Annotated in this window: 47 protein-coding genes and 1 pseudogene; 19 read left to right on the forward strand and 29 right to left on the reverse strand. The window is 46.2% G+C overall.

Annotated features, from left to right (window positions below; genetic code table 11):
* Positions 1-194 precede the first annotated feature (194 nt).
* The 5 genes from L4D06_RS15595 to L4D06_RS15615 all read right to left on the reverse strand — a co-directional run bounded on the left by L4D06_RS15595 (position 195) and on the right by L4D06_RS15615 (position 8,486).
* On the reverse strand, positions 195-1,400 hold the full coding sequence (locus tag L4D06_RS15595) for a hypothetical protein (RefSeq protein WP_429740345.1): 1,206 nt from the start codon (positions 1,398-1,400) through the stop codon (positions 195-197).
* Positions 1,385-5,149 carry a LysM peptidoglycan-binding domain-containing protein gene (locus tag L4D06_RS15600; protein WP_429740346.1) on the reverse strand — a complete coding sequence of 1,255 codons (3,765 nt, stop codon included), beginning with the start codon at positions 5,147-5,149 and terminating at the stop codon, positions 1,385-1,387. Before L4D06_RS15600 ends, L4D06_RS15595 begins: the two co-directional genes overlap by 16 nt.
* Before the next feature lie 4 nt (positions 5,150-5,153).
* A complete protein-coding gene (locus L4D06_RS15605; RefSeq protein WP_429740347.1) occupies positions 5,154-5,717 on the reverse strand; it encodes a DUF4123 domain-containing protein in 564 nt (187 codons plus the stop codon).
* Positions 5,718-7,829 (reverse strand): type VI secretion system Vgr family protein, encoded by a 2,112-nt coding sequence (locus tag L4D06_RS15610; protein ID WP_429740348.1) that lies wholly within the window; start codon positions 7,827-7,829, stop codon positions 5,718-5,720.
* Between the two features lie 138 nt (positions 7,830-7,967).
* The gene (locus L4D06_RS15615) at positions 7,968-8,486 is read right to left on the reverse strand and encodes an Hcp family type VI secretion system effector (RefSeq protein ID WP_017007402.1); all 519 of its coding nucleotides are present in this window, start codon (positions 8,484-8,486) and stop codon (positions 7,968-7,970) included.
* Between the two features lie 330 nt (positions 8,487-8,816).
* Here L4D06_RS15615 and L4D06_RS15620 point away from each other — a divergent pair, with 330 nt between their 5' ends.
* The 3 genes from L4D06_RS15620 (at position 8,817) to galM (ending at position 10,929) form a co-directional block, all read left to right on the forward strand.
* The gene (locus tag L4D06_RS15620) at positions 8,817-9,344 is read left to right on the forward strand and encodes a DUF4395 domain-containing protein (RefSeq protein WP_274165347.1); all 528 of its coding nucleotides are present in this window, start codon (positions 8,817-8,819) and stop codon (positions 9,342-9,344) included.
* 153 nt (positions 9,345-9,497) lie between these two features.
* Positions 9,498-9,713 carry a DUF3820 family protein gene (locus L4D06_RS15625; RefSeq protein WP_274165346.1) on the forward strand — a complete coding sequence of 72 codons (216 nt, stop codon included), beginning with the start codon at positions 9,498-9,500 and terminating at the stop codon, positions 9,711-9,713.
* A gap of 151 nt (positions 9,714-9,864) precedes the next feature.
* Entirely contained in the window at positions 9,865-10,929 is a 1,065-nt protein-coding gene (gene galM / locus L4D06_RS15630) for a galactose-1-epimerase (protein ID WP_420791229.1), read from the forward strand.
* A gap of 126 nt (positions 10,930-11,055) precedes the next feature.
* Here the strand turns inward: galM and L4D06_RS15635 are convergent, their stop codons facing one another.
* Together L4D06_RS15635 and L4D06_RS15640 are read right to left on the reverse strand one after the other, a co-directional pair.
* On the reverse strand, positions 11,056-12,027 hold the full coding sequence (locus L4D06_RS15635) for a nucleoside hydrolase (RefSeq protein ID WP_274165345.1): 972 nt from the start codon (positions 12,025-12,027) through the stop codon (positions 11,056-11,058).
* Positions 12,028-12,243: 216 nt separating this feature from the next.
* A complete protein-coding gene (locus L4D06_RS15640) occupies positions 12,244-12,810 on the reverse strand; it encodes a pyridoxamine 5'-phosphate oxidase family protein (RefSeq protein ID WP_274165344.1) in 567 nt (188 codons plus the stop codon).
* 161 nt (positions 12,811-12,971) lie between these two features.
* Between L4D06_RS15640 and L4D06_RS15645 the strand changes: the two genes are divergently transcribed.
* From L4D06_RS15645 to L4D06_RS15655, 3 genes are all read left to right on the forward strand, one after another.
* Positions 12,972-14,177, forward strand: coding sequence for an iron-containing alcohol dehydrogenase (locus L4D06_RS15645; protein ID WP_429740349.1), 1,206 nt, complete (start codon positions 12,972-12,974; stop codon positions 14,175-14,177).
* 150 nt (positions 14,178-14,327) lie between these two features.
* Positions 14,328-15,713: a DEAD/DEAH box helicase gene (locus L4D06_RS15650; RefSeq protein ID WP_429740350.1), complete on the forward strand. Its 1,386-nt coding sequence runs from the start codon at positions 14,328-14,330 to the stop codon at positions 15,711-15,713.
* 426 nt (positions 15,714-16,139) lie between these two features.
* Positions 16,140-16,715 (forward strand): hypothetical protein, encoded by a 576-nt coding sequence (locus L4D06_RS15655; protein ID WP_274165341.1) that lies wholly within the window; start codon positions 16,140-16,142, stop codon positions 16,713-16,715.
* 339 nt (positions 16,716-17,054) lie between these two features.
* On the opposite strand, the gene yegD is transcribed toward L4D06_RS15655, so the two are convergent.
* Complete coding sequence (gene yegD, locus L4D06_RS15660; protein ID WP_429740351.1) at positions 17,055-18,407, reverse strand: molecular chaperone; 1,353 nt, start codon at positions 18,405-18,407, stop codon at positions 17,055-17,057.
* A 568-nt stretch (positions 18,408-18,975) separates the two neighbouring features.
* On the opposite strand from yegD, the gene L4D06_RS15665 reads away from it, so the two are divergent.
* Positions 18,976-19,728 carry an HAD-IA family hydrolase gene (locus L4D06_RS15665; protein WP_274165339.1) on the forward strand — a complete coding sequence of 251 codons (753 nt, stop codon included), beginning with the start codon at positions 18,976-18,978 and terminating at the stop codon, positions 19,726-19,728.
* Positions 19,729-19,834: 106 nt separating this feature from the next.
* Here L4D06_RS15665 and opgC read toward each other — a convergent pair whose 3' ends face one another.
* From opgC to L4D06_RS15680, 3 genes are all read right to left on the reverse strand, one after another.
* The gene (gene opgC / locus L4D06_RS15670) at positions 19,835-21,409 is read right to left on the reverse strand and encodes an OpgC domain-containing protein (RefSeq protein WP_429740352.1); all 1,575 of its coding nucleotides are present in this window, start codon (positions 21,407-21,409) and stop codon (positions 19,835-19,837) included.
* 230 nt (positions 21,410-21,639) lie between these two features.
* Positions 21,640-23,754 (reverse strand): methyl-accepting chemotaxis protein, encoded by a 2,115-nt coding sequence (locus L4D06_RS15675; protein WP_429740353.1) that lies wholly within the window; start codon positions 23,752-23,754, stop codon positions 21,640-21,642.
* A 367-nt stretch (positions 23,755-24,121) separates the two neighbouring features.
* Entirely contained in the window at positions 24,122-25,645 is a 1,524-nt protein-coding gene (locus tag L4D06_RS15680) for an FMN-binding glutamate synthase family protein (RefSeq protein WP_274165336.1), read from the reverse strand.
* Between the two features lie 361 nt (positions 25,646-26,006).
* Between L4D06_RS15680 and L4D06_RS15685 the strand changes: the two genes are divergently transcribed.
* The gene (locus L4D06_RS15685; RefSeq protein WP_429740354.1) at positions 26,007-26,543 is read left to right on the forward strand and encodes a DUF924 family protein; all 537 of its coding nucleotides are present in this window, start codon (positions 26,007-26,009) and stop codon (positions 26,541-26,543) included.
* A 52-nt stretch (positions 26,544-26,595) separates the two neighbouring features.
* Here L4D06_RS15685 and L4D06_RS15690 read toward each other — a convergent pair whose 3' ends face one another.
* The 4 genes from L4D06_RS15690 to L4D06_RS15705 all read right to left on the reverse strand — a co-directional run bounded on the left by L4D06_RS15690 (position 26,596) and on the right by L4D06_RS15705 (position 30,628).
* A complete protein-coding gene (locus tag L4D06_RS15690; RefSeq protein WP_274165334.1) occupies positions 26,596-27,459 on the reverse strand; it encodes an ABC transporter permease in 864 nt (287 codons plus the stop codon).
* A 4-nt stretch (positions 27,460-27,463) separates the two neighbouring features.
* The gene (locus tag L4D06_RS15695; RefSeq protein WP_274165333.1) at positions 27,464-28,324 is read right to left on the reverse strand and encodes an ABC transporter permease; all 861 of its coding nucleotides are present in this window, start codon (positions 28,322-28,324) and stop codon (positions 27,464-27,466) included.
* Between the two features lie 9 nt (positions 28,325-28,333).
* Complete coding sequence (locus L4D06_RS15700; protein ID WP_429740355.1) at positions 28,334-29,440, reverse strand: ABC transporter ATP-binding protein; 1,107 nt, start codon at positions 29,438-29,440, stop codon at positions 28,334-28,336.
* Between the two features lie 123 nt (positions 29,441-29,563).
* Positions 29,564-30,628: an extracellular solute-binding protein gene (locus L4D06_RS15705; RefSeq protein WP_274165331.1), complete on the reverse strand. Its 1,065-nt coding sequence runs from the start codon at positions 30,626-30,628 to the stop codon at positions 29,564-29,566.
* A 443-nt stretch (positions 30,629-31,071) separates the two neighbouring features.
* Here L4D06_RS15705 and L4D06_RS15710 point away from each other — a divergent pair, with 443 nt between their 5' ends.
* On the forward strand, positions 31,072-31,326 hold the full coding sequence (locus L4D06_RS15710; RefSeq protein WP_429740356.1) for a DUF3081 family protein: 255 nt from the start codon (positions 31,072-31,074) through the stop codon (positions 31,324-31,326).
* Positions 31,327-31,481: 155 nt separating this feature from the next.
* Here L4D06_RS15710 and L4D06_RS15715 read toward each other — a convergent pair whose 3' ends face one another.
* The gene (locus tag L4D06_RS15715; RefSeq protein ID WP_429740357.1) at positions 31,482-32,549 is read right to left on the reverse strand and encodes an acyltransferase; all 1,068 of its coding nucleotides are present in this window, start codon (positions 32,547-32,549) and stop codon (positions 31,482-31,484) included.
* Between the two features lie 381 nt (positions 32,550-32,930).
* On the opposite strand from L4D06_RS15715, the gene fusA reads away from it, so the two are divergent.
* Positions 32,931-35,015 (forward strand): elongation factor G, encoded by a 2,085-nt coding sequence (fusA, locus tag L4D06_RS15720; protein ID WP_274165328.1) that lies wholly within the window; start codon positions 32,931-32,933, stop codon positions 35,013-35,015.
* A gap of 98 nt (positions 35,016-35,113) precedes the next feature.
* Here fusA and L4D06_RS15725 read toward each other — a convergent pair whose 3' ends face one another.
* The 8 genes and pseudogenes from L4D06_RS15725 to L4D06_RS15760 form a co-directional block, all read right to left on the reverse strand.
* The gene (locus tag L4D06_RS15725; protein WP_429740358.1) at positions 35,114-35,575 is read right to left on the reverse strand and encodes a DUF302 domain-containing protein; all 462 of its coding nucleotides are present in this window, start codon (positions 35,573-35,575) and stop codon (positions 35,114-35,116) included.
* Between the two features lie 794 nt (positions 35,576-36,369).
* Complete coding sequence (locus L4D06_RS15730; RefSeq protein ID WP_274165326.1) at positions 36,370-36,549, reverse strand: hypothetical protein; 180 nt, start codon at positions 36,547-36,549, stop codon at positions 36,370-36,372.
* A gap of 156 nt (positions 36,550-36,705) precedes the next feature.
* The gene (locus L4D06_RS15735; RefSeq protein ID WP_429740430.1) at positions 36,706-39,441 is read right to left on the reverse strand and encodes an alkaline phosphatase family protein; all 2,736 of its coding nucleotides are present in this window, start codon (positions 39,439-39,441) and stop codon (positions 36,706-36,708) included.
* A 362-nt stretch (positions 39,442-39,803) separates the two neighbouring features.
* Complete coding sequence (locus tag L4D06_RS15740) at positions 39,804-40,460, reverse strand: c-type cytochrome (protein WP_274165325.1); 657 nt, start codon at positions 40,458-40,460, stop codon at positions 39,804-39,806.
* A 14-nt stretch (positions 40,461-40,474) separates the two neighbouring features.
* Complete coding sequence (locus tag L4D06_RS15745; protein ID WP_429740359.1) at positions 40,475-41,809, reverse strand: molybdopterin-dependent oxidoreductase; 1,335 nt, start codon at positions 41,807-41,809, stop codon at positions 40,475-40,477.
* A gap of 241 nt (positions 41,810-42,050) precedes the next feature.
* A complete protein-coding gene (locus L4D06_RS15750; protein ID WP_274165323.1) occupies positions 42,051-42,935 on the reverse strand; it encodes a sterol desaturase family protein in 885 nt (294 codons plus the stop codon).
* A gap of 151 nt (positions 42,936-43,086) precedes the next feature.
* A pseudogene (locus tag L4D06_RS15755) lies at positions 43,087-43,296 on the reverse strand (VF530 family protein); the annotation flags it as partial.
* 121 nt (positions 43,297-43,417) lie between these two features.
* Positions 43,418-43,744 carry a hypothetical protein gene (locus L4D06_RS15760; RefSeq protein WP_274165322.1) on the reverse strand — a complete coding sequence of 109 codons (327 nt, stop codon included), beginning with the start codon at positions 43,742-43,744 and terminating at the stop codon, positions 43,418-43,420.
* Between the two features lie 794 nt (positions 43,745-44,538).
* On the opposite strand from L4D06_RS15760, the gene L4D06_RS15765 reads away from it, so the two are divergent.
* The 8 genes from L4D06_RS15765 to L4D06_RS15800 all read left to right on the forward strand — a co-directional run bounded on the left by L4D06_RS15765 (position 44,539) and on the right by L4D06_RS15800 (position 50,881).
* Complete coding sequence (locus L4D06_RS15765) at positions 44,539-45,309, forward strand: DUF3450 domain-containing protein (RefSeq protein WP_429740360.1); 771 nt, start codon at positions 44,539-44,541, stop codon at positions 45,307-45,309.
* On the forward strand, positions 45,306-46,652 hold the full coding sequence (locus tag L4D06_RS15770; RefSeq protein ID WP_429740361.1) for a MotA/TolQ/ExbB proton channel family protein: 1,347 nt from the start codon (positions 45,306-45,308) through the stop codon (positions 46,650-46,652). Before L4D06_RS15765 ends, L4D06_RS15770 begins: the two co-directional genes overlap by 4 nt.
* Positions 46,649-47,197, forward strand: a complete 549-nt coding sequence (locus L4D06_RS15775; RefSeq protein WP_274165319.1) for a MotA/TolQ/ExbB proton channel family protein — start codon at positions 46,649-46,651, stop codon at positions 47,195-47,197. The genes L4D06_RS15770 and L4D06_RS15775 overlap by 4 nt, the downstream gene beginning before the upstream one ends.
* Entirely contained in the window at positions 47,197-47,601 is a 405-nt protein-coding gene (locus L4D06_RS15780) for an ExbD/TolR family protein (protein WP_429740362.1), read from the forward strand. Before L4D06_RS15775 ends, L4D06_RS15780 begins: the two co-directional genes overlap by 1 nt.
* On the forward strand, positions 47,601-48,269 hold the full coding sequence (locus tag L4D06_RS15785) for an energy transducer TonB (RefSeq protein WP_429740363.1): 669 nt from the start codon (positions 47,601-47,603) through the stop codon (positions 48,267-48,269). The genes L4D06_RS15780 and L4D06_RS15785 overlap by 1 nt, the downstream gene beginning before the upstream one ends.
* Positions 48,270-48,331: 62 nt before the next feature.
* Entirely contained in the window at positions 48,332-49,501 is a 1,170-nt protein-coding gene (locus L4D06_RS15790) for a tetratricopeptide repeat protein (RefSeq protein ID WP_429740364.1), read from the forward strand.
* A 228-nt stretch (positions 49,502-49,729) separates the two neighbouring features.
* A complete protein-coding gene (locus L4D06_RS15795) occupies positions 49,730-50,284 on the forward strand; it encodes a hypothetical protein (RefSeq protein WP_429740365.1) in 555 nt (184 codons plus the stop codon).
* A gap of 198 nt (positions 50,285-50,482) precedes the next feature.
* The gene (locus tag L4D06_RS15800; protein ID WP_274165314.1) at positions 50,483-50,881 is read left to right on the forward strand and encodes a GFA family protein; all 399 of its coding nucleotides are present in this window, start codon (positions 50,483-50,485) and stop codon (positions 50,879-50,881) included.
* Between the two features lie 84 nt (positions 50,882-50,965).
* Here the strand turns inward: L4D06_RS15800 and L4D06_RS15805 are convergent, their stop codons facing one another.
* The 5 genes from L4D06_RS15805 to L4D06_RS15825 form a co-directional block, all read right to left on the reverse strand.
* Positions 50,966-51,208 carry a hypothetical protein gene (locus tag L4D06_RS15805; protein WP_429740366.1) on the reverse strand — a complete coding sequence of 81 codons (243 nt, stop codon included), beginning with the start codon at positions 51,206-51,208 and terminating at the stop codon, positions 50,966-50,968.
* A 178-nt stretch (positions 51,209-51,386) separates the two neighbouring features.
* Positions 51,387-52,220: an AAC(3) family N-acetyltransferase gene (locus tag L4D06_RS15810; protein WP_429740367.1), complete on the reverse strand. Its 834-nt coding sequence runs from the start codon at positions 52,218-52,220 to the stop codon at positions 51,387-51,389.
* The gene (locus tag L4D06_RS15815; protein WP_429740368.1) at positions 52,220-54,016 is read right to left on the reverse strand and encodes a family 20 glycosylhydrolase; all 1,797 of its coding nucleotides are present in this window, start codon (positions 54,014-54,016) and stop codon (positions 52,220-52,222) included. Before L4D06_RS15815 ends, L4D06_RS15810 begins: the two co-directional genes overlap by 1 nt.
* Positions 54,017-54,038: 22 nt before the next feature.
* Positions 54,039-55,154: an ROK family transcriptional regulator gene (locus L4D06_RS15820; protein ID WP_429740369.1), complete on the reverse strand. Its 1,116-nt coding sequence runs from the start codon at positions 55,152-55,154 to the stop codon at positions 54,039-54,041.
* 285 nt (positions 55,155-55,439) lie between these two features.
* The gene (locus tag L4D06_RS15825) at positions 55,440-56,189 is read right to left on the reverse strand and encodes a calcium-binding protein (RefSeq protein WP_274165309.1); all 750 of its coding nucleotides are present in this window, start codon (positions 56,187-56,189) and stop codon (positions 55,440-55,442) included.
* Between the two features lie 275 nt (positions 56,190-56,464).
* On the opposite strand from L4D06_RS15825, the gene L4D06_RS15830 reads away from it, so the two are divergent.
* Positions 56,465-57,634 carry an MFS transporter gene (locus L4D06_RS15830; RefSeq protein ID WP_429740370.1) on the forward strand — a complete coding sequence of 390 codons (1,170 nt, stop codon included), beginning with the start codon at positions 56,465-56,467 and terminating at the stop codon, positions 57,632-57,634.
* Positions 57,635-57,671: the final 37 nt, after the last annotated feature.

Genomic DNA, 57,671 nt, shown 5'->3' on the forward strand with positions numbered 1-57,671 from the left:
CCATTTCGAAGGATTTGAATGTTAAATTACCTAAAGATTATGACGAAAGCGCCTTAGCCTGTTTGTCGTTTATCGCCGACCACAAGCCAGCCCATGATAGGGTGCTGGCGGTGTTCAATGGGATTAAGGGGAAGTTGTTGGGGTGAGCTGAATTCGTCGTCTGTACTCAAGGATTTAAGTCAAGACGACGATGATTAGAGAATATCAGTTTGGTTTTCATCGAGGTAGATGACTGGCGTTAATGTTTTCTGCAGCTCTTTGGAAACTTCACGTGCTTTTTCAAGCTCCGAGTCATCTAAGAATTTCAGATTGAACTCGTTTGTTATGACATATTCATATCTCTGAAATTGTCTACCATAATCAAAGCTACTGTCACTACGGTTAAAATCATCAACCATTGCCCATGCTGCTCCTTGCACCAGCGCTGATCTATTTAATTCAGCTTTTCTAGCAAATGCAGGTCCATATTTATATACTTTACTGAACAGGGTTAATGTCCGTAGGATTTGGCCATCAGTATAGTCTTCGTCAATAACTGCATTTTCACCATTGCTTGCAAAATATAAATTTAGATTAATAGCATATGCATCATTATTTTTTGCTGCTAGCTTATACAGGTTTTTTAAAATTTTTCTGTTCTTTTCAGACAAGACTTGAGTATTGTCATCTGTATCACTGCTGCTTACCCAAATGGGGTAGCTGTAGCTTTGACGATATAGACTTGCTAGCTCCATGAGCGGATAATAATAATGATCCTTTACACCATCAACAGCCGCTTTTGCCAGAACGTTAAAACTTTCTTCGCTTACAGCCGTTCTGTTACCACCTTTTAACATCACATCATGGTGAAAAAGAGCATATCCAGCTCTGGCATCACCAGTCTCAGCCAATTTTTTCAGTATGACTCTACCCTTTTCTCCCCATTCTTCACTGCAGTGATATCCTATGTATTGAGTACATTCAATGTCTCTACTGTCTAATCTAATTGCCGCGTATGGGTTGCCGAGTTTGGCTGATTTTGTAAACAATTCGCCTGCAGTACCCCCTGAATATATACTTTGTCCGTAGGTGATTTCTGCTAACCAAAACATGGCTTCTGAATCGCCTTTTTCTACTAGAGGTGCTAGTAGAGCTTCCGCTTTCTCTTTTTTGCCATATTGAATGGCTAGAAGAGGAACATACAGTGGATCTTCTGGGCGATATCGGCTTGCGGAATAGGGATCACTATTCACCTTGTTGTCGTCTAAATATGAAGATAGTTGCTCTTGTAGAAAACTTGGACCTTCGGCAATTTTTCGCTGAAAGCCACTGGGGTAGCTTTCAATTGCAATGTATGTGGCAATAAGAATAAATACGCCCATAAAAATATGCTTTCTTTTAATAGTCATAAAATTTCCCATTTTTTCTCTTTCCAGCTAGGAGCGTTTTTTATTTTTTCTGATAACTCACTGTAGTCCTCCCGGGAAAACTCTCTATATAGAACGACATCTTTCACAATTGCCATATGGCTTTTTTCATTCACATACAGGTTCATTCTCGAGCACAATTTAGGAGCTAATGAATTGAAGTTTCTCTTTACATCTTCTGCACTTTCTTTTGATTCTACATTTAGCCCCACTGTATCAAGGTTGGAAATGAAATCAGCTAATGTACTCCAGCCTTCTGCAAATCGTCGGCATCTCTCAAGACGACTTTGCGCGCTTTCCAAATTGCCCTCCATTAGTATCAAAGATTTTTCAAACTGAGAGCACCTTGTATCTTTGTCCTTGTCATCTTTAGGGTAGATCCACTCCATAATTTTCACGATAGCCTGAGCTTTTAACACCTCATTTTTAAGCACTTTGACATCTTTCTCTAAGAACTCTGGTACATAGCTGGTATTGGGAGCTGCTCGCCAGGTGTCATACTTTTTATTACTCAAGCTGAGAAACAATCTGGACAGTGTTTCAGGTGGCAAATTCTTCACCCATGTTTCCACTTTTGAGCTTGGTCTTTCGACGATGTGCTTCGCTATCATGGGGGCATAATCTTCTTCAAGTATACTCTGAAGATAATCATTGTAAGTTTTGGTTGGCAGTAGCAAGACTTCAGCGAAAGTTAAACCGAGTGCCATGGCAACGGTAAGAACTTGATTGAGTTCTTCAAAATCTTTGTTGTTGCCAGCTACATCGATATCACCTAGCACTTCGACATATTTAAATCCGCTCTCTTTTAATATGCCGAGTAGACAATCAACAACCCTATCAGCATTAACAGGGTTCACTTTGATTGCGACTTTTCCGCTTACGCCAGGGCCACAAACGAGCCTTGCTGCGGTGATCAGGAAAAATTGCCCATTGTGAAAACCAATTCGTAATTCGCCCGAAAAACCAATACCGTAGTTCACGGCAATTTGTCCTGAAATACTGCCGAGTTCAATGAATTCAGAATTATGTTTTTTACCGTTAACTTGTACGACAGGAGGAAGCCACGACACTTCGGTTGAGCCGATGCCGCCTGCTTCCACTCCCGCAAACACGTCTACGCTGGCTCCTGCTTGCGCTGATACACCTTGAGGTATTGTTGAAGTGTTCATGTCCCGAGTACGTATTGTGTGTCCCCCTTCTACGTGTGCATTGTAATCAGGGGCTTTGAAGGCTTTACCTTTGACGCCAATGTGACCTGGCTGCGTTTCCGAAGGGCCGAAAGCGAGGTTGCCGGAGAGCATACAGCTGGCCCCAGCAACGCCATAAATTTTTGTGGAAAGCTTGAGTCTGAAATGCCCCGCATCGTACATTTTGCTTTCTGGTTTTTTACTCTTATCAGGTTGAGCTACGTAGGAGATTTTTAAATGATATCCCTCTTGTTTAGGAAGATACGTAGCAAATGATATTTCGCCACTGAGAAGTGTTAGCTTAACTTTGGCTGATGTTTCTCCCGTGAGAGACATATTAGTGTTTAGACCGTTAATCTCGCTACCCGGTAAGTTTAAATCTCCACTGCGGCTGACCGTTAACCTTAAAAACTGTGCTTGCGCGTTGGCTATATATGCTGACGATTTACCCTTTGGTCCAATACCATCTTGCCAATGGTAACTGTCTTCCCAAAAAGCCCTATCAAAATCCTTCACTTGTGCACTTAAGTTTAAAGGTTTCGTCACGAAATCATTTTTTGCATCTGGTGCTGTAATTAAGCCTTTACCTATGTCTTTTAGTGCGTCTTTCAACGTGGTTCCAGGCGAGTCCTTACTCACCGTTGGATCTGCTAGTGTGATACTTTCAGTGATGTCCTTGACATGCCCTAAATGTGATTTGTTAGCGGATGATTTAGGGATTAGCCAACTTGGACCGCGTATCCATTTGACTTCACCATCAGACAGTAAGCTGCACTCGACGGCTTGAAGGTCAGCAGCACCAGCGTCATTTTTAAATATGCCTCTTTTCATTTCTGTTGGAGCGTATTGTTTTTCATCCCAGATGAGATGAAGACTCTTCGGCATATTATCGAGTAACAGTATGTTTTTAATATCACCTGAAATAGCTCTTTTCTCGGCGACTTTCTTGAGCTTATTAATTCTGTTGATGGCAATTTTTTTAATTGTTATTAGTTCATTGAAAATGCCAGGCACAGTTTGGTTGCCATTCAGAATCGAACCCAACGCAGACATGTGTTTTTCTAAGGTAACATCAATCACTCGCAAAAGAGCTATTGTAGGATAATAGGCCCACGCTATATCGTCAGAAGCCCGCTGGATACTGTCTTGGGCGATTTCTCCATTTGTCGTATACATACTAAGCTCAAGAAGTATTGCCTTTCTCAATTCGGCTTCTTCTTTAAGTCCTTTTTCATCAAGTGCCGCTGCTTTGACACCAAACATTAGGTTGTCATTTTCGCGCCATTTCCCGAAAGCACTGTCTGAGCCAGATAGTGCCTTAGGGCCTTGATGGATGAGCAATGAACCTTCTAGTTCATCAAAGGTCAGACATTGCTCCTTAATGACATAGCCGTGTCTGTTTAACTCTCTTAGTGCGTTAGTAAAAGTGATAGCATAAGTAGCTTCTGGTGGTATTGGTTCAGCGTTTCCTTTTGCTAGTTGTTTCAGTGCTGCATTGGAGTCATGTACATTCTCGTGCCAGAACTTATTTAGTTTAGCGAGTGCCTCTTCATGAGGTGTCAAAGCAAGCTCTACGTCAGTCTTGGGACGGTGCTTGACGATCAATTTAATTCGGTCAGTTACCGTTTTCTGCTTTTCACTCGTAAAATATCGACGCTCTTTATCCCAAATGAATTTGGTGCCGTCTTTAGAAGTTACAGTCTTTGCGTTTTTAATTGCTTTTTCTTTTAACTCTTCAATGTTTTCACTGAGGTGATCTACGACACCGTGAAATACTGATAATCTCGCTCTTTCCATTAGCTGAGCTTGTTTCTCTTTTTCACTGATTTCTTCGATTAAATCCGTAGACTCAAGAAAGTATTGTACAGCGATAGCACCTAAGTGATAATCCAAAATAAATTGTTTAAATTGCCCCCAAAATACGTGTCTACCGAGCAGTTTGCCATAATCTAGATTTTCTTGCTCAGCAACCCTAATAATGAAACCGTCTTGGCCTCCATGTTCATAGAGTTTTGCAGCACCTGAATTTATTGTGCTTATCAGCCACTCCAGATGACGAAGTCTTATTCCTTCATCATCAGTAAGAAATGCTTCATGTGGTTTAGCTTCAAATTTCGACAGAATTCCTAGATTGTTTAAATTTTGGAGTGATGTATCGCGATTGTCTGCAACCATGGCTTCTGCAAGTAACGACATTTCTTTTTTGATCGCCTCTTTAGCCACATCGGTAACGGCATACCACCTTTTTTCGCCATCTTTCGTTTCTGGGTGAGACGGAACATACAGAATGTCCACGAACTCTGGGGTGCTAGAGCCACAAAGGTCATCACCACAAGCATTGGTTTTTGGAGGATCTGGAAGAGGTATTCTTTCTCCTGTTTTAAGCGGAATAGGAGCGGCTTCGTTACCAGGCAGCTTGATGGTGTCGCCTGCAAAAATAAGATCGACATTTTCAATCTGGTCGCTATTGAGGTTTGCGATATCTTTTACTTTTACACCAAATTTTTGAGCAATAAGAATTAGGCAGTCACCTTCCTTGATTTTATAGTCTGACATATCGTTAAACTAACTCCGTAAAAACTTGCGAATGAAGGCGAAGAGGAGAAAGTGCTGCTTTAGCATTTTCTGTGTTATCACGCTTTGTTGATGTAATTGAGAGTAAAGATGACGTTGTATCGAACCAAGCTATGGAAGAGAAAGGACCTAAAATAGTATCAAGATCTCTCTTACTGATATCGCTTGAATGCATGTGCCAAAAAGTTGATGAGTAGTATCTAAAGTAGGTCGGATATTCTTCAACGACGACCGTAAGCAACGCGCGCAAGTGCTCGGTAAGTTGATCGTTTTCGATTTGTGTTTTTGCTTTTAGAAAGATACAACTCGAAGAAAATACTTCGTCTTCTATTAAACGAGCTTTGAGTGCTACCGTAGCTTCAACCGGAGAGGCTATCGGAGATACTTCATTTAAGTGTCCAAAAGCAGGGCTATTCAATAAGGTAATGACATCCGCTTTTGGTTCATGTTGGTACAAAAACATTTTGATGTCAGGTACTCGAATGGGATCCGCCACTATCCAATAGCTATGACCACCATTTTGGAAGAAATTTTCTTGTGAAACCTCCATTTAGCTTCTCCCTAAACAAGGACAGTCTGAACGAGGGCAACTACCGTCAGGTCTTTTCTGGCACATTTTTGCCATAGGGCGATCGGATATGGATAGATACGTAAAAGCATCTGGAGAGATAAGTTTTGGATCAGTTGCGTATTGAGTCGCGCTAAAAAGTATTTTCTCTGCTTCATCCGGCGCTTTCGGCGCAGTTACCCCTCCCGGCAACATCGGCATTGCCCCACCAAACCCAGAACCAGAACCTGCGCTTCCGCCTGAGTTGATATTAATAACGGAGCCGACGATGTGAACGCCTGCGGGGTCGATCTTCACGAAGTTGCCGCCGACTTTAAGGGTGACTTCGGTGTAGGCTTCTAGCACCGATTTGTGACCACTCTTTAAATGGATTTCTGAGCCTGCTTCGTTAAGGAAACTGTCGCCGGCTTTGATGTGCAGGGAGCTGTCGGTGACGATGGTTTTGTCACCTTTGATGTGCTCTTTGCTTTGCCCGTCTACCGTCAGGTGGTCATCCACTTTGATGTGCGAAAACCGCTCGTTCTCCACATCCAAATGCAAGTCATGTTTGATGTTGTCTTTGCGGTCATTTTCGACCAGCAAGTTCATGTCCTTTTGGGCATGCACGTAGATTTCTTCTTGTCCTGCTTGGTCCTCGAAACGCAACTCGTTAAAGCCTTCCCCCTGATGGGTTTCGGTGCGAAGGACGGTACGGGTTTTGTTGGCCGGCAGCGGGTAGGGCGGTACATTGGTCGCGTGATAGGTGCGGCCAGTAATAATCGGTTGGTCAGGGTCACCTTCAAGGAAGGACACAATCACTTCATGGCCGATGCGGGGTATTGCCATCATCCCGTATTGGCCGCCCGCCCAGCCTTGGGAGACACGGACCCAACAACTTGATGCATCATCACTGTTGCCGTAGCGGTCCCACGGGAACTGCACTTTCACTCGCCCGTGCTCATCACAGAAAATTTCTTCGCCCGCAGGGCCAGTGACTATCGCTATTTGTGGACCATGCACACAGGGTTTGGCTTCTGGACAGGGGCGCCAAGGGCGATGGCCCGGAATGACCGAAAACGTATTGTGGAACGAGGTCATGCCTTCGCCGCCATGCTCTTCTAGTGCTTGAGGCTGGGTGCCTTCACAATGCAGGGTGACCACAATCCAATCACGGTTGGTGGTGTCGTCAGGGTGATCCTCAAGGTTAAATACCATGCCCACATCCACCTGCATGATGTTGCTGGAGGCTGTCGCGGTTAACGCATCACTGCGAAGGTGTTCTAAGCGGTATTGGGTAAATGGCTTGCCCGCTGCATCGCTTTTGAAGCGACCCGGGTAGTCATAGTGTTCATAGGTGCCGCGCTGGAAACTCATTTCTGTGCCAGCTCTGTCGTGCAAAAAACCGTAAGCCGGTTTCTTAAAACTGTAATCTTTCAGCTGAGCTGAAGAAGGGCGCGTTTGTGCTGAAAACTGCCAACCTTTTACAAAGGCTTCATCACTCTTACCGCCGACATTGGCGTTGTAAGGGAATGCTTGCCCTGAGGCGGTTAAGGTCTGGGTATCATCAGAAAATAAGACCGTGTGCTTGTCTTTGTCATGCAAGAAGCAATAGAAAATGCCTTCTTCTGCCGCTAAACGCTGAAGGAAATCCAAATCCGTCTCTCGGTACTGGACGCAATACTCACGGACTTGGGGTTGCCCTGAAATGGAAAAGGCATAGTCATCAATACCCATCTCTTGTAATAGGATACTCATGATTTCAGGGGCAGATTGCTGCTGGAAAATGCGGCTGTTATGACGAAGTGATAAGCGAGACAGCGCTGGTACCATCTCAAGGGCATATCGGGTGTGGCTGAAACCCGTGTCACCGCGAGTAAAGCGGCGCACAATGCCGTGAAAGCGTTGTTCAAGCTCGCCATTGTTCCACAGCATGAGGGTGACATTGCGGTCAACAATCTCGTCTTGAGAGACAGAATCATTGCGACTGGCCAGTTTGACCTGATACAAAAAAGGCGTAGAGAGTGCAGACTCTCCCGAGAATTCGATCACCGCAAAGGTGTCGTCAGGTAAGCCTTCAACAGCAAGAGTAAATTGGAGACCGCTTTCCGTAGCCATAAACCATCCCAGCAAGACCCTGTGTGGTCAGAGTCGATATATCAATAAGATCAGGTCGTCAAGCGTCATGGCTTGACGACAAAACCCGCCCAGAAGGCGGGTTGGTCACAAAGGGCTTACGCCCCTTGCGAAGAAGCCTTAGGCTTCAATTGGCGCACGCCAGTCATCAGCACCCGAAGTACCAGCGACAGTGTGTTCCCAGTCAATCTTGCGGTATGCCACAGACACGGTCACCAGTTGGGTGAACTCTTTTTTGTTTGCGTCCTGACAATGAGGCATTTGGCAATCGATATCGATGATGGTGCTGTCAGTGAGGATGGTTGAGAAGAAGTGCTCTTGTTTACCTTCCACAGACGTGCGGTACCACTTCAGTTCAATTTTTGGCAGCATTTCGCCWGAYGCKAGGGAGTTGTACATCAGCGGTACGGCTTTGTTCAGTGCSACAGTGAACTTGAACGGCTTATGCACGCGTTGGCCTGAAGGCTGGCCGCTTTGCGGGTCAGTCGGTACGGTTACAATGTGGTCAAAGGCTTGAACCAGCATTTGGTCTTCGTGGCCTTCGACGTAGATGTTACCGACAGAGTCAGCAGTGAACGCACCAGCAGTGATGTTGCCCTGAGTTTTGCCTTCGATGGCGATATAACATGGAGTTGGCATTGCGATGTCCTTATGCATTAGATACCGACCAAAAAGGCAGGTATAGACGTTAGTTTTGATTACAACGAAAGAGATAACGCAAGGGGTGTGCCAACTATATGTCTTAATTAAAACAATGACTTATGAATCCTCGTGGAGGTGGAGAGCAAGAAGTTGCTTAAATGCTGGGCGAAAAATTGCTCGCTGAGCAAGAATTGGCCGAGTTTTGAACATAAAGGGTTATACCTAAATAACCTGAAATTCCGGATCTTCAGGTTGTTTGGGTATATCAATTCAAAATTACATTCAGGGTATAGACTAATAGAAAGGTTCAGGGATGAGGATCAATCTGTGCGCACAGAAGAGCAAAAACAATACCATACCTTTCTTACAACACCTTTGCTGGCGATGGGGCAGGACATTTCAGGTGAAGGCGACCTAAGAATTGATGAAACGGCGACTCGTGCCAGAGCGGGTTTACTCAATATCCTTTCTGCCGTCACTATGTTCATTTTAGTCGTTCGCCCTGAGTGGGACCCTGTTCTCTATGTTGGCCCGTATGTAATTTTTGATATGACGATGGCCGCCTTGTTTGGGCTTACACCACTCAGTCCTAGCGGTGTGTTGGGCACGGCGATCACCATGAAAATTAAGCCAGTTTGGAAGCCTATAAAACCAAAACGATTTGCTTGGATTTTGGGCGCAACGATGGGGTTCACCTGTTTGGCATTCCGATTGCTCGATTTCTCTAGTGTATGGCTGTTTTCGGTTTTAGGTATGTGTTTCATGCTGACATGGCTTGAGGCGGTTCTGGGTTTTTGTGTGGGGTGTTGGATGCATAGCAAACTCTTTGGCTGTGAGGTGTGCAAGACAGAATGAATCACCCAGTGATTCGGTAAATGTCATGACAGCGGGTAAAACAATAAGAGCGCCAGCAAGACGAGTTTATGTCGTTCTGCTGGTTTTTTCGGATCTGAACTCCGTAAACCTATACACTGCCCTCTTGTTTCCCCGTTTCAAAGCGTAGAACCCATGCTAGAAAAAGAAAATATGCTCAAACTTGCTCGAATGAAAATGCCGTTTGGTAAATACGCAGGAAGGGTGCTTATCGATTTGCCAGAAGAATACCTACTATGGTTCGAAAGACAGGGATTTCCGAGTGGAGAGCTTGGCAAGCTGATGGCGCTTTGTCTTACTTTGAAAATTGAAGGGTTAGATGAGATTGTGAAACCGTTGAAGAACATGTAACGCCATATAAGTTCTCATTATCAGTCGCTCCAGCTGAGGTGAAATCGTTTACATTTGTGGGTGATGATCACGAAATTGGGACTTAACTGCTTGATAAAATGTATCGCTATTGCCATTAATCATTGAGTTCTTGATGCAAATGAGAGAAGAAATGTTACCCCATCTTTCCCACATTCATGCTGCAATGACGTCGCATCCTGCTGCGGACAATCGCCTTGCGACGGTTGTGCACCTTCAAAATGCGGGAGGGATGACAGCATCATTCATGGATATGGGGGCGACGTGGCTTAGTGCAAATTTGCCAGTGGGTAGCGAGCGCCGTGAGGTGCTGCTTCGCTCTCTTGATATGCAAGCGCATTTGGAGCAAAGCGCTTACTTTGGTTCGATTGTTGGTCGGTATGCGAATCGTATTAAAGGCAGTCGTTTTTCGTTGAATGGTATCGAGTATATTTTGGCCTCGAATGAAGGCAAGAATACCTTGCATGGAGGGCCAAAGGGATTTGACACTTTGCGTTGGGAAATTGTTTTCAAGGCGCAGCAACAGGTGACCTTTCAATTGAACTCCCGTGATGGTGATCAAGGCTTCCCCGGTAACTTTAACGTGACAGTGACTTACACCCTGACGGATGACAATGCTGTAGAAATTCGATATGAAGGGCTGTGTGATGCCGATTGTCCGATCAGTTTGACCAACCACGCCTACTTCAACCTTGATGGGGAGAGCAGCGGTGCTAAGTGTCTTGACCATTCGCTGCAACTGCGCGCAAGCCATTACTTGCCAACACGCGATGATATGACGCCAAAGAGTGAATGGCTGAGCGTGATGGGTACAACGTTTGATTTCAACACCTCAAAAAATGTTGGTCGTGACTTCTTGCAAGGTGATGATCAAGTGACGGCAGGCGGGTATGACCATGCTTTCATCCTGGAGAGTGCGTGTTGCGATGGAAAAGCAGTCGTGGCCTTGGTTAGAGCGCAAGACGAAGTTGTCTCTATGGCAGTGAGCACCACCAAACCATCAATTCAATTTTACTCTGGAAATTTCCTTGATGGCTCTTCGGGTGCAAGCCATGCGTATGACAAATATGAAGGTTTGGCACTGGAGACGCAATATCTTCCCGATGGCCCTAATCAACCGCAATGGGGCACCTTATGCGGCATCCAAAAAGCGAATGTGCCATATCAACACCTGACGCGTTATCAGTTCATTTTTTGATGTGCTTGCACACCCATGATTCTCTATTTTTCGTGAAGAGAAAAAGCAAACCCCAAGACGAAAGCTATCCGTTTTGGGGTTTGGAGAGGTGATAGATCGATTGCCTTGTTCAGCCCTGTCGACGAATCAAGATTCACGATTACCGTATTGGGTCATCGAATCCAAGTACACATCGAGTACTGCCTGATCGTTAACCGCAATGGCAACTTGTTGTGGTCTCTTCTCGGCCCATTCATCGGTTTTGTGCTTGGTGGGTTTGTGTTTTTGTATGGTCAAACCTTCAGCGGGGCCGTCACAGACTACTCGGATTGGACCTTTGCGAAGCGTAAATAAAGATGGGTCGATGACATAAGCGATGGCGGAAGGGTCGTGAACAAAACAGCCATCAACATCCATACGAGATTTGTAAAAATCTAAGTAGAAGCGGCTAATATCCCACATAAATTCACCCACCTCACCGCAAGTATCTCTAAGTGTGTCGATGTAATCCGTTGAGAAGAAGGTTTCATGAGTCACATCGAGGCCAATCACGGTGACAGGCCAGTCAGCAGTAAAAACGATATCAGCGGCATGCGGATCATCATGCACATTGGCTTCTGCAAACGGCGTGACATTGCCTGTGTGATCATGCGTACCAAACGCTCCGCCCATGATCACCACTTCTTTTACCAAGTCACCGATCTCTGGGGCTTGGGTGATAGCCATTGCCAAATTAGTCAGCGGACCAACAGCCACCAGTGTGATTTCTTTTGGTGCCGCTTTCACAGTATCAATGATGTATTGATGAGCGGGTCGAGGATCTGCTGCGATGGTTGGCGCGTCCAACGCAATATCACCAAACCCATTCTCTCCGTGAACAGCGGTGCTAGCACCAACGGGATCACGTAGCAAAGGTTTGCTCACCCCTTTGGCGACATCACAGTTCATGCCAAAACGTTGTTTGAGGTAGAGTGCGTTGCGCGTGCTGGTTTCAATATCAGCGTTGCCAAATACCGTTGTAAGAGCAACCAAATCTACGTTTGGATTTGCTTCCGCAAACAGTATGGCCATTGCGTCGTCGATACCTGGGTCGGTATCAAGGATAATTTTTGTTTTCATTTTGAATGTACCTAGCTCTGCATATGCCTTGAGTATACTGCCAAAGCAAATTGAATCTGTTGGCATTTATTATGAGAAACATCAACAAACAGAACAAAAAGCGAAACGGATTGACCTGTTGATCGAGAAGGGTGAAATGAGAGGGACAACAATGGTTCTACCCCCTCAGTTTTCTATGTGCCTATGCGTCTATGCGTCTATGCGTCTATGCGAACGTTACTCTTCGACTTTTAAGCCTGACTTCTCTGCGATCTGCGACTCAAAGCCATCCAAGCTGGTTTGGTTTTTCTTAAGCCAGTACTTCTGAATACCTTGCTCTCCTTGTCTAGTTGACCACTTTTCCAGTTCGTGACGATCGCCTTCGTAGCTAAAAAAGGGAACTGACATGCCGCATGATGCTTGCACTAAATCGATATCTAACAGGAATATTTGACGTGATGCGATGCTCTCGGGAAACAAAGAGATATAGATTTCCCACTCAGGATCGTTGCGGTGAATCGCACGTGCATGACCGTAGGCACGGAGAATGAGTGGCGAGCCTTCGAAGGCACAAAACATCACCGTCATGCGAGGTTCTTGTAACACATGTGCCGCTGATTCATTTCCGCTGCCTGTTAAGTTGAGCCATGCCAGTGTTTTATGGTCGATCACGCGAAGAGAGTCGCCACCTTTGGGCGAAATATTCACTGTGCCAGTCGGCGCTGCCGTACCAACAAAGTACATTTTTTGCTGTTCGATAAACGTTATCTGCTTTTCGTTGAGCGATTTGGTGGTTTGCCCCATGGTCTTCCTCTGACGTGTGGTGATTGAAGTCACGAGTATATCAGGTGGTTATTAGTTAACCATCCACCGTGATGAATCGCTGTTTTTGAAAGGAAAAAGCTAGATACCACCTCGTACGTTGCCTAGGCTGTAACTACAGTCAATCTGAGGTGTCGAACATAATGGGTCAATCGTCTTTGTTTTTCTTTAAAGGGTATATGAAAGCGCTGAAAGTCGCTGCTAGCGTGATCCCTATCCCTCGACCAACATTGTTTGCTGGCGCAGATAGCACAGAACAGATGTGTGAAGCGATTGGTTTGATGAATCTCGGTAAATTACTGATTGTGACTGACCAGCCGTTAGTGGATGTGGGTATTGTTGAAAAAGTGGAAGACCACCTGTCACAGTGCGGTGTGAGCTTCGTTCGCTATGCCAATGTGAAGCCCGACCCAACCTACCCAATGGCAGAAGAAGGCCGAGAGATCTATCTGCGCGAACAATGCGCCGGTATTTTAGCGATCGGTGGGGGATCCCCCATGGACTGCGCAAAAGTGATTGCGGCGCGAGTGACAAACAAAAAATCGATTCGTCGGCTATCGGGTATTTTGAAAGTGTGGCGAACGCCAGCGCCACTGTTTGTTATTCCTACCACTGCTGGCACGGGTTCTGAAGTGACGGTTGCCGCAGTGATATCAGACCCATTTTCCCATCAAAAAACACCGTTGATGGACCCGAAATTGGTGCCAATGATGGCAGCGCTCGATCCTGTCTTGATGACAGGGCTTCCACCTCAGGTGACTGCGGCGACGGGTATGGATGCATTGACGCACGCGGTTGAAGCTTACTTGTCTGTGAATGCCACCTCGGAAACCGATGGTTATGCTAACGCGGCCATTACGCTCATCAGTCAAAATCTTGTTTCCGCCTATAAAGATGGTCAATCGTTGAAGGTGCGGCTCAATATGGCAATGGCGTCTTACTATGCAGGGCTCGCGTTCACCAAAGCCAGTCTAGGGTACACACATGCTATTGCACACAATCTTGGCGCGAGATATGGCACGCCTCATGGTGTTGCCAATGCGCTGGTATTGCCGCATGTGTTGAGGTTCTCTCAACCGAATGCAACGCCACGCATGGCAAACCTGGCTAAGATGGTCAATGTTGGCGATGAGGGATGGGATGAAGCCACCAATGCAGTCGCGTTTGTTGACTATGTGGTGTCGTTACAAGATGTGCTTGGTTTACCTAAAACGCTGGTCGACATCCAAGCGTCAGATGTGCCATTGATTGCTAAAAATGCCATTCAAGAAACGAAATGGAACTACCCCGTCCCGCGTTATGCGACTCAACAAGAATGTGAGCAAATCATCGAGAAAATCATGGTGTAAGCGATGTTCCCTGAGCGGTACTTTTGTGGTGTAGAAGTCCGTGAATAGACATTGCTCTGTTTTTCAAATCACTCGTGCTAGAATGCGCGCCCTTTGTGGTGGTGTTATCTGCCATACTTGTTGTCATTTCTTTTTACGCCGAGATTTCTCATGCCATTCTCCAAGCTGGGCTTAAGCCTGCCGATTGTTTCTGCTGTCACTGAACTTGGGTATCAAACCCCAACGTCGATTCAGGAAAAAGCCATTCCAGTGATCTTACGTGGTGAGAACCTGCTTGCTGCGGCACAAACAGGTACTGGCAAAACGGCGAGTTTTGTATTGCCTATTTTAGAGATGCTAAAAGGCGGCGAAACTCAGCGTAAAAAGCGTGTACGTGCATTGATCCTAGCTCCGACTCGAGAGTTGGTGGCGCAGGTAGAAAAGAATGCCGAGCAGTATGCTAAGAACTTGTCGTTGACCACGATGGCAATGTATGGCGGTAAAGAAATCGCTGCGCAAAAACAGCGCCTGATTGAAGGCGTTGATATTTTGGTGGCAACGCCTGGGCGCTTGTTGGACATGTATGCGCAGCGCGCCGTCCACTTTGATGAAATTGAAATTTTGGTGTTGGATGAAGCTGACCGCATGCTGGACATGGGTTTTATCGAAGACATTAACAAGATCATCGAACGTTTGCCTGTTGAACGCCAGAACCTGCTTTTCTCAGCCACCTTGTCGGACAAAATTCGCTGGTTGGCGAAAACAGCGGTGCCAAACCCCGTTGAAATTTCAACCGCGAGCTCTCAAAGCAAAGCCGAGATCCAGCAATGGTTGACCACCGTTGATAAAGACAGAAAATCAGCGCTACTTAGCCATCTCATTACCGAGCAACAGTGGGATCAGGCGTTAATTTTTTTGGAAACCAAACACGGTGCCGCTAAGTTGGTAGAACAGCTTGGTAAACGAGGCATTGCGGCTGAGTCTTTCCATAGTGGTCGCAGCCAAGCGGTGCGTGAGCAGTTGTTGGAAGATTTCAAAGCTGGTGACCTGAAATTCCTTGTAGCGACGGGTGTTGCATCACGCGGTATTGATATTGAAGAGCTGACTCGCGTAGTGAACTATGATTTGCCGTTCCCTGCGGACGACTATATTCACCGCATTGGACGTACGGGACGTGCGGGTGCGAAAGGCGAAGCGATCACTTTCTTGTCGAAAGATGACTTCAAAAACCTATGTATGATTGAGAGCCGTTTAGGGCATTTGATTGAGCGTCGAGAAATTGAAGGCTTTGAACCTCGCAAGCCAGTGCCAATTTCTGTGCTGAATTATCAGCCAAAGAATAAGCCAAAACCAAAGGCCAAAAGTGAGCGATCTGAACAACGTGATGGTCGCAGTGAGAACACATTCTCTGGCCCATTAAAAAGCCGTTCAAACGATGCCAAGCGTTCGTCGGGTGATAAGCGCCGTTCTGATAGCAAACCGGCTTCGCGTCCAGTACGTTCAGATTCCGGTCGCACTTCCCCTTGGGATACGGTGAAGCCGCGCTCTGGCCGATAAGTCAGCAGCCAACGATTCGCTGCGCTAAATATTCTGAAAATTGCATTGATAGAAAGTCCGCTTCGGCGGGCTTTTTTTATGTCTGTTACCTACGATATTCACATACACCAAAGAGCAGGAGAAAGTGAAAGTTACCTTTGCTTATGTTGTCGTATGAAGGGTTGATGTCACGGTGACAAACAATAATGATAAACATTTTGTTGCGCATGTGCTTGGTCACCCAAGAATCAAACGAATAACGTGAACCCAAAGAAGGGTTGGTTTATGTTAATAATATGAAAATCAATGTGGTGTATCGCTGTTGTTTATTGGCAGGTTGAATGTCCGTGTTGGTGGAAGAGCGACCAAGAGGGTCGTGATTTATAGGGATAGTATGATGTCCCCTTGTTTTTCAGCTACATCATTAAAGGGAATTTAGGTGGCCGATTGAGACAAATAACGTACGTATTGACGGCAACCGTGCTCGTTGGCTGTGTGAGTGCCCCTCTAGATTGGGTGGCATTGAACGGTGCAGAGTTAACGCAGAGTGACGTGATAGGTATTGAAGGCCAGTGCGAGGCCGATCAAAACACGCAGATCGAGAATAGCAATTTAGGAGAATTTGATGCCTGTATGCTGTCCTACGGACTTATTCGGCAAGACGCCATTTATGACGCTGCTCCCTATCTTGTGAAAGCCGCTGCGGTGCGCCTTAGTCGCAATCTACCCGCAATGGTTGATGAGGACACTCGCTTAGATTCGGTGACCCATGAAGGGCGTACGTTGCGCTTGAATCACACCATTGTCGATGATGTTGCCGACAACATTAATATTTCTTACTTTCTGCAAGTCGTTCCTCCTCTTGTTGCTAATAATGCCTGTAGAGCGCGCTCGACTGTTCTGCTTTTTGAGAATGATGTTGTTTTTCGTTACAGCTACTTTGATGCCTTAGGTGCGAAAATTACGCAATTCGATGTAAAACACTCAGATTGCCATGACAATACGTCTGCCAGTGCGCCTTAGCTCTTGAATATTGTTTTCTCAGTAGGCTGATTAGCGATGAGAATTTTAGAAGTGTGCCGCACAAAATGGCACTCTTCGCGCTATTTTTTGCTCACTGTGTCATAAATTACACTCCACTCAATAGTAGCCACTTTGAGAGGAGTTTTTTATCAGCAATCCACTGCCTTTTCTCGCTGATTTCAACGTGAGTGAAAAATCACCCGTTGAAAATTCGTCCTGATTGACGAGCGCCCGGCTGAATGCATCTCGATGAGATAACCTTCAGCACGGGTGGTTTCTTTTCTGCTTTTATTTCAACTTCCTGATGATTGGCTTGCTGCAATGAGCAAGCCGATTCAATTAAGCAAATTTTGTCGCCGCATGACGAGCAAGCCCCGACGTTACCGAGCCAAAATAGTCCCCAGCAACAATAGGTACACCAGGTAAGGTGGTTTCGAGTAAAGCACGTAAGATCGGTGACCTAGCACTGCCTCCGGTCATGAAGATGACTTCAGGCTTTGTTTCAGCTTGCGCCAGCGCTTCGGTGACCAATTCAGCGATTTTCGTCACTGGCTTGATAATGGCATCCGATAGTTGCGTCGAAGCTATATTAACTGCCAGTTCTTTACCTTGGATCGGCAATGTCACCCTTGCAGCTTGTTGCTCTGAGAGTAATATCTTAGCTTCTTCTGCGCTGCGAACGATCTGATAGCCAAGCGTGTCGCGATGGACTTTGATTAAGCGCTCAATCTTCTCTGGCTCGGTGGCATCGCGCATCAGTTGTTGGAGAGCTTTTCTGTTTGCAGAAGCGTAAAAGTCAGATTGCGCTGCTACGTTGTTAATGGCAATGGGGTTCCAAAACTGCGTGACAGGCATTTCAATGCCACGTTGCAGTGTTGAACCTTTGCCAAACAACGGCATCAGTTGTTCGAATGCTAAATGGATATCGAGATCGTTACCGCCAACGCGACAGCCCGAGTGCGCTAGTAATGATGCTTGTCGATCGTCTTGGTTTATCCAGCTTGGGCCCATTTGAATCAAGCTGCAATCGGTTGTACCACCACCAATATCGACAACCAAAACGGTGCGGTCTTGGGTTAATGTGCTTTCATATTCCAAGCCAGCAGCCACTGGCTCAAATTGGAACAGAACATCTTTAAAGCCAGCACGTTTTGCTGCGGCAGTGAGAATAGATTCGGCTTGTTGGTTCGCTTTCTCGCCACCACTCCCTTGAAAGTTAACAGGGCGACCAATCACGGCTTGCGTAATATCATCTTGAAGGTCGGATTCAGCTTGCTGTTTGATGTTAGACATCATGGCGCAAACGAGATCTTCAAAGAAGCTCACCTGCACATCGCGCAGCCCAGTCGCGCCAAGAAACGATTTTGGCGATTTAACGTAGTAAACCTCTTCAGGATCTTCTAAATAGGTGGCAAGTGCCGATCGCCCGAAACGCAAATCACCTGACTCTACATCAATGCCTTCTTCGCGATTAAATGCAACAGCACGGCGTAATAACTGCTCACCGACTTGATCGCTAGGTTTGATATCAAAGTGACGCCAAAGATACTCGCTCACCGCTTCACGTGTTGGTGCGCAAAGTGTTGAGGGGATAAAAGGGCTGTCGCCTTCTAAAGAAAGCAAGCGCGGTGCGCCATTCTCAATGACAGCCACAGAACAGTTAGCGGTTCCGTAATCGAAGCCGATAAACATTAGAACTCTCCTGCGTCAAAAAAGTCGGTCAGTTTACGTGAATAGGAAATCATAACAAGCAACTAAACGTAATTATTGATGGTGAAATTGTCGTTTTTTGATGTTTTTTGCCGTTGATTGAAGCCAATCAGCATCATGACTAAGAGGTTGAGTCTGAACGTCACAACCTGAGCAATAAAATGGAAAGAGAAGAGGCTGAACTGACCAACGAAGGGTGTCTTTAAACTGTTGGCTTTTTGTTCAATAAAACAAAAAAAGCGAAATATTTTTCTTATTGATATTGAATGCGTTAGCCGTTTGCGAAAGATCGATTCAACAACAATCAATAAGATAGATATCATGCGGTAAGCGTCGTTAATTTGCTTTTCCCTCCACTCTGCTAAATTAGTAAGACAACGTTATTTTTTATTGGCTGCTGCCTTTTCCTATCGTAGCCCTAACGTTCCTGTTGACCTAAAACTGTGCATTCGAAACGTATTTCTCTTCCAGATAGGGCTAACCCTTACTGCGCAAGCCTAAGTGCATTAAAGGCTGCGTTCTTCAACTAATCATGACCTTGGAGTGACCTATGTTGCCAGCAACAGAGGTGAAAGCCGTTGTTTTTGAATTGGATGGTACCCTGGTTGATACTGCCGAAGACGTCTGTATGGCAGCGAAAGAAATGCTGGCAGATTTGCATCTGCCCAGCTTAAACACTGAGCTCGTTCGTGACTGGATCGGCGATGGAACAGACAGGTTGGTTCATCGTATTTTGTCTCGCAAGATTGACGGCGTGGTGCCCGACTCACTCTTTCGAATTGGAAGCGCACTATTTTTGAAAGCCTATCAACGGCGTAACCATGCGGCTGCGGAGTTGTATCCCGGCGTGGAGGCGTGTTTACGTCAACTTACACGGAAAAATGTCCCAATGGTGGTGGTGACGAATCAGGCCACGTCGTTGGCGAATGACATATTGATTCGTTTGGGAATTCGAAATCACTTTGCTTTGGTGCTTGGTCGAGACGCGCTTCAGGAGCCCAAGCCTTCTCCTGACGGTTTATTAGAAGCAGCATTGTTGCTTCAATTAAACCCTGATGAATTGATGGTGGTAGGAGGCAGTGTGAATGATGTGAATGCTGCACGAGCGGCAGGATGTCCTGTTGTGTGTGTGAGCTATGGGTTTAATTATGGTGTTGATATTCGCTATTCGGCGCCAGACGAAGTGTTGGACTCCCTTGCTTCGTTTCCTGCCTACTTGAATAAAGGTTTGTCGAAGCCAGCAAAAACCAAGCTCGGTAAGTCTGGGCTTGCCCCAAAACTGGCTAAACCGATAAACCGATAAACCGATAAACCGATAACACAGGCGCGTTCATCTTCCGAAATGTCTAAAGAGAAGCGCTGGTTGGCGCTTCTCTTTTGTCTGTTTTTTTCTGAAACTGCTGGAGGCACTAATACATATTCACCATATGGATCGTCTTGGCCTGCGTCTTGTTATGAGAGAACTTTATCATGTCAAAGGTTGGAGGACCTTGAAGAATCGGGTTGTTACTGAAGCCAAACCCTTCCGATGGAAAGCCGCTAGCGTTTAACGACAGCATCATGTTTTTGTCTAAATCCTGAAATACCAAGATGGCGTAGTCTCCAGACTGTATCGGTGCTAGCGTAACACCATTGCGCATTTGCTCTGTGGTATAAGTTCCGAAATGCTCGCTCGGTGCGCCCGTTAAATCATCGGCGTCTGTATATATCAGAAGTATCATGTCGGCATCGTCTTCTTTGATATCTTTAACTGTGACAGTCAGAGGGTAGCTTTGATTAACGTCCAATACTTCTGTAATGGCTGGAGAGGCGTCCTGTCTGGTACTCACAAAACTCGCGGTCAGAATTAAAGCAAATGTGGACGCGAGTAGAGCAGTTTTTGGCAGTGTGTTTGATGCTTTATTTCGACTGTCCTGCCACCACGCTACCACCCATAGCGTCGCGGTGCAGGCTAAAACCAGAGCAGTGTAGTAAGGAGAAAGCCTGACCGAATTTAAGAATGGCGCACAGGCGAAAATCAGTACGGTTTGCCATGTGAACACCTGAAGCGAGTATTGACCGACATAGCCAAGCGGTTTGAATACTAGAGCATTGGGAGCTGTGCGAATAACTACAGCGATGAGGTAAATCCAAGCGGCAAGATTCAGTAGTCGTAGCCAACCTAATTCGGGTTTATCTGCGAGGTTATAAAGCACACCCTGATGAATACCCCATGACAGAAAAGCACCGTGGTGTGCTGCAAACATGCCAATTGCAAACAAGCCCGCAATACCCGTTATGATGGGGTGATGCCAATTCAATGTACCTTGTCGCTGCTTGAAGCCTAGCGCTGCGCCTGAGACAAAGAGAAGCTGCCATGCAAAGGGGTCAAAGTAACCAAATTGCGCCTTGAAATTGGGTGCAACGGATGTAAGTAACGCAGATAGTGCAGATGAAGTAATGCTGCCACTAAAAGCCCAAACCACAACACTTCCAGCCAATACAAGCCATAAATACCCTTTTCGAAARGCGACTAGCACGAGCGGCAGGATCAACATGAACATGATATAGAGTGGTAAAATCTCTAAGAAATCGGGTTTGTTGATGAGTAAGGCACTCAGGGCAATCGTCGCAATAGGAGCTTCTAACAGATTATTGAAACTACTTCCAAGAGACGTGGCTGCAGAAGGAAAAGCAAAGATGCATAAGGAGAACCAGAGCATCACAATAAATAAACTGGCAATGTGATACTTGTAAATAGTGAAAGCACGGTTCAACACTTTTTGGGTTGTTTCACGGTTTGAATACTCACTGCGGCAGTACACCGCCCCTGCTAAAAGACCCGAGATAAAGACAAACCCTTCCGCAGCACCAAATTGACCCAAAGGTTGCAACGAGAAGTATTGAAGTACACTTCGACCACCGCTGATCCAAATCAGATGGTTGATGGTCATTAATACCAGCAGTAGCCCGCGAATACTGTCCAGTGCAGGTATCCTATTCATTGTCTTTCTCCTATCAATCCATTGCGAGAGATTCTATTGAAGGAAAAATCACGAAACATGATGGAAATTGCGGTTTCGAATGAAAAATAGTGGGTTTTAAAAGCAACTGTTAAATGGCTCTAAAAAGGAGAGAGATCGAGTGTGGGTTAAGTAAAAAGCACTCTCACCTGTATGTAATAACAAAAAGGGAGCACGAAGTGCCCCCTTTGGGTGTGTTCAGTAAGCGGGAATTAAACCGTGAAATGGCTGACCATTTTGTCGAGCGACTCTGCGGTTTCTTTCAGTTGGTGGTTACTGCTTTGTGATTGGTTTGCAGCGTTTGATAGTTCAGTTACCACTTGGCTGATTTCCACCAAATCTTGGCTGACTTGTTCGGATACCATGCTTTGCTGAATAGCAATGCTGGCAACTTCGGTATTCAGTAAAGAAATATTGTCCACTTCATCGGTCATTTGTGTCAGTTGAGCGGCGGCGTCATTGGCCAATTCTACGCAGCCTTGCGCACTTTGACTTCCAGAGTCCATCGCTTCTACGGCACTTTTAGCATCCACTTGAAGCTGAGTGATGAGGTCATAGATTTGTTGTGTTGATGACTGGGTACGCAGTGACAAAGAGCGAACTTCATCTGCTACGACCGCAAAGCCGCGACCATACTCTCCTGCTCGTGCGGCTTCAATAGCGGCATTTAACGCAAGTAAGTTGGTTTGGTCGGCAATACCTTTAATGACATCAATAATGCCATGAACGTTTTGGCTGTTTTCACCTAGGCGGGCGATAACACTAGACGCTTCCAAAATTTCAGTTTCTAGCTTCACGACAGCTTGCTGAACGTCAGACAGCATACGCTGACCTCGGGCTGCCGCATTCTGCGTAGTGGATGCTGCACTGGCGGCACTTTCTGCATGTTCCGCAACGGTTTGGGCTGTTGTGCTCATCTCTGTTGCAGCGGTCGCAACTTGATTCACCATTTGCATTTGACGGCTTACGCCTTCAAGCGTTTGTTGAGAAACCGCAGAAGATTGAATTGTGCTATCAGAAACCGCGTGGCTGGTGGTAATCACCTGTTTGATCACTTGTTGGGTTTGATCCAAGAAGGTGTTGCAGGCACGAGCAAGTTCGCCCGTTTCATCTGTCGCCTTTGCTTCTTCGGTCAGCCGACGAGTGAAATTGCCGTCTGCGACTTGAAGCATAAACTGCGAAGTACTTCGAAGTGGAGACGCGATACGACCTGCAATCATCCAAATCAGCGCGATGTTAATCAGCAATACGGTCACTCCCATCATGAGGGAAATTAGCGTTTGGTCGCGTTGATCTTCAATCGCTTGAGCTTGTAGTGCGATAACATTTTTGAGCACTAAGGTCTTGTCGAGTGTCACGACCAATGACCACGGTGCGGTGTCAGCATTAGGCTTCACTGGGATCATCGCGGTAATGCGTTGAGCATCGTCACTGATGAAACTCTGATAGCCATTGCGACCCAGTCGTGTTGACCATTGCATCGCATCACCACGCAGTGATTTGACTGATTTCCCCAACGCTTCGTCTTCGCTGTCTGCGGCGATAGTGCCGCGATCAGTAACCAACATGACGTGACTTTGGCCGCTATACAGACGCTGACTTAGCGATTCTGCCACTTGTGAGAGAGATTGGAGCGAAATATCCAGTCCTGTGATCCCGACAAATTGACCGTTAACCTTGATTGGAGATACCACGGAGGTAAGCAGGACATTCTGCCCGTTAACTGGATACACATACGGATCGAGTAGGCAGTTTCTGTTGCTGTCGCGGGAGCAAAGGTAATATTCGCCGATTCTAGCCCCGCCATCAACGCGGGATTCATCGGCATAACCTGTCAACGGCGCCAGTTGGAAGCGTCCAGAAACGTCGCGGGTCCAGTTGGGGATAAAACGTCCAGAACTGTCATGCCCGATCTGATTAGCGTAAAGGCTGTCTTTTCCATCCAATGCATTCGGTTCCCACGCGGAGAAAACCCCGAGCGCATTGTCGTTGCTGTTGAGCAAACCTTGTAGTTGATGGTTTAGGCTTGAACGGAGTGTGTCGCGAGTATTTGAATCGTTGTTACTTTTTATACGAGAGAAGTTTTCTGCCAGTAATGAGGTTTGAAGAAAACTGTCTGAAAGTTCGTCAGCTATGAGTTCAGCAGCGTTGCTGAGTTCTGCCTGCAACCCGTTGTTGAACATTTCCAGTAGCAATGCTTGATTTCGTTCATTCGACTGTGTTTGCAATTGCGTGGAAGAGTAGAGAGAAAAAGCGGTCATGGTGCTAATAGCAACGAGAGTGGCAATGCCAGTGAAGAGCGTGATTTTATGTTTTATGGACTTCATAAAGTGTGTCTTTAGGACCGTAAATTAAGGAACTAAATTAACCCATATTTCTACAAATGGAGGGTTTGTATCAACTAGGGCGTAAAAGGCGCGCAATATTCATTTAAGTTGTCAAAAATGTCCACATAATGATGACAAATAAATCCATGTATATAGATAAAAATGACTCATATGTTGGACGATAATGGATATTTGTTTACCTTTTAAAACTTTAATTTGATTTTCTTATTAAGGTAGGTGAAAAAATCGATTTCTATCTGCAGTGAGCCCTCTGTAGTGATCGTGTCAAACTCATGCGGGCAAGGGAGGTGATATGAGCGAATGTGTAAGCAACTTCGACCTCCACAAGGAGGCCGAGATGCAGTATTTACAGTGAGGAATTTTGGTATTGAGACTTTACGTTAGCGGGTGGGTGCATTTCGTCCAACGATTGTGGTAAGCCATGATCATTGATCATCTGGGCATGAAATCGTTTTAAGCGACGAGGCTCTTTTACACCACACGAATGCGCAATGACCCCGACTTCGTACATCATGTTTTTGGCGTAATGGGCCACACGCTCAGCTTTGTCCGTTACGACCAGCCCTTTTTGTAGTTTCGGATCATGGGTAGTGATGCCAGTAGGGCAGGTGTTTTTGTTGCATTGTAGTGCTTGAATACAACCGAGCGAAAACATAAAACCACGAGCCGATACGATGAAGTCGGCGCCAATACACATTGCCCAAGCGACTTCGGCAGGGTTGATGAGCTTGCCGGAGACGATCACTTTAATGCGTTGTTTCAGGCCATAACTGTTCAGAATGTCGACCAATAACGGCAGACTACGTTTGATAGGGAGCCCCATGTAATCCATGAGTGATTGTGGTGCAGCACCAGTTCCCCCATCTGCAGAGTCAAGCGTAATAAAGTCGGGGGCCGACTTTATACCTCGGGCATGAATCGCTTCCATTAAATCATCTAGCCAACCGTATGCACCAATCACTGCTTTGAAGCCCACTGGCTTTCCTGTGACTTCACGTACTCTGGCGATCATATCTAACAATTCATCAATGCTTTGAATGTCAGTGTGACCATTGGGGCTGATGGAATCTTGCCCTTCCGGTATGCCCCGAATGGCAGATATTTCTGCATTGACTTTGTTTCCAGGGAGAATGCCACCTTTACCTGGCTTCGCACCCTGACTCATTTTGATTTCGAACATACGGACTTGGTCGTGCGCCGCGATTTCTTTAAGCTTCTCATCACTGAGGTTGCCGTTTTCATCGCGTACGCCGTATTTAGCGGTGCCAATTTGAAATATGATGTCAGCGCCGCCTTCTAGGTGGTAAGGCGATAAACCGCCTTCACCGGTATTCATCCAAATTCCTGCTTTTTTAGCGCCTTTGGAAAGAGACAACACCGCAGGTACGCTCAGTGCACCGAAACTCATACCTGAAATGTTGAAGAAGCTTGACGTGGTAAAAGGCTTACGTGCGACGCTTTCGCCAATTGTCACTTCACTGGCTGGGGCTGTATCTTCTGTCAGTGTTGGAAACGGACAGTTAAGGAATATGATATCGCCTGGTTGATTCAGTGGTCGGGTTGAACCAAATGCAACGGTGCTATCTACGTTTTTGGCTGCTCGGTATACCCAACTGCGATGCGCACGATCAAAAGGGAGTTCTTCACGATCCTGTGCGAAAAAGTATTGGCGGAAGAATTCACCCATGTGTTCAAACCAGTAACGGAATCGCCCAATTACAGGATAGTTTCTGCGTATGGCCTGCTTGGTTTGGGTTACATCTCGAATATAAATGTAGATAATTGCTAATAGTCCGCAGCCGATAAAAAACACGAACAGTGCCGCGCTTATCTCGAGTATGCGTGACGCCCAATGGGTAACAACGTCCATTTTGTATCCTTCTTGGTTGATGCTAAAGCGTAACTAGGTCGCTTGATGAGATTGACTACCTCCAAAGACCGGACTGAGCAGGATAAGCTTTCTCATTTTATCGAGGGCCTCGTAAACTGAACTGAGAGAATCTTTTTGATTTCCACGATCAAAGTGCCATTTTCTTTTTCGATCACTTTTTCACTTGCGTCCTAAGACATGTTTTTAACTATCTCGCTTGTTAGAATGACAACTTGCTTTTGGCGAACCGAAGTACCGTGGAACACGCATCAAATTATCTGGCATGTGACAGTACAAATTGCCGGTTTACACTAAGCTGAACGTCGAGGACATTCGTCGAATAATGGCAGGGAGAGTGGCAATGTATAGAAAAGTGCTGACATTTTGGTTCGAAGAACTGACCTTAAAGCAATGTTTTGCTAAAGATGAAAGTGTTGATCAACGCATTGAATCGCGTTTTTCGGGAGTGTTGGAAGCGGCATCGCGGGCAGAGTATTTTAATTGGCGAGAAGAACCAACGGGGCGTCTTGCTGAAATCATCGTGCTGGACCAGTTTTCCCGCAATATTCATCGAGATACGCCAAGGGCATTTTCTCAAGATCCGCTGGCCTTGGCGTTGGCACAGGAGGCGGTTTCTTTAGGGATTGACAGAGAACTTCCCCCGATCCAACGAAGCTTTCTTTATATGCCTTATATGCACAGTGAATCCGCGTTGATTCATGAAGAAGCATTGCGGCTTTTCAATCAGGTGGGGCTTGAAGACAATTATGAGTTTGAGGTTCGCCATAAAGCCATTATTGATCGCTTTGGTCGCTACCCTCATCGCAACGCCATTTTGGGCCGCGAAAGCACGCCAGAAGAACTCGCATTTTTGGAACAACCGGGGTCTCGGTTTTAATTTCAAGTCAGGGACGATCTGATAAAGAGAACCCTCGAAGGGTTCTCCTTTGTCAGTCGGCGTGATTGCCTCGAGATGACACCCAAATACTGGCAAGCGCAAGTAATCCTGAAGCCACCATCAAGAGCAGAGACACTGCATTGATCACGGGCGTTGAGCCTTCTCTAAGTCGGTCAAACATGGCAATGGTGAGTGGCGCGTCTGAACCCACTAGCATTAATGTGGTGTTAAAGTTCTCAAACGACATCAAAAACGCGATGATCCCTGCACCTATTAATGCCGGTCGTAAGAAAGGCAGTGTGATGGTGAAGACAGCTTCTGTCTTCGTGGCACCAAGATTGAGTGCGGCTTCCTCTAGGCTGAGATCAAATTTACGCAAACGTGCTGCGATGACCAAGGTGCAGATGGTCGTAATAAAGGCAAACTGGCCCAATACGACCAGCACTAACCCTGGTCGCATCCATTCTATGTCCCAACCAATATTATCTTCTATTCCATTGGCGATGGTGCTACTCATCAACAAAATTGACACCCCTAAGATCACCCCCGGAATGACTAAGGGTAATAACAAGAGCACGTAGCAAAATCCTTTGAAGCGAAAATCGAATCGTTCGAACAAAAAAGCGTTGGTGGTCGCGAAAACTAGCGAACAGAGAGTGACTGCAACAGCCACAAACAGACTAACACCAATACCATCAGTGAGTTCTCTGTCGTTGAACACGCCAAGTTTGGGAGCTTGTGTTCCGGTAAACCAGTCAATCGTAAATCCGTTCCAGGGTAGTGATGGAAACAAACTGTCGTTAAAGGCAAACACGGCCACGACGACCAGTGGCAGCATCAGAAACAGAAAGAACAACGCCACATAGGCTTGATAGACACGACTGAATGATTTGTTGGTAGGTAGTGAAGGGATCATTTTGTCACCCCATAGTCTTGACGAAGGATTGGCGAGTTAGCTTTAAGCCGCCCCAAACCATCAATGATGAAAGCGCCAACAGCAAAATGCCGAATGCTGAACCTTGTTCCCAATTAAAGCGGGTAATGAATTGGGTAAAGATTTGCTCGGTAAACCAAAGGCTATCTTTGCCGCCCAGTAATGTTGGGGTGAGATAGTTGCCGAGGGTAAGCATAAATACAACAATACACCCAGCAACGATGCCGCTCATGGCATGGGGTATAACCACCTCTCGCATGACATCCCAACTGCTTCCGCCCAAGTCATATCCAGCTTCAATTAGGCTATTGTCCAAACTGTCGAGCGTTGTAATGAGTGGCACCACCATAAATAACATGGAGGTGTAAACTAGGCCCACCATGATGGTGGCGTCGTTGTACAGTAATTCAATCGGTTGATCGACGACGCCAATCGCTTGAAGAAATCCACTCACTAACCCAGACTCACGGAGTAATATCATCCAACCATATGAGCGCACCAGTTCACTGACCCAAAATGGCAGTAAACAAGCAACAAACAAAAGGCTCTTAGCTTTTCCCTGACACACCTTGGCAATGTAAAAAGCGATGGGGAACGCGATGACTAAGGTCAAAATGGTTGCAAGCAAAGACATCACAGCGGTGCGCATAAATGTGCGCCAATACAGTGGCTCACTAAAGAATGTGGTGTAGTTTTCCATGCTCAACACGGTGGCACCGCCAACCGCGCGATCATGGATAGAGATGGAAAACATCTGCATATGGGGCAAGATGATCAGCAGCAACAGCCAGAGCAAAAAAGGCGTAAGCAACAGAAACAGAGCTAGCCGATTGCCTCGTTCAATCATGGTTTTCTCCTATTTCATCGACGGCAAACAACGTGATAACTGCGCCTGCCAATGAACAAAAAGGGTGTCTCCAGGACGAACCTGACGGAATGCTTCGGTTTGCGGCAGTTGCACAGAAAACTGTGTTTGGTGTTGTGGGCAATCCACCACCAGTTGGCTGCGAGAGCCGTCAAACAGAATTTCTTTTACCGCGACATCAAAGCCATTGTCAGCATGGGTCGGTTTGGCGTTGGGCAAGGCAATGCTGATGGCTTCTGGGCGGACAAATACATCGGAACGTTCACCAACACGCAATGGGCTTCCTGCCGTTGCCTGCATGATGTCGCCGCCTTCGCCAGTTAAAGTCACGATGTTGCCATTGATTGCCGTTACTGTGCCTGAGCGCTGATTGTTTTCGCCCACGAATTTGGCAACAAATGCTGTGGCGGGTGAATAGTAAAGATCTTGTGGCGTCCCAACCTGTTCAAACTCACCCTGATTCATGACAGCAACTTGATCAGACATTACCAGCGCTTCTGATTGGTCATGGGTGATGTAGACAAAGGTGGTACCAAATTCTTGCTGCAAATGCTTCAGCTCGACTTTCATTTGCTCGCGCAATTTTAAATCCAGTGCGCCGAGAGGTTCATCAAGAAGCAATACATCAGGGTTGAGCACCAAACAGCGAGCGATTGCTATACGTTGTTTCTGGCCGCCTGACAGTTGTGAAATTTGCTTTGGGCCACTGCCTGAAAGGCCGACGCGTGCGAGCACTTCATCGACTTTTTTAATGATTTCAGAGGTGGGCGTTTTGCGGCGGCGAAGGCCGTAAGCAATGTTCTCTGCCACTGTCATGGTTGGAAACAGCGCCAAGTGCTGAAACACCATATTGACGGGGCGACGATTGGGGCTGATGTCGTTTACTCGTTTACCTTTAATGAAAATGTCGCCGCTGGTGGCTTGCTCGAAGCCTGCTAACATGCGTAAGAGAGTGGTTTTACCGCATCCGGATGGACCAAGAATGGAGAAGAAACTGCCATTTGGTACAGTAAAGTCTATGTTGTTAACCGCTGTGAAATCAGCGAAGGATTTGGTAAGTGCCCGACATTCAAGATCCGGAATTTGTTGTTCATCCATGAGCGTACCGCCAGTAGGTTTGTTCTAGTCACTATTCTTACCGGCTTGACTAACGGCTTGACGATTAAGAATGTGATAAAAACGGCCTGTGTGAGCCACAGGCCGTGATAGGAAATAGTGAAATTAGTTGGCTGCTTTGACTCGGTCGAGAACTAAACCTTCCATTTCCTCTAACCCAGCAGGCACGGTCGGATACCATTTGATGTTATCGATATCTGCTTGAGGGAAGCTGGCTTGGAACTGTGCCTTGGCAGTATCGTTGACAAAGTTATCTGCGCCCTTCGATGCAGTGAAATTACCAGCGGACTCAGTGATTTTTGCTGCCACTTCTGGTTGGTTTACAAAGTTTATCCATTGATATGCCGCATCAACAGCTTTGGATTTTTTCGGAATCGCAAAAGTATCAATCCAACCTAGAGCGCCTGATGCTGGCGCGACAAAATTGATGTCCTGATTGTCACGATTGACCTTCCAGCCGCCAGCATCCCATGCCATTGCGCCTACAACTTCGCCCGAACGCACAAGGTTGAGCAATTCATCACCACCTGACCAATATGCTTTTACGTTTGGCTTACATGCGACCAATTTGGCTTCGACTTTATCCAAAATGGCTTTGTACTCTTCTGGATTGTTGTATGCAGCAAACGGGTCTTCACCCATGGCGAATGCAAAACCGATCAAGGTAGGACGTTTAAGACGGTAAGAAACCTTTCCTTTGAACTGTTCGTTACAAAGGTCGGTGTAGTCTTTGATGATGCCTGCGTCTTTGGTGTTAATGACTAAGCCGCTAGTACCCCAAATATGTGGAACGCCATAGACTTTTCCATCTAATGCTGTGTTTTTCTTGGTTGCGTCAACCATCGATGGGATAAGCAGCGAGGTATCGACTTTATTCATGTCGATTGGTTGATAGATCCCAAAATCGCGTTGCGCACCAGTAATACGGTCTTGGCTGGGCTGAACAAGATCAAAGCCTGCTCCGCGTGTTGCGCGAAGTTTTGAAATCATGTCTTCGTTGTTTGATTTGGTGACCTTAACTTCAATGCCAGTTTCTTTCTCAAACTGATCAATCACTTCTTGTGGCGCATATCCACCCCAAGTCAATAATCTTAGTGTTTCAGCATTCGCAATGGGTGCAGAGAGTAACGTTCCTGCTGCGAGCGCAACAGTGATCTTTAAGCTATTCATTTTATGTTCCTTTTTATGGGTACAGCGTAGGCGTCATCCTTGCTGCTCGGAGCCAAATCAGCACGTTCTGCAGCGAACGTTACGAATATCTCGTTTCATTTTTTTTACAACACGGTGAATTAGCTATGATCCAAAGACAGGTAAATCGCCAATATGGGATGCAACTTCTGTGAACGGAGTCACCGGATAAACACAGAAAATATTCTTAATTTTTAATTGCTTGACCGTGTCTTACTAGCGATGCGCTTGCATCGAGAGTGACGAGTTGTTCGCATTAAATGTCGAAGATGCTCTCGTCTAAAGCGGTTGTCATATGGTTTCTGATCACTCTTTGGCTGTTCCATTTTGGCTTTCATCATCGTTGAAAATGATACTGTTAATAGCGAGCCAAGAGATGTCTTTGCATGTGTAACGAGCGAGTCTACTCATACGTGGGGTACGCAATGAAAAATGAACTTAATGCAGCCAAGTTGTTAGCGGCTTTTGAAGTGGTGATGGAAAAAGGGACTAATACCGAATTTGGGAAAGTCTATCAAGGGATCGAAGCGTATACGGATTACGATGGCTACAACGTGTTTTTGAAGGGTAATGGCGTTGAATTGCATATTGGTTTTCACAACACGTATGATCTCAAATACGATCAGGCCCATTTGAAAGACAGTTTTCTAAAGAAAATTGACAACTTAATACGTGACTAAGTTATTGCTGACTGCCATGAATGAAAAAGTCCGGAAGCCCGGACTTTTCTCTTTTTTGATTATTTACTTGCCTGTTGAATAACGACTCTTTGTTCATCTCGTTATTCTGTTGCCGTTGAGACTTTATTTCATCTTACGGCCCACGGTGTTTTAGGTTAAGGCGCACTCTGTTTGGAAACGGAGAGGGAGCCTTTGTTTTCCATTTGCACTAAGACACGAGTGAATGGAAGCTTTTCAAGCAATACCACGAAAGCAAAAGACAGTAAGATCGTCAGTGGGGCGAGTAGGATATCTTTAGTTGGACCGTCAATACCGTATGCGCCAAAAACGTTGAACAATAAAATCATAATGACAAAGTGTGCAACGTAAACACCCAGTACGCGCTGGCTCCACGCCATTACAATCGGCTGGTTTCCCCATCGCGGGTTATTTAGCAGCAGGCAGAAAATACCGATAGCCATGATTGGCGTTCCCAGTAAGAAGTCATGTGTCGCCATCCATATATCGTATTGACTCAAAAACGCACCTTCAGCAAGGCACATCGATAAACCGCCGATAAACATCGCGAGTGAGATGTTTGATGAAAGCATAATGCTTCTGCGACGCAGTTCGAACCCGGCAACCACCATGAGTAAGCTAAAGAAAGGTCCGTTGCGTGTAAATATTGGCGCGTTACCTTCAAGAATGATTTGATAACTTCCTGCGCCTAGCCCCCAAACGTAAAGCCCTAAAGCCAAAGGCACCATGAGATGTTGCTGATGATACTTGATAAGTAATGCCATAATACCTAGCGCGCATAGCAAGCCTGGAATGTACCAAAGATGAACCATTCCGCCTTCAAAAAGCGTATTGAGAGGCGCTTCTAACAAGTAATTCCAGTACCCACTTCGCTCCGCCAAATACCCTTCACTCATGACGACATCGAGTCGGAAAGGTAACAGTAGATAAATAACGCTCCAAGCAAGCCAAATGGTCATCAGTGGCTTGGCATAGCGACTGAAGGTTTGTATGGGATCTTGTATCAATTTTTGCTGGACAAAGTATCCCGTTAAAAGAAAGAAGAAGGGGACAGCAAAACGAGACAGTTGATTGAGCGCATCTGAGACTATATTGATGCTTTGACTATAGGCTTCGCCGCGCAATGGTCCGGCGTGGATGATGATGACGGCGAATATGGCCAATAGTCGGCCCATCTCCAACGATGAGATACGAGCAGAAGACATGTAAATTCCTTGGGCTGTTAAATACGCGCAGACTATAGGGATTTATCTATGCAATAACGAGTCGTTGATCTCGATTGTGAGAGAGAAGCACTCAAAGAGGAGTAATAGAGATTGGTTTGGTTGAAAAAAGGTCGGTTTGCAACCACAACACAGTGTCTTAATGCTCCATTAGAATCAGGACTAATACATACGCTGCTACGTTTTTGTTTGGTTTGGCGGTTAGACCTGAGGAAACGGACGTGATTTGCTCTGAAAAGTGTACAGAAATACAGCGAAAAAAACTTATCGTATATCGCTGCGTACTACATGTTTCTTTACGCGACAACGCCTGCTATAATCCACGCCCTTATATAAGCCAGTAATTGTTTATAGAGACGAACAATGACAGATCTAAGTAAATACAGAAACATTGGTATTTTCGCGCACGTTGATGCGGGTAAAACCACTACTACCGAGCGTATCCTTAAGCTTACCGGTCAAATCCACAAAACTGGTGAGGTTCACGATGGTGAATCTACTACCGACTTCATGGAACAGGAAGCTGAGCGTGGTATTACCATCCAGTCTGCAGCAGTTAGCTGTTTCTGGAAAGGCTACCGTTTTAACGTTATCGATACTCCGGGACACGTTGACTTCACCGTTGAAGTTTACCGTTCACTGAAAGTACTCGATGGTGGTATCGGTGTTTTCTGTGGTTCTGGTGGTGTTGAGCCTCAGTCAGAAACTAACTGGCGTTACGCGAATGACTCAGAAGTTGCACGAGTTATTTTCGTAAACAAACTAGACCGCATGGGCGCAGACTTCTTCAGCGTTGTTGAGCAAATCAAGAAAGTGCTTGGCGCAACTCCGTTGATCATGACTCTACCAATCGGCCGCGAAGACGATTTCGTGGGCGTTGTGGATGTTCTAGAGCGTAAAGCATACGTTTGGGATGACTCTGGTCTTCCAGAAAACTATGAAGTTCAAGATGTTCCTGCGGACATGGTTGACGACGTAGAAGCATACCGCGAAGAGATGATCGAAACTGCGGTTGAGCAAGACGACGAACTAATGATGGCTTACATGGATGGCGAAGAGCCTTCTATTGAAGACATCAAGCGTTGTATCCGTGCTGGTACTCGTACTTGTACGTTCTTCCCAACGTTCTGTGGTTCTGCGTTTAAGAACAAAGGTATGCAACTTGTACTAGATGCAGTTGTAGATTACCTACCTTCTCCTACAGAAGTTGATCCACAGCCGCTAACTGACGAAGCTGGTGAGCCAAACGGCGAATACGCGATCGTTTCTGCTGATGAGCCTTTAAAAGCTCTTGCGTTCAAGATCATGGATGACCGTTTCGGTGCACTTACTTTCATCCGTATCTACTCAGGTGTGATGAAGAAGGGTGATACCATCCTTAACAGCGCGACTGGCAAAACTGAACGTATCGGCCGTATGGTTGAGATGCAAGCAAACGACCGTAACGAACTGACTACTGCACAAGCGGGTGACATCATCGCTGTTGTAGGTATGAAGAACGTTCAAACTGGTCACACTCTTTGTGATGTTAAGCACGAGTGTACGCTTGAGCCAATGATCTTCCCAACTCCAGTAATCTCTATCGCTGTTGCTCCTAAGGACAAAGGCGGTTCTGAGAAAATGGGTATCGCGATCGGTAAAATGGTTGCTGAAGATCCAACGTTCCAAGTTGAAACTGATGAAGAAACTGGCGAAACCATCCTTAAAGGTATGGGCGAACTTCACCTAGACATCAAAGTAGACATCTTGAAGCGTACTTACGGTGTAGACCTAATCGTTGGTCAACCTCAGGTTGCTTACCGTGAAACTATCACTCAACAAGTTGAAGATAGCTACACGCACAAGAAACAGTCTGGTGGTTCTGGTCAGTTCGGTAAGATCGACTACCGCATGAAACCAGGTGAGCCAAACTCTGGCTTTACCTTCAAGTCTGTGGTTGTTGGTGGTAACGTTCCTAAGGAATTCTGGCCAGCAATCGAGAAAGGCTTTAAGAGCATGATGGACACCGGTGTTCTTGCTGGTTTCCCTGTTCTTGACGTTGAAATCGAGCTGTACGACGGTGGTTTCCACGCAGTTGACTCATCTGCAGTAGCATTTGAAATCGCAGCACGTGGCGCATTCCGTCAGTCTATGCCTAAAGCTGGCGCGCAACTTCTTGAGCCAATCATGAACGTTGACGTGTTCACTCCAGACGATCACGTTGGTGATGTTATCGGTGACCTTAACCGTCGTCGTGGCATGATCAAAGATCAGCAAGCTGGTGTTACCGGTGTTCGCATCAAGGGTGACGTGCCATTGTCAGAGATGTTTGGTTACATCGGTACTCTACGTACTATGACTTCAGGCCGTGGTCAGTTCTCTATGGAGTTCTCACACTACGCAGCTTGCCCAGCTAACGTTGCTGAAAAAGTAATCGCTGAGCAAAAAGAGAAAAACGCTAAGAAGTAATTCTTAACGACTTTCTATAAAAAAACCCGCAGGCGAAAGCCTGCGGGTTTTTTTTTTTTTGTCGATTTGTAAAAAAGTGAAAAACCAAAGCTAGAAGGCTAAGGTGAAGGTTGAGTCGCCAGCTTAGCTAAAGAAACCAACGCTTTTTCGGCCTTTTTTACGGACAAGCCGCAATTATCTATGCGATGACGCTGAGCGACATAGTTAGGGCTGTTGTAGCCTAACCAAACTTTCCCTTTGGCATCCTCCCAAATTAATGCTTTTTGCGGCAAATCAATACCCGCGGACTGGCTGCATTCCATGATTGGCGCGCCGACTTTTGGGTTACCAAAGATCACCAATTCAGTTGGACGTAATGTTAAGCCTGCCTTCTGCGCACCTTCTGCATGATTGACACGTCCAATGACTTTGAGTCCGCGAGCTTTTGCCGCGACGATCAGACGTTCTGTTGTGACGGGAACACTATATTGGCTTTGAATCTGAACCATTCCTTCTTTTGCGAGTGAAGGGATGGCGATGAATGCTGCCAGAACAGTGACTAGTCGGAAAGTCAATTTCATAGTCAATTCCTTATTGCGAATACCAGAACGATAAAACGAATAAAAAAGCTCCACTTTTCAATTAAGTCAGTAAAGTGGTAATGCATGCCGACACATATAGACTAGCAAATTGTGCGGAATGTCACTGAAATACACAGAGGAATATTAGCAAAGGCAGAAATATATAGCGTTTGTGGTGGATATTTAACGAGTGTTTGTAAACTTCGTTGGGCTTTGTAAGTATAAAATAATGAAATCAAGTGACTATGGCGTTGGGGTGCTAGCCACTAATCAATGGCTGGCGGCATTCCAAGCTGGATTTAATGTGCTGATGGTGCGACCACGCTGATTACCTATGACAAGATTGCGAAGACACTCGCTGAATATCAGCGCTCGATGGTGTTTGTTAACTCCCCAGGCACAACTATCTTGATGGCGACGCCACGGCATGACCGATCCTTGTGTGCTTGATCGAGAGTGAATGAGTCATTGGATAGCCGATGAGGTCGATGACAGTCCTGATGATTAAGCACTGATCGCGACAGATGAGTTTGGTGTACTTCTTCAATACGAATAAAAAACCGATGTCAGACAGCTTTGTAAGAGGCCTCACATCGGTTTTTGTTACTCAAAAAGGTAACGTAATCACGCGTGGTGAATTACGCTTTCTTTAGCGCCTTTTTGATTTGTTTTACTTTCGCTTTTGCTTTCTTCAGTGATTTTTTCAGTTCTTTTTTCGTCTTAGCCATGTTGATTCTCCTTTAGTGGCTGACAAGAGAAACTCAACGGTACTGCATACTCCGATAAGCTCATTTCTACTGGGTCTTCGACCCGTTTTCTTTCAAAAATTGTTTGATGAATCGACGAATTTCCCGCGCGGCTGACGTATCGAGGTCTTCACACAGTGATACGAATTCATCACGTTGTGCGCTATTAATACGAATGATCAGCTGGCTGTCTTTTTTGTTCTCTGCGTTCTTTTTTTTGCTGCTCATTGTGGGCACTTGATGTAATGCGTTTGCTATATGATGTATATACATTTTTGTTTGTGGCACAAACAAGAGGGCGATGAATCGCTGGGAGTAAGTTAAAGAAAAGCCACGCTTGATGAGTGGCTCTATTACATTGATGTGAGATGTTACCCTAAAGTGTTATTTCTTAAGCTGTTCCAACAAAGAAGGGAAACCCCAGCCGTCTTCCCCGACTTTCACGGGCTTATCCGACAGATATTCATACAGCGTGGGTGCGAGTGATCCATTCACGGCAGTAGGAATACGCGTTTTACTGGTGACGGGTGTTCCCCAGAACCCGATAAAGGCATCTTTCTCGTGGAAATGCTCACCCGCATGGCGGCCCGGCACTTTGGTGTTGTAGCCTACGCCCATGGCAGGAAACAAATTGATGGTGCCAGCGCGATCTTCGTCATACAGGTGAGCCAACTGGTTCACGCTATCAGGCCGCGGTGTTAGCCTTGTGAGTTGCTGCCATGTGCTTTCATCACACCAGGTTTGCGTGTTGGTTGGGTCTGCATTGTTCATGCACTGGTCAATTAACGCAGATTTTTCCCGCTTATCTGATTTGCTCAGCGCTGCAGCGTAAGGGTTGGCCTCATAGAGATTCAACAGCACTGGAGGTTGCCCGTTTTTCGCATGATACAAGGTGCGGTTGCCTTGGCGAGTAATGAACTCATCATGTCGAACGCCGTCTTTTACGGCCACCAAGCGCAACGTACAGGCCGATAAGCTGCAGTCTTGTTCGCGAACCGCAAGGTAATCTAGGCTGTCACCAAGACGTGAAGCGGTTTCGTGCACCATGTCTATCGCAGGGTCATCTTTCCCTGCGGACAATGGTTTCCAGAAGGTTAATTCGCTATACAGAGGCTGTGTTTCCCAGCCTCGCTGGCTATTGAACAGATCCATCATGTAATTGCCACCTGCAGTGGATGCGACAATCACATCGATCCCTTTGTTGCTTGGGTAATCAAAGGTATTAGTGATTTTGGGGCCTTCCCCTTCGTCAGATGAAATCTTACGAATTCGTAGTGACATGTCGTAATCCGATTGGATACCTTCAAACACTTCTTTCTCTGGGCTGACGATATTGTAGATAGGCGACAAACCATGATCGCCCGCTATGCCCCAAAGCACCTGATCGTAAACCCCAGCTTTTCGGTATACCGTTTCCATTTCTCCAAGCCAGAAATCTAAGCGATTGAGCTCGCCCGTCGGTGCGAGGATTTCATCTGCAAAGGGGCCAGTGAAGTGAGCGAAATGGTCTGCCCAAGGGTTGTAGGCTAGAACAAAGTCAGGCAACCCTTTTTGGGAAAGCTGGGCGTAATCTTCCAGTTTGTCTTTAATGGTCAAGCGCTTGGTAGTGCGCGTCAGTGGTGTCCACCATGAGATGTCTTGATACGACTTAATGTCTTTAATCAAGCCTTCGCGCATTGTGTGAAGGGAGACTTCTAATTCGCCGCGCTTACGCAGATCTTTTAAGCAGCGTTGTTCGCCAAAATCACGGATTGCTTCGCCGAGACCAAGGTTAATCAGTGGATCGTAACTGGATTGCGCGTACCAATCATATTGAGCGTTGCAGTTAAGCGTGACGAGAGGGACAAGCCGCTCGAATTGCGTCTTTGCGCCGTTACCGCTAAACAAGGGATCCAACTGGATAGCATCGTTACCAAAGAAGTAATAGGCGCGATCTTGTTGGCGATCGACGAAGTGGAAATTCGGGATGCCTGTGCCGCCATCGCCAGCGACGTTTGCCCCGGTTTTGATGATGGGCAGATTGCGTACGCTAATGGTTGGCGTGGTAGAAACGCCATACTCGACAATGCCTTTCGCCCCTTCTTGATATAGCCGACTGAAAAACGGCAAGTAACGAGGGTCGGTATATGGCTTCTCAGCAATCTCAAACAAGAAGCTGTTATCGGGAGTGTGTTCTGTTTGAGTAATGTCGACGCCTTGTGGAGCAAAGCTTTCGATGTTTTGTTCATCGCGCTTTACTTGCTGCAAAAATGGCGAAGGTTGTTTGCTCACCAAGCCTTGAATTAACCCTTGTTGCAAACCATCGACCGTCATTTGCACGGCAAAGGGACGGATGTTTTGATGGGTGAGATAGGAGAGTAACCCGTTAGGGTCATCGTGGAGTGAGTCTTGCATCCACGCGTTTAATGCGTCGACTTTCGCGCCTTCAAGAAGGTACTGGCGATAGCCTTTCAACACATTGAGTCGCACAAAGTCGACCAAGCTGATGGTAATGGCTTGGGCACGATTGTTCTTTTTGGTTTGATTTTCTGGCTTAGCATCATCAATGATGCCGAGAATGGCCGCTTTCATGTCGCCGTCTTCAAGGCTTTCACTGTATTTAGTGAGCATGTTTACCAGCACTTGCTGCACGGTGGCGACCGTTTCCCTATCAGCTTCGCTGTCCGTGAGGTATTGATATTGATCCGGCAGGTCATCGCCATAGAGCAGCTTGTCTTTGCCAAAAAGGGCATCATACAGCGTGACTAATGCGGCGATGAACTGTCGATTCAGCAGGGCTTCTTCTTCGGTTTTCGGGCCATGGCTGCTTGATTTGGTCGCTTCTTTTTTGTCATCGATTGAGAACAATGAATGCTGCCACTGCGCGAGTTCAGCCTCGCTAAAAGTGTCTAGCAAATACTGTTTGAAGATGTCTTGGTTAACCACTTCGCCGGTGTAGCGATCGTAAAAGCTATAGAGCAAGTGCCCGAGCTGAATCGCGTATTTCGGATTGGATAATTGAGAAATAACTCTGGCCTTAACGCTCGCATCGAGCGGCAAGGTCAATACCAAGGCATCGAGCGCGACACCGCCTACCGTAAACAGCGCGATGTCTCGACTGGTGGCTGCACTGACATTCATGGATTCATAAATACCCGAGAAAACCAACTGGCTGCTGTTGTAAATAGTGCCGACGATCGGTGTGCTGCCGAGATCAGGCTGTGTGTTTGCAAAGGCAGAGAAAGGAGAAAGGGTCAGTGCGAAAGAGACTGCCGCTGCACAGCGTTTTATCGATTGAATGCGCGTCATGAGCTAATTTCTATGTCATTGAATATGACATAGAGCTTACTAGAGATATCAGATTGTTAGAAAGGAAGGCGGTGCAGATTTGCGCAGTTGCTCCGCCAACAATTGAGAACAAAACTCAGATTTCGCTATCGACGACAGTTAACTGCTGCCAGCTACCCATCGTAAATTGTTCGCTGTAAATGGTTCGCTATAAACTATTCGCCGTAGAAGGTGGCGAGATAATCAAGGACGCGTTCATGATCCTCGTCTTCAAGTTCATCCATGCCTTGCTCATCGACCATCCATTCCAAGGTTTCGTCCCAACTATCGCGACTCAGCCCTTGCTGTACAACAAGGTGCAAGGAGTGACACACAGAACAGGTAGAGGCAACGAGGGCCATGTTTTCATCTGGAGTAAGGATGCCTTCCCCTAATGCTTTCACAGGCATCGCTTCATCGCTGCTTTGCCAATTTGGCGGCGTCGGATTTTTTGTGGCGAGCCACGCAATGATGGCTGCGCGAGCACCGGGATCTTTCACACCGGGATACACCATGTTCGTGCCTGGTGCGAAATCAGCCGGTGACGTTAAAAAGGCATCAAGGGATTCCGCATCCCATGTTTTCCCTTCAACACGGTTCGCTGAAAGGCCATCGCTGTAATTGAAGCCCGAAAACGCGGCGATTTCTCGATCCGCGAGTCCGTAGAGGGGAGGGCCAACAACCGTAATGCCGTCAGGTTCGACTTGGTGGCACGCTTTACATACGGCGGCTTGTTGTTCCCCTGCTGCAATCAAGGCATCATCTGCGGCGTTTGCTGCGAGGGGAGAAAATAGGAAAGCAGCGCCGAACAACGACGCTGTGGTTGATTTCATCAAAGCCATTCCACCTACCCTTTTACAACGAGTGCGATACGGTGAAAGCTGTTGTTGAGGTAGCCTTTCGGGTTCCATGCAATCGCGAACGGTTGGCTTACACCTTGGTCATCGGTCGCTTTTGCCCACACTTCGTAATAACCGGCTTGTGGGAAAGTGACTTTCGATTCAAAGGTTTGCCATGCTCCTTCGTTAGCGGGATCGGAAAGATCGGCATCGATCCATGTTGCGCCGAAATCATTCGAAAGCTGAACCTTGGAAACTTTTCGATCCCCAGACCACGCGTGACCGCGAACCAAGACTTCTTTGCCTGCCACTTCGCTGTTTGTTTGTGGCGAGGTGATCAGCGATTTCACGGGCATTCTTTCGATGATCACAAAATCGTCTTTATCGACTTTCTCGCCGGGAGCAACTGGGCGGTTAGGCACGCGATAGGCTTTGCCTGTCATTTTTGGCCCATCATGCACTTGGTCTCTGACGGTGATTTTGGTGAGCCATTTCTGCGAACACGAACCCGGCCAACCTGGCACAACCAAGCGAAGCGGCGCACCGTTCATGTCGTGCAATGCTTCGCCATTTTGTGCGAAGGCAATTAGATTTTCACCGCCCAAGGCTTTCTCTATCGGTACCCCACGAGAAATGGGCAGTTTGCCTTCCTTGCCCGAAAGGTGTTTATCCGCACTGTAGTGGGCGGTATACACCGCACCTTCTTGCACGCCAGCGGCTTTCAATACGTCAGCCAAGCGCACGCCTGTCCAAGATGAACACGCAACAGCACCCAGGGTCCATTGATTGCCTTTGGCTTTCGGTTCAAAATACGCGCGGCCATTACCGCCACATTCCACAACCAATTGCTGCTCTACCACCTCGAAGTTCTTTTTGAGGTCTTCAATGGTGAGTGTCATGGGTTTGTCGACTAAGCCATCAATGGTCAGGGTCCATGTATCAGCATCGACAGCAGTGGGCGGAATACCGTTGTTACGAATGAAATGTCGTGCCGTTGGTGTGACATCGTCATTAAGCAGGTGAGGCGGCGTTTCTGCGTTTAATGGTCTGTCGTTAAGCACGATCAGGCCATCTTTTCCTGCAATGGTGACATCGTCTAATCCTTCCGCAAATGCGGCGGGAACCATGCCTGCGGGCATGTTGCGATGAAACGGAATCGCACCGCCAAGCACGGCAGCCATGGTGGCTAAGCCTGCACCTTTTAGAAATCCACGCCTGTCAGAGTGGCTCTTACGACCAAACACCGTTTCGTCTGCGGTTTCTGGGTGTTTGTTGTAGAGATCGTAGATGCCTTTCGTTTGTTGCTCGTCCGTGTCTGATGATCTTCCTTTCTTATCTGACATGGTGCCTCCTACCTAATGGGCCAACTGAACCTTATGGAATGCTATATATGTAAGCGGTTACATTTATGGTAATAAGTATAGACACAGCATTGATTAGGCTTTAGGGCGACTTGCAGAGCTTTCTTAGTAGCGGGACATGGATGCGACGCAATACCTTGAAAATTGCGATGGCTGCTTGGTTTTCCGCAAAATTTAACCACCAAAGATCAACAGACCCTAGTCTGGTATGTGGCGAGTCAGCTTAATTTTGGCGTGTCGAACTTCTGGAAGCTTTATTCCGAATAGTGTCATCGCTGATCTTGGGAGCACCAAATAAATAGGTAAGACGATGGCTTATGGAAGTCTTGTCAGGCGAAAAGGCCAGTGTGAAGAGCGTTTTCCATTGGTGAAAGGTCGCCACAAAGGGATTCCAACTGTTGATAGCGTGAGGAATACCGTAATCAATGTTGATGTCGTTTCTTTCTTCCACAAATGTGCCAAATAGTTTGTCCCAGATAATGAGTACGCCTGCAAAATTACGGTCGATGTATTCTGAGTTTCGTGCGTGATGCACTCTGTGATGAGATGGTGTGTTGAAGATATGCTCGAACCAGCCGAGCTTGCCAACAATTCGCGTATGAACAAAGAATTGGAAGCCGAGATTAAGTGCAACCACAACGATAACGAAAGTGGGGGGGTAACCGAGTAACATGAGCGGGGTCCAGAACAGCCACATCCCAGAGAGTGGATACGTTAAGCTCTGGCGAAACGCAGTGGTGAAATTCATGCGTTCAGAACTGTGGTGTGCGATATGTGAGGCCCATAGCCAGTGCACATTGTGTGATGCTCGATGAAACCAGTAATAGAAGAAGTCTTGTAAAATAAATACGCTGATGATTGAAAGCGGAGTGAGAGAGATTTCAAAAACGCGGAATTGATAGAGCCAGAGGAAAAAGGGCATGAGCAAGAGAGTAGCGATGATGTCCGAGGCTTGATGAAGTCCCGCCAAGCTGAAGTTACATAAGAGTTCTTTCAGCGAATAGTCGTCGTCTCCTCGTTTTCGAAGCAATCGATACTCAAGCACCATACATATAAGAAAGAGAGGTGCGAGCAATACAAGCGTTAAAGACTCCCAGCCTGATCCCATGTCGTCTCCATACGAGGTATTGGCTTATGACAATCCAATATATACCACGAGCACGTAGACGACAAATCGATCAAATAGCTTGATAGTTCGACTATTTCTCTAGCTTATTCAAAGCAGCTGCCCACGGATCTGCGCTATCTGTTTGGCCGCAGAATGTGTCTATATAGAGCTGTTCTGTTTTTTCTCTTGCCCAAGGTGTTTTACGCAAGAATTTGAGGCTTGATTTAACCGAAGGATCGCTGCGAAAACAGTTGATAGCAATCTGTTGACCTAGTGATTGCCAACCGTAATGTTCAACTAACTTGTTGACGATTTGCTCAAGTTTAAGGCCATGTAGAGGGTTATTGGGTTGGTCGTTCATGCTAATGCCGCGGGTATGAGTGAATTCGGGAGCGACTTTGCCACAATGTACGTTTTGCTTCAATCAGTCATGCAAAAAGAAAGGGAGCCTAAGCTCCCTTTCTTTTTGCAATCTAGCCAACTTAGCGGCGCATTGACAGGCTTTGTTCGGTAAATTGGCTCATATGAAGACGTGTTTTAATGTCTTCACAGGCACGTTGAACACTAAAAGTTTGCTCTGCAGAAAGGTGCATGGACAACGTGCTCTTGAATCGAAAATCTTCACAAATGGTCGCCAAACCAATCAAATCAGTTACTTTAGCGTCTTCTGGATCTTTCAGTAGTTTCTCATGTTGCTTCTGAATTTGTATGACATAAATTTGATTGGAGTAAGTGATCGATGTCAGTGTCATCGCTATCATTGCGAAAAACAAAATCAGTGCCACGGTAATCAGAGGCTTATTGTTCATATAATATATAGATACCATTAATGGAAGTGTAAATTCATATTTCTATGCTGAGGAGTCTACCCTTCTAGGCAATGATTACGCAACAGTTTCAAATGCTTAAACACGGATAATGTGGGAGGCACGTCTAATTTTCCCTACCTTACTCTCAAACTAAAACCATTGTGGTGCGACGGTTTTGTTTTTGGACAATCAGTTGAACTCAGTATTAGATCTTTCTGCCAGGATATGACAGTATAATGAGAATCAATATCATTTGAGCGGTGGCAATGTGCCGGAACTACTTCTCGTAGAAAGCAGACTTTCACTATGCGGTTGGGTGAAGACGACACTTAATCAACACGGCTGTAAAGTGACTCGTGTTCTTGATATCCAGCAGGCTGAGTGGGCGCTTAGGCAGTGTGATTTTGATATGGTTTTAATCGCGTCTGATACCATGTTGTCGTGTTTAGCTGATGTTCAACACGTAAGGAAACGCTCAACGCGGCCGCTGTTTGCGTTGTTGCCAAGTTTGACTGATATAGATCATGCGGCGCTTATTCAGGCTGGTGTCGATGAGTTAATCTGCGACAATACTTCGCGGGAGACTCTCTGGACTCAAACCGAAGCTTGGTTGAGCAAAATAGCTCATCGTTCTGAACGGCATCGATATTAACAAACGAGATGTTGTCATCGCATAGGTTGTAAAGCTGGCGATAACTCATCGTTTTAGAAAGTGCATTTGGGTAAATCGTCTCAATAACTAGTGAGATTTTTACACTGTAAATGCTGCAACGAACTTAGAGACACAAAATTTCATGAAATTCATCACGCAAGCGATAGTGATTCCCTTGATCAGCCTGTCGCTCCCTGTAGTCGCCAATACTCTTGATACTGCAGCGGCTATCGAGGCCACAACACTCCAATCGGCGGTTGCGTCGCAACAACGTATCGACGTCAGTGACGAACGCGCTCAAAAGATGAAAGCGGAAATCGCGTTGCTTCAGCAAGATGTTGAAAATCTCTCTGTCTATCGTACGCATTTACAAAATGTCGTCCGTGACCAAGGCCTTGAAGAGAAGAACCTGAACCGGCAATTGGAAGATATCAATCACACAAGACAAGGCATTGTGCCCTTGATGTATATGATGATTGATGGCTTGGAATCATGGGTAGAAACTGATTTGCCAATTAAGGCAGCACATCGCCAGAAACGTGTTGATACCTTGAAGAGCCTGATGTCGAAGTCCGATGTGAGTGATGCAGAAAAATTCCGTCGAATTTTAGAAGCGTATCAGATAGAGCTAGATTACGGTTCTAAGCTTGGTAGCTATCAGGAAACTGTTGTGTTGGATGGTGTTCCTCGTGATGTGGACATTTTGCACCTTGGGCGAATCTCCCTTATAGCAAGACGTTTGGACGGCGAAGCGTTTTGGTTCTTCAACAAAGACGAATCAAGGTGGCAACCCGTTATCTCTTCTGACCTCGAATCACTCGACCTTGCCTATCAAGTCGCCGATAAAAAAATAGCGCCCACTCTGTTGACCTTGCCTCTGTCAGTGTCTTCGTTGCAGGAGGAGCAGAAATGAATATGAAACGAATATTTCCTGCGTTGTTTATTTTAATGTCGCTTGTGGTAGCGCCTGTCTATGCAGATTTGGTGAGTGATACCCAAGCAGCCCATGTGGCTGATAAGTCGCATAACAGTGAGCGAGAGTCTGCGTTTGAAGAGCAAGAGACGGCGCTGCAACGTCAGTTGGATGCATTGAAACAGCAACAGCGTACGTTAGAGAGTGACATTGAACGACTAAGCGATGACTTTGCCGATAATGAAAAAACATTGGCTGACCTGGAACAAACCTTGGTGCTTGAAACAGGCAGTTTGGGTGAAGTGTTTGGTGTTGTACGACAGGTCGCAAAAGAAACGCTACAAGCGAGAGATGGTTTACCTGTGACTGCCTTACAACCTTCGTTTGAGCAGGAACTGACGGCGATCGCAGATGCTAATACTTTACCTTCTTTGTCTGATCTCACGGCTATGTATGAAGGCATTGTGGAAGATTTGTCAGCCAGCAGCCAAATTGGCCCACTATTGCTTAATGTGCGTGATGCCAATGGCGTGATGAGTGAAAAAGAGATTCAGCATGTCGGTAATATAGCCCTCGTCGGGAAAGACGGATATCTCGAGTGGGATGGCAAACGTCAGCAAGCGAATTTGTCGCCATTTCAGCCTGAAGGCGGACTAACCGCGGCAGCGCTAGAACGAGATGTAACTGGTGATTTGGTGGTGATAGATCCCACCGGTAATGCAGTACTCAATCAACTTGCAACGACGCCAACCTTGAGTCAACGCTTCGAACAAGCTGGGCTTGTCGGAAAAGTCATCGCGGCACTACTCGTTATTGGTGTTGGCATCGCGTGTGTACGAGGTTTCGTCTTGTACCGCACAGGGCTAAGGATCCGCCGACAAATTACTACGCCTGAAACGCCAGGGGACAATCCATTGGGGCGTGTTTTGAACGTGTATCGTTTGGAACCTAATCGAAGTTTAGATGCGCTTGAGCTAAGACTCATGGAAGCGATTATGGATGAACAGCAGGGCTTTGAAAAAGGCCTGTCTATGTTAAAACTCTTGGCGGCATTAGCGCCGATGCTAGGCCTTTTAGGCACAGTAACGGGCATGATTGAAACGTTCCAGATAATCACGCAATTTGGTAATAGCGACCCAAGTGTGATGGCTGGAGGCATATCAATGGCATTGGTCACAACCGTCATGGGATTGGTTGCGGCAATTCCTCTACTCCTTGCTCATAACTTACTCACCACACAAGCAGAAATGCTGCGAGGAACACTGGAAAAAGTGGGCGTGAGCTTGGTTGCTCAGCAATCTGAGCTTCCCATTAAACCGACCGTTGTGGGCTTAAGTGCATGACCGACATCAGCCTTTATCAAGCAGGTTTAGCGACACAATGGTGGCTGTCGCTAGACAACTTTATGACTCAAGGTGGCCCTGTGCTTTGGGGGCTAGCACTGGTTGCTGGCCTATGTTGGTTACTTGTGATTGAGCGTGTTTTGTTTTTGGGTTTTACATTTCCAAGTGCTTATCAATCTTTCGTCTCGCGGTGGCAGGCGAGGGCTTGTCCTTCATCTTGGGCATCAAGTGTGATTCGTGATGGTTGGTTGTTTGAAGCGCATAATCAACTTTTCAGACACCTCAACTTGATTAAAGGTCTCGTGGCGATTTGTCCTATGCTGGGGCTGCTCGGTACCGTGACAGGCATGATCACGGTTTTTGATGTGATTGGTGCTGAAGGTGCGGGTGAAGCGAGAACCATGGCAGAAGGTATTTCAATGGCGACGTTGCCAACTTTGGCTGGCATGGTTATCGCGCTAGCGGGCCTGTTCGCACACGCACGTCTGTTCAAAGCTTGCGAGCGACGAGAAGCCGCATTAGCGAAAGCGTTGAGGGTAAAGTAATGAGATTTCAAAGACATCAAAAGCCGAGAGATGATGCTCAGGTAGATCTTACCTCCATGCTCGATATCGTCTTCATTATGCTCATCTTCTTCATTGTGACGAGCTCTTTTGTGAATGAATCGGGTGTTGAAGTTAATCGTCCGTCTGCTAATAACGCTTCATCGCAAAAAGGGACCAGTATTCTTGTTGCGATCACGGCTTCTAATGAAATTTACATCAATAAGCAGCGTGTCGATGAAGAGCGTTTAGCGGCGACCTTGGCACGTTTAAGTGTAGAACAGGCAGATGCAGCATTGGTCATTCAAGCGGATACGTTAGCGTACAATGGTACCGTCGTGACCGTTATTGATGCGGCGAAAGGCGCGGGCATAGAGAAGATCGCACTGGCGGCGGAGCAAGGTTGATGCTGCGTTGGACTATCGCGCTGGGTTTCTCAATAATTTGTGTCATTGGCTTGTTTGGTTTGATGGCCGAAATGGTGACACCTTCAGAAACAAAGGAGAAGCGAGTGGGTGACTCATTAGCGTTTGATATTGTGATGGTGGAATCTGAGTCTGATCTTGCGCGTAAGAAACGAGTGTTGCCACCTGAGCCACCAGTGCCGCCTGCTACACCACAGGCCCCTGTATCTAACCCCCAGACGCTTAATACGCCCAATCTGTCTAATGCCAACTTGGATCAAGTGTTGCCTGATGTGTCGATGGATTTGAGTGTGTCAGGTATCCAAACATCAATGCCGGCTGTTTCTCAATCGGTTGATGTGAGCAGCCAGTTAGCGTCCATAGATACTGGGGTTGCACAAATGGCGACGCCGATTGTCCGGGTGAATGCGACTTATCCGCCCAAAGCTCTTAAGCGAGGAATTGAAGGCTATGTCGTGATCTCATTCACCATAGATAAAAATGGACGGCCCACTGATTTGAACGTCATTGAAGCAAAACCCAAACGCATGTTTGAGCGCGAGGCAATACGTGCCCTTAAAAAGTGGAAATACACGCCAAAAAAAGTCAATGGCGAAGCGATTGAACAAAAAGGACAGACCGTTAAATTGGAGTTTATGTTAGCCAAATGATGACTTGTTTTCGCACTCGTATATTTTGCTTAGCGGCTACGCTATTCATCGCGGCAAGTTTAATGTCGCCGCCTGCGTATTCATCGCAGCTTTCCAATCACACCGCTGTTAAGGTGCAGCGTGCGATTGCGCTGCAGCAGCAAGAAAAATGGCAAGACGCCGCTGAAGTGTTGGAAAATCTGCCTTCGCTAGCAGGGTTTGACCTGGCGTTTGTTCAGCGCATGTTGGGTGGGTTGTACTGGCAATTGAATGAGCCAAGCAAAGCCATTGACGTATTGGAACTCGCTGTAGATAGTCATCAATTAGAAGCGAATGACCAGCGCTCTGCAGAGCGTATGCTTGCGGATATCCTGTTGTCCCAATCACGCTATAAAGAAGCGTTGTCTCGTTACTATCCATTGGTTAAACAGGCCTCCACCACGTCGGAAGCCAAAGAACTAACTCAGAAAGAGCGAGCAGATATTTGGTTTCGTATTGCACAGGCTCATTATCAAGTTCAGCAAATGAAATCGTCTCTTTCTGCCATAGATAAGCATCTTGCATTGACTGCACCCAACGTTCCTTCTTTATCGCTGAAACTGATTGCTCAAATTCAGTTATCTCGCTGGAAGAGCACTATTCCCACTCTCAAACAACTCATTGCAATCGATCCTAACAACAAAACGTGGTGGCTTCAGCTTGCTGGCAGTTACCAGCGGTTAAAGCAACCAAAGGAAATGCTTAGTACTCTCGTATTAGCGGAGCGACAAGGTATTGTGTTGTCATCATCAGAAAAACAAATGATGGCGCAGCTGTACCAACAGCAAGGTGCGCCAGAAAAGGCAGCAGCCTTGATGCATCAATTAAACAAAGAAAATGCTTCAGTGACATCGCTTGTGATGGAAGCGGGTTACTGGCAACAATCGAAAGAATGGGATAAGGCGATCACGACTTGGTTGCTTGCAGCGAAACAAGATAACCAATACCGTCTCTCTGTTGCTCAGTTGCAACTTCAACGAGGTTACTATCGTGATGCATTGGCGAGTCTGGCTTTAGTCTCTTCAAAGGAGCACTCGGCTCAAGTCGCACTTTCTCAAGCCATGGCCTACGACAAACTTGGTGATATCGACAGTGCTTTCGTGCAGGCCAGTCGTGCTAATGATATTGAGCCAACCAGTCAAAGTCAGAGTTGGATTGAATACCTGAATCACAAACGAAAAACCTTCAATCAAGCGCCTCTTAGCCCAAACTAGGGTGTCCATGAGGGAACGGCGCTGGTTCACGAAGCTCACTTGGGAATATATCTTTATTAGAGGTTGATAATCGCATCATTATCGCCTTATTATCAGCCTGACCTTGTTTTACGCCGCAAAGTTGCGGTTGCGCTGGTTAAATATTCGGCAGCATAATGTTAATCATTGCCGAAAAAGAAAATCGAAAACCTGAGCCTTTCATGCTCCTCTTTTAGAGAATATCCCTGAATGACGTTAGACCTCATCACAGAAATCCTTGGATGGACATCCGTTGCTTTCTACATTGGTATTACCATTTTTAACACCATGAAATTTACACGTTTTGCCGCGTTTGGTTCGGCGACGAACGATACGCTTTGGGCGTTTCTAATGGGATGGTGGCCGAAAGTCATTCTGAACCTGTCAGTGGCTTCACTGAACACGTATCGCTATGCAAAAGACTTCACCAATGCCTCCAAAAATGTGATTGCGGGTCTAGGTGCAGTGATGGCTGCGGGCATCATTTATATTGCATATGTGGCTGTTACAGCTTTTATTGCTGAGCCTACACTGCCTGTTGCATTACAGTTTGTCGATTTGGGCATCATTTTATTGGCACTGTATATGACCACCTTGACCAACTATCGCAAACTGATGCTGATTTCAGGTTTTGTAGGCATGGCGGCGTACTACGGTAATACCCAAATGATGATTATCAAAGCCATGGTTATTGGCATCATGACCTTTAAGCTTTTGTTTGATAAATCACAGAAGACAGAGACTGAGACTGCCGACGCGGTATAGCGTCTTCTCGTTTCATAAAAATGGCACCTCACAGAGGTGCCATTTTTTATCCAATTGTTGCATATGGTTTTTATTGTGGTTACGTTGTGTTCAATGTGATGTTTGTAACGTTAGTGTGTCACCTGCCAGTTGTATTCAGTCGTTGTGAAGGTTTTTGGAAGGTAGCAACAATATTCCAATAGCAATGAGGAGAGATAAATGAAAGGAAGCTGTCTTTGTGGCGAGGTTCAATACGAAGTAGATACATTGAGTTCACCCATCATGCATTGTTCTTGCAAGACTTGCCGCAAGGCGCATTCAGCGGCATTCAATACCTGTGCAGCAGTGAAACCCGAAGATTTTCGCTGGTTAAAAGGCGAAGACAAACTGTCTCAATTTGAGTCTTCTCCAGGTAAGTTAAGAAAATTCTGTTCAGTGTGCGGCAGTCAGCTGATCTCAACCAAAGAAGGAATGCCCGTTCATGTGCTTCGTGTGGCGTCTTTAGATGACGATCCGCAACAAACCCCTGCATTTCGTATTTGGAAATCTGATGAAGTGAGCTGGTTGGGATATGAACACGACATGCCGCAATACGAAGAATGGCACCCAAACCGATAAGAACGATTTGATATATCGGGACGGAATAAAAAAGCACCGGAAGGTGCTTTTTGCAATGGGTTGCCTGAGTGTTGTGAAGAATTTCTAGTTTACAAATCCGTCATCAATACAGACTCGAACACACTTCTCGGCAGCAATTGCGGCTTCTTCTTTGCTTTTAAAAATAGACAGTGACTTGTCTGAGTTCATAAGTTCGTACGCTTTTTGATTTGCGCTATTTTTGCTTGTTTCAGTCGGAGTGAAGGAAAAAGAGGCAGAGTAACCACCTAACTCTTCTTGCTTATTTACCTTCACAAGATAATCGATATTGAGATGACTTCCTTTCATGGCACTGTCCTTTTATTGTTGCAAGTGTGTTAAAAAATAGACAATGAATTCTCGTTCGTCAAAAAATAACCGAATTAATGACTGTATAGGCATTATTTCGATGAAGCGCTTAAAAAATCAATGTGTGACGGCGTAACCTTTTAAAGGCCGGAAGAGAGTTAACTACGGTTCGTTGTGGCTATTGAAAAAGGTCAGGTTGTTTCCCCTGAACTGTGCTGATCAGCCCACCCGCAGCCATATCTTGGCATCTTGGGCACTCAGGCGCGCACTGTGTGATTGTTGGGTTAACCGAGATTGCACGTGCACTTTCTTGTATTAACGCTGCGAGTGGATAGCTTGTCCATTGACCCAGCCCTACATCAATGCTGGTGGCGATGGGTTGCAATGTTTTTTCAAGCTGATGAAACCCTTCTGAACAGCTACCTACACAGACTTCGACATCACCGCGTGCTTGAGTTCGAGCCCATCGACGAAATAGCTGTCGCCCGGATATTTGCTCGGCGAAGTGGATAGGAGTAATGCTGTTTAATGTGACACCCACTGACAGCACGATCGCGTCTGTGGCATTAGTGCAATATTGGTAATGACCATATACATCGATGTCACTCTGGTGTGATAACACAGCTTCTGCTTTTGGCCCAACCCCTGCGAAACTGCCAATTGGGTGATCTGTTCGGAAGCGTTCCTCATGGCTGACGACGGTGGCGGCAAATTTTCCCATCGAGACTTCAATGCGATTGTCATTGCGGTCAAAAGGGCGAATATTGTCGAATTGCCACTCCCCACGGTGTCCATTCTGCTGGTAGTTATCGTCTTGAGGTGGGTAACACAACGTATCATAGTTAAACGAAGGGACGATAACCGTACATCCTTGTGCGAGTAGCATGTTCAATAGTGTACTTGCTCCTCCTTCAAGTTGGCCTAAGGAGCGCATGGAGGCGTGGACAAAAATTACTTTATTGGCGAGCGAAAGCGCATCAAACGCGGATTTTACTTGGTCTTTAGTATTCATTAATGAACAGCCTCTGTTGAATGTTGGGTCGTTGGCGACTCATCCAGTAGTGAGAGTAAATAAGAGAGTCGTCCGCTGCTTTGATTCACCCCACCGGGCCGATAATATTCAGTCCAGAGTTGACGATACGTGTCCAAGAGAGTTTGTATTTTTGGGCGTAGTGCGCTTTTTCTTTCCGCCGAAAAGTCTTCAATTTGACGGTGGTTCTCGTCGGCATATCCTTGAACGATCTGGCAGGCAATCTCAAGAGCATCGATGGTCCAAAGTAGATCTGGAGTCAATTCGCTGGCTCTAAGCGGCTCGAGCTTCTGTCGCCATTGGGTCAATTCATTCATTGCAAGATCAAGGGTGTGAGATTTAATGCCAGTCGCGCGTTTTATGTGTCTGCGTGAATGTTGGTCGAAAAGGACAGGACCAAAAAAAGCACAGTTTGGGGTTTGCACGCCCGTGACGAGATAGATATCTTGCAACGCAATAAGTGCGTCTACTTCAACCTGTTTAGCATCGGGGTAAAACCACTTAACAGCTTGACTGACATTGCTGTCTAATTGCTGCTCCTCTCCCCAAGCCATTGCTGCGCCAAACGCGTAGGCTGGAATGGGCATGGCAAACTGTTGTCCGTGTCCCATATCTCCCCATTCAGTCACCATATACCCTTCGGCACCAAAACGCTTCGCGGACTTTGCAGCTTTGCGCATATGTGAAACGGCGGCATGCCAGCGTCCTGACACCGAGGCGAAGCAATCCGTTGAGACGACGACATGGAATGGATAGCCAAAAAGTGCGAGTTGTTTGTGCTCTGCATCGAAAGGGTGATCGGGTTCGTATCCCCAATTTAGCAAAGTAAGGTCGTTGGGGAGTTGGTCAATCAGATTAGGGTAGCGAAATAGCATGTCACTAAATATCTGGCTTTGTTTACCCTTCGATTTCGCTAATGAGATGATCTTGTTGAGGTAGGTTAAATAGACTTTTCCCTTACCAAATATTTCGCATGCCGATTTGCTTGCGTTTTCACCAAGATCCATGGTTTCGTCAAAGTTGATATTTATTGTATTACTCGAGAAATTTGGCAGCAATTCGCTAAGTAGCTCGTCGATAAAAATTTCGGTTTGTGGGCTGATAGGATTTAACCCAAACGCTCCTTCCCGAAAATCCCCGCGTTGATCAGTAAAGCCTGACGTTTGCTCTGCGAGATGATGGTATTCAGGATGGTTGAGCCACTTTTCCATGTGACCAAAACACGCTTGGTTGGCCACCAGTTCGATACCTAATGATTGGCAGTACGCATCGATCTCACGGATTTCTTCACTTGTGATTGGGGAATAGTCAGCCCAAACACGAGCATGTTTCTGATAGGCAAAAGTGTGTTCTGTGTAGAGCTGTAACTGGTTAAATCTTAAATGGGAATAGTATTCGATTAGACGCTTGAGGGTCGCCATCGTTGGCACACGATCACGGCTAATGTCGACTAATACTGAGCGAGTGGGAAAATCAGGCCAGTCTTCAATGATGATATCGTCTCGAAGTATCGCCTTTTGTTCGATCAATTGATTTATGGTGAGATGGGCATATCGGATGCCATGAAGATCCGAGTAATCGACAAGCAAGCAGCCGTCGGCAATGCTGATACGATAGCCTTGCTTAGGCAGTGAATCGTCATGCTGATAATTCAATGTTGTTAGGTTGACCTTCGCACCAAAACTCACTGGGCAAGATGAAGCAAATGCGGAAATACTGACATTTTTCGTCGAATATCCTGCTAGGTAGCGTTTAGGTAAAGGGAAGATCATTGCCATCAGTCGTCCTTGTGAGTCGCTCTTAAATTGAAAGATTTCCGTTCTCGGGTAAGCGAAGGCTCTCCGCAAGTTTAAGCTCAGCCGTGAGCAATTTTTGCCATGCCATTGAGGCGGCGCCCATTGCGGCGGCTTGTGGGCCAAGAAGTGAAAATTCGATATTAGGTTTTGCAATCAGCAAGCCAGATAGCCCATCGCTGTGGTTTCTTAACGATGCGGCGAGTTCTGAGCCAAATGACATGCCATTTCCGCCAATCACGATTCGACGGATACTCATCAAACCGCAAAGATTCACGGCCAGTGCAGAGAATTCCTTAATGATGACGCTCGGTGTCGCTTCCGTACCGCGAATCAGCTCCTGACTGTTGAATTGGCCCGCCATGAACTGTTCACCATAAAAGAGTTGGCGGTTGAGAATCATGCCTACGCCAATTCCAAGCTGGTGGTAGTGTTCCTTGGCATGGTGAGTTGAGAGCAATACATAGAGAAAATGATCATAGTGGAGGCTGCGCTGCTGCATCAGCTCTCCCCAAGCACCACAATTGGCATCGTTGTCGATAAAGACAGGGTAAGGAAAATGACGCTTAAACAGTGGGGCGAAATTAATAGACGAGCGAATATTGAGAGAATGAGACACCAGAAGTTGGCTTTTGTCAGGGTCGATAAGACCTGGCATGCCGATGCCAATAGCGAGAATGCGGGGGAATAAAGCTTGTATTGTGTTAACACAGGGAACCAGTGCTTCAATTAACGCAGTATCAATAGACACTTGTGTGTTGATCGGGAGCATATCGTGGTAGATAACTTGCCCGAGCAAGTTTACAACGGAAACTTTGAGTACATCAGAGTTAACATCAACACCAATGATTACCCCAAAGTCAGCATTAAAAACCAAAGACATTTTGGGGCGCCCCCCTTTACCAGACACGGCTTTTGGTTGTTCTAGGATCATGCCGATATCAAGTAAGTGGTTCACTGCTTTGGTGACAGTAGACTTGTCTAGCCCCAATTTTGTCGCCATATCAATGCGTGATACCCCAGGCGACTGCCAAAGAGAATTGAGGATGCTTGCGGTATTGCTGGTACGACTGAGTTTTATCGACAAAGCATTAGTTTCCAAAATCAACTTAACCAATGTCATGTTATTGATAGCGTGATAAAAAACAATCCAATGTCTTAAGTTCACGCTATGAATGTGGATTTATATTCAATAGATTGAAGTCAGTCGAAATTACTTTGAAAATAGTATTGGAAATATCAAGGTCTTTACGAGTGAAGGAGGTTGCTATTTGCAACTGTCATTTTTTGCGAGGTTGTTAAATTCGTTAATCAGTCATACCCAAGCAATCCGAAATCGGACATCTTCACATTGCTGGGTATCTTACTGGCCACCAACTGGCACTGAGGTTTATTAAAGTGAGCGGCATTAGAAAAGAATTGGGTCAATAGGGCCAAGGTCATCGGTATTGAACAGATCACTCATAGCGACTTCTTGACTGTCAATGCCATGTAAGATGATAGACACCTTATCCTGAAAATCGATGACCATATTTGCGCCTTTCTGTGTGACGATGAAAGACGTGTCCGCATTCGTTTGGTATTCATCACCATAGAAGTGAAATTTTAGGCTATCAATTCCGACATCGAAGTCTTTGATTCGCACGATGGTGTTGTTTGGATCTGCATCTTCTGAGGCTTGAAATTCGAAGAAATTGAATGAATCTTTCCCTTCGCCACCAATGCAGTAACTCACACCAGATTGGGCAGCCCCAAGATCTCTAAACGAGAAGAAATCATTTCCAGCACCGCCATTCATGGTGCAATTTTGCGAACTCTCAGAAGCTAAAACATCGTCTCCAACGCCACCATCCATCACATCGCGATAGTCGCCTCTTACTGTTCCATGATCAATTTTACTGAGTAGGTGGTCGTTTCCTGTGCCCCCTCGTAATGAATTACTGCCAGCATTAGCAAAAATAAAGTCGTTGCCAGCTCCGCCGACGAGTATGTCATCACCAAGACCTGAAAAAATAGTGTCGTCGCCATGAAAACCAATAATCTTAAGATCATCGTCGTCACGACTTAAATCGAAGTAGTCATCGTGAATTGAGCCATAAATAAAATCGAGATCTGATTCGCCGACAATTCTTACTGGGCTTTTTGAAACCACTGACATATCCAATACCATCCTTGAGTTTATACACTGATACGAGTTGCCTTGCTACCTATTACAGATTCACACAATTCGCTGATTTTTGGTGGCTTAATATCGAGACAGTGATGTTAGAAAGCCTTACAGGCTGATTTGGCTGTCATTCCTGTATGGAAAGGCTTGTTTCAGTGTAAAAAGAGACCAAAAGACAAGGCATCGAATATACCCGCTAAAGGTTGCTGTCATTAACGCTGTGCGGGATACTCGATCTTTTCGCATATACATACGGTGTTCACGGAATGAATAGAAACGTCTGGTTGTTGGCGCTATGCCAAGCTCTTCTGATGAGCGGCAATATTGTCCTGATTTCGGTTAATGGGCTTATCGGTCAACAACTGTCACCAAGTGACACTTGGGTTACTCTGCCTGTATCGACACAGTTTGTTGGCCTGATGCTTGCGACGATTCCGGCCTCTCTCATCATGGCCAAAATTGGGAGAAAGAATGGCTTTATGCTAGGTAACGTGATTGGAATATTGGGTGCGATGCTCTGCGTGTATGCGTTGAATCAAGCCGCGTTCTGGTTGTTTTGCTTTAGTACTTTGTTGTTAGGCATTGGCATTGGGTTCGGCACCTTATACCGCTTTGCTGCGATAGAAGTGAGTAACCCTGACAGTCGCGATAAGGCGATTTCTCTTTCTATGGTTGGTGGCGTATTGGCAGCGGTGTTGGGGCCGAATCTCGCTATTGCCAGTCAGCACTGGCTACCGGGAACGCATTTTAGTGGTGCGTTCGTTGGTATTACTGTGTTGTATGTGCTTTCTCTTGTTGTTCTTCAGTTCATTGGTTTGCCTCCAGTGACTCCCGTTGAAAAAGACAGCCAACCGCGTGCTGTGTCTCATATCATTCGTGCGCCGGGTTACTTGGTTGCGGTGTTTGCTGCCGTTGTGGCTTATGCCGTAATGAATCTACTCATGACGGTTACACCGATTGCAATGCATAAGCATGGCTTTCATTTTGAACAAGCTGCGTTAGTCATTGAATGGCATGTCTTGGGGATGTTTGTGCCTTCTTTCTTTACGGGTTCGCTCATCGGAAAGATCGGCAATCGAATGACGATCATTCTGGGAAGTTTGTTTTTCATCGCTTGTATTTTGGTGAACATGAACGGGGTGTCAGAATGGCATTTCCGTATTGCTTTAGTACTACTCGGTGTAGGCTGGAATTTCATGTTTATCGGTGCAACCAGCAAACTCACTCAGACGTATTTACCTCAAGATAAATCTCGTGCTCAGGCCATCAATGAATTTGCAGTGTTTGGCAGCGTGACAATTACGGCGCTATTAGCGGGTAACTTAGAAGTTACGTTAGGTTGGCAAACGCTTAATTTGGCGGTGCTACCTTTCGTCTGCGCCGTGCCTTTGATTTATTTGTTGTTCACACGCACACCGACGAAGGTGAAGGCGTAGTGATATTTAGCAACGTCACTGTGTAGTGTCATTGAAA

The sequence above is a fragment of the Enterovibrio makurazakiensis genome (genome assembly GCF_050336585.1).
In the GTDB taxonomy this organism is placed as follows: domain Bacteria; phylum Pseudomonadota; class Gammaproteobacteria; order Enterobacterales; family Vibrionaceae; genus Enterovibrio; species Enterovibrio gelatinilyticus.

Bases quoted from the DNA above. Each gene is read 5' to 3' on its own strand.
- L4D06_RS15595 (WP_429740345.1), bottom strand. From the start codon at position 1,400: ATGGGAAATTTTATGACTATTAAAAGAAAGCATATTTTTATGGGCGTA.
- L4D06_RS15600 (WP_429740346.1), bottom strand. From the start codon at position 5,149: ATGTCAGACTATAAAATCAAGGAAGGTGACTGCCTAATTCTTATTGCT.
- L4D06_RS15605 (WP_429740347.1), bottom strand. From the start codon at position 5,717: ATGGAGGTTTCACAAGAAAATTTCTTCCAAAATGGTGGTCATAGCTAT.
- L4D06_RS15610 (WP_429740348.1), bottom strand. From the start codon at position 7,829: ATGGCTACGGAAAGCGGTCTCCAATTTACTCTTGCTGTTGAAGGCTTA.
- L4D06_RS15625 (WP_274165346.1), top strand. From the start codon at position 9,498: ATGCTAGAAAAAGAAAATATGCTCAAACTTGCTCGAATGAAAATGCCG.
- galM (WP_420791229.1), top strand. From the start codon at position 9,865: ATGTTACCCCATCTTTCCCACATTCATGCTGCAATGACGTCGCATCCT.
- L4D06_RS15635 (WP_274165345.1), bottom strand. From the start codon at position 12,027: ATGAAAACAAAAATTATCCTTGATACCGACCCAGGTATCGACGACGCA.
- L4D06_RS15640 (WP_274165344.1), bottom strand. From the start codon at position 12,810: ATGGGGCAAACCACCAAATCGCTCAACGAAAAGCAGATAACGTTTATC.
- L4D06_RS15645 (WP_429740349.1), top strand. From the start codon at position 12,972: ATGGGTCAATCGTCTTTGTTTTTCTTTAAAGGGTATATGAAAGCGCTG.
- L4D06_RS15650 (WP_429740350.1), top strand. From the start codon at position 14,328: ATGCCATTCTCCAAGCTGGGCTTAAGCCTGCCGATTGTTTCTGCTGTC.
- yegD (WP_429740351.1), bottom strand. From the start codon at position 18,407: ATGTTTATCGGCTTCGATTACGGAACCGCTAACTGTTCTGTGGCTGTC.
- L4D06_RS15665 (WP_274165339.1), top strand. From the start codon at position 18,976: ATGTTGCCAGCAACAGAGGTGAAAGCCGTTGTTTTTGAATTGGATGGT.
- L4D06_RS15675 (WP_429740353.1), bottom strand. From the start codon at position 23,754: ATGAAGTCCATAAAACATAAAATCACGCTCTTCACTGGCATTGCCACT.
- L4D06_RS15680 (WP_274165336.1), bottom strand. From the start codon at position 25,645: ATGGACGTTGTTACCCATTGGGCGTCACGCATACTCGAGATAAGCGCG.
- L4D06_RS15685 (WP_429740354.1), top strand. From the start codon at position 26,007: ATGTATAGAAAAGTGCTGACATTTTGGTTCGAAGAACTGACCTTAAAG.
- L4D06_RS15690 (WP_274165334.1), bottom strand. From the start codon at position 27,459: ATGATCCCTTCACTACCTACCAACAAATCATTCAGTCGTGTCTATCAA.
- L4D06_RS15695 (WP_274165333.1), bottom strand. From the start codon at position 28,324: ATGATTGAACGAGGCAATCGGCTAGCTCTGTTTCTGTTGCTTACGCCT.
- L4D06_RS15700 (WP_429740355.1), bottom strand. From the start codon at position 29,440: ATGGATGAACAACAAATTCCGGATCTTGAATGTCGGGCACTTACCAAA.
- L4D06_RS15705 (WP_274165331.1), bottom strand. From the start codon at position 30,628: ATGAATAGCTTAAAGATCACTGTTGCGCTCGCAGCAGGAACGTTACTC.
- L4D06_RS15710 (WP_429740356.1), top strand. From the start codon at position 31,072: ATGAAAAATGAACTTAATGCAGCCAAGTTGTTAGCGGCTTTTGAAGTG.
- L4D06_RS15715 (WP_429740357.1), bottom strand. From the start codon at position 32,549: ATGTCTTCTGCTCGTATCTCATCGTTGGAGATGGGCCGACTATTGGCC.
- fusA (WP_274165328.1), top strand. From the start codon at position 32,931: ATGACAGATCTAAGTAAATACAGAAACATTGGTATTTTCGCGCACGTT.
- L4D06_RS15725 (WP_429740358.1), bottom strand. From the start codon at position 35,575: ATGAAATTGACTTTCCGACTAGTCACTGTTCTGGCAGCATTCATCGCC.
- L4D06_RS15730 (WP_274165326.1), bottom strand. From the start codon at position 36,549: ATGAGCAGCAAAAAAAAGAACGCAGAGAACAAAAAAGACAGCCAGCTG.
- L4D06_RS15735 (WP_429740430.1), bottom strand. From the start codon at position 39,441: ATGAATGTCAGTGCAGCCACCAGTCGAGACATCGCGCTGTTTACGGTA.
- L4D06_RS15740 (WP_274165325.1), bottom strand. From the start codon at position 40,460: ATGAAATCAACCACAGCGTCGTTGTTCGGCGCTGCTTTCCTATTTTCT.
- L4D06_RS15745 (WP_429740359.1), bottom strand. From the start codon at position 41,809: ATGTCAGATAAGAAAGGAAGATCATCAGACACGGACGAGCAACAAACG.
- L4D06_RS15750 (WP_274165323.1), bottom strand. From the start codon at position 42,935: ATGGGATCAGGCTGGGAGTCTTTAACGCTTGTATTGCTCGCACCTCTC.
- L4D06_RS15760 (WP_274165322.1), bottom strand. From the start codon at position 43,744: ATGAACAATAAGCCTCTGATTACCGTGGCACTGATTTTGTTTTTCGCA.
- L4D06_RS15765 (WP_429740360.1), top strand. From the start codon at position 44,539: ATGAAATTCATCACGCAAGCGATAGTGATTCCCTTGATCAGCCTGTCG.
- L4D06_RS15770 (WP_429740361.1), top strand. From the start codon at position 45,306: ATGAATATGAAACGAATATTTCCTGCGTTGTTTATTTTAATGTCGCTT.
- L4D06_RS15775 (WP_274165319.1), top strand. From the start codon at position 46,649: ATGACCGACATCAGCCTTTATCAAGCAGGTTTAGCGACACAATGGTGG.
- L4D06_RS15780 (WP_429740362.1), top strand. From the start codon at position 47,197: ATGAGATTTCAAAGACATCAAAAGCCGAGAGATGATGCTCAGGTAGAT.
- L4D06_RS15785 (WP_429740363.1), top strand. From the start codon at position 47,601: ATGCTGCGTTGGACTATCGCGCTGGGTTTCTCAATAATTTGTGTCATT.
- L4D06_RS15790 (WP_429740364.1), top strand. From the start codon at position 48,332: ATGTCGCCGCCTGCGTATTCATCGCAGCTTTCCAATCACACCGCTGTT.
- L4D06_RS15795 (WP_429740365.1), top strand. From the start codon at position 49,730: ATGACGTTAGACCTCATCACAGAAATCCTTGGATGGACATCCGTTGCT.
- L4D06_RS15800 (WP_274165314.1), top strand. From the start codon at position 50,483: ATGAAAGGAAGCTGTCTTTGTGGCGAGGTTCAATACGAAGTAGATACA.
- L4D06_RS15805 (WP_429740366.1), bottom strand. From the start codon at position 51,208: ATGAAAGGAAGTCATCTCAATATCGATTATCTTGTGAAGGTAAATAAG.
- L4D06_RS15810 (WP_429740367.1), bottom strand. From the start codon at position 52,220: ATGAATACTAAAGACCAAGTAAAATCCGCGTTTGATGCGCTTTCGCTC.
- L4D06_RS15815 (WP_429740368.1), bottom strand. From the start codon at position 54,016: ATGGCAATGATCTTCCCTTTACCTAAACGCTACCTAGCAGGATATTCG.
- L4D06_RS15820 (WP_429740369.1), bottom strand. From the start codon at position 55,154: ATGACATTGGTTAAGTTGATTTTGGAAACTAATGCTTTGTCGATAAAA.
- L4D06_RS15825 (WP_274165309.1), bottom strand. From the start codon at position 56,189: ATGTCAGTGGTTTCAAAAAGCCCAGTAAGAATTGTCGGCGAATCAGAT.
- L4D06_RS15830 (WP_429740370.1), top strand. From the start codon at position 56,465: ATGAATAGAAACGTCTGGTTGTTGGCGCTATGCCAAGCTCTTCTGATG.